Source organism: Bellilinea caldifistulae (assembly GCF_001306055.1).
GTDB lineage: Bacteria > Chloroflexota > Anaerolineae > Anaerolineales > Anaerolineaceae > Bellilinea > Bellilinea caldifistulae.
Genome location: NZ_LGHJ01000006.1, coordinates 1 through 56,792 on the forward strand (window position 1 = coordinate 1; position 56,792 = coordinate 56,792).

Here is a 56,792-nt window from a genome sequence, read left to right on the forward strand (position 1 = left end):
GCCGAATTAACTTGCGGGTGTAGTGTTTCCACTCGATCAATTCATTCAATTTCCGCAAAAAATGATCGGCTGCTACAACTTGGTCGTACAGATAGTCCCCAAAAAATGATCCTTTGCCGGTTTCTTCAAAACGCTGCTTTTCCATCCCGCTGATCTCCAAAGTGGTTTGGTTCGATTGTATTAAGGTTTTCCCCTTTTCGTCAATCCCAGTTATTTGTTTTTCAACAATCTCCTGGACGGGTTGTTGACATCGCGGGTCAGGTAGTGGAATTCCAGCGGCTGACCATGGAATCTTTCCACATTCTCCGCGGGGCGTTCACCCAACCCCGGTGAGTAGCCTTTCTGAAGGACGATTTGACGGCTTCGGGCAGGGAAGGGGATGTCGAAGCGAATTTCCTCCACCTGAATAAAGCGGGCGATCTGCGGTCTGTCAGGCGCATCTAACATTTCAAGGCGTAATCCAACGCCGCGTTGTGCATCCACCCAGACCCGATAGCGGTCACTTTGCAAGTTAAGTAGTTTCTTTGAAAAAGTATTCCTCCATGAAGCGAATCTAAATCAGACAAAAACACCCTTAATTGCATCTCAAAACCCTGATATAATTTGGCGCATGAAATACTACATCTGGACGGAAGGTTGTCAGATGAACGTGGCCGACTCACAGCGGGTGGCTTCGGCGCTGGAACACCTCGGTTATCACAGCGCATCGCGCGCCGAAGAGGCTGACGTGATCGTGTTGAATACCTGTGTGGTGCGCCAGTCCGCCGAAGATAAAGCTTACGGCCGGCTCAGTTCACTGCGCCCGATCAAAAAGCAGCGCCCCGATCTGGTGATTAACCTGATGGGCTGTCTGGTGGGGGTCAAGGGCAACCCCAAGGTGGCCGAGCGCTTCCCGTATGTGGATGTCTTTTCGCCGCCTTCTGACCCGCGCCCGCTGGTGGAGTACCTGCTGCGCCGCGATGGGCGCGATCTGGAACAGGCCGAGGTCGCCCTGCGTTACGCACTCCAGGACGAAGACCTGACCCTGCCGGCCGAAGAACGCGGCAATCTGGTTTCGGCTTTCATCCCGGTGGTGTACGGCTGCTCGCATGCCTGCACCTTCTGCATCATCCCCTACCGGCGCGGGGTGGAAAAAAGCCGCCCGCCGCAGGAAATTTTGAACGAAGCCCGCGCGCTGGTGGCGCAGGGTGTCAAAGAAATTACCCTGCTGGGGCAGATTGTCGACCGCTACGGCAAGGACAATCCCGACTACCCCACCCTGAGCGGGTTGCTCCGCCGGCTACAACAAATTGAAGGGCTGGAGCGCATCCGCTTCCTCACCTCGCACCCCAACTGGATGACCGATGACCTGCTGGATGCGGTTGCCGAACTGCCCAAGGTCATGCCGCACATCGAAGTGCCGGTGCAGGCCGGCGACGACGAGGTGCTGGCCAACATGCGCCGCGGTTATACCGCCGAGCAGTACCGCCGGCTGGTGGAGAAAATCCGCGCCCGCATCCCCGGCGTTTCCATCGCCACCGATGTGATTGTCGGCTTCCCCGGCGAGAGCGAAGCCCAGTTCCAGCACACCTACGACCTGCTGGCGGAGTTGAAACTGGATGTGGCGCATCTGGCGCGCTACTCGCCGCGCGAAGGCACGGTTTCGGCGCGCCGCATGGCCGATGATGTGCCGGACGAGGAAAAATGGCGGCGTTTCCGCCTGCTGGAAGAATTGCAGGAGACGATTGCCGCCGAAATCCACGCTGCCTACCTCGGCAAGACGGTGGATGTATTGTTCGAAGAACCGGTACGCGGGCGCTGGAAGGGACGCACCCCCACCAATAAACTGGTCTTTGTCGAAAGTGAAGCCGACCTGCGGGGTAAGATCCTGCCGGTGGAAATCACCTGGACGGGACCGTGGTCCATGCAGGGACGCCTGACTCAACCGGCATGAAGCGCGTATTTCCGCTTTTGCTGGGCGGGGCGGTGATTGCCGGACTGGTGGTGGGTTATTTCTGGTTTCTGAATCCGCGCCGCACGGCCAATCGCACCACCCGTGTGGTACAGTTCATCCGTAACCCGCAGAATTATGCCGACTGGATGGTGCGCGCCGGTACACGCTGCGAGGGCGCTCCGTTTGCCTTCCCCACCGATGGTTATATCGGTTTTTTGTGGGATGATTCGTTCCGCCCCGGCCACCGCCACACCGGCCTGGATATTTTCGGCGGCACCCCACCGGGGCAGACGCCGGTGTACGCTGCCTACGACGGCTACCTGACCCGCCTTTCGGACTGGAAATCCACCGTCATCATCCGCATCCCGCAAGACCCGCTCCAACCAGGCCGTCAAATCTGGACGTATTACACCCATCTGGCGGACGAACAGGGCAATTCCCAGATTGCGCCGCAATTTCCGCCCGGCACGAGCGAGGTGTTTGTCGAGCAGGGCACTTTGCTGGGCTTTCAGGGCAATTTTTCTGGCACGCCCGGCGCGCCGGTAGGGGTGCATCTGCATTTTTCGATTGTCAAAGATGACGGGCAGGGTCACTTCCTCAACGAACTGGAGATTGGTAACACCTTCGACCCATCCCCCTACTTCAACCTGCGCCTGAACGCCAACGACAATCCGCCTGTGCCGCAAGTGTGCGAACCAGCGGATGGGCAGGTAAAGGAGCAGCCATGAACCGTAAAAATGGATCCGTCCCCCCACGGGTAGCCCTGGTTTGCGGAGCCGGCCGTGACCCCGGCCGCGCGATTGCCCTCCGTCTGGCGGCTGCCGGCTGGCAGATTGCCGCCCATGATTTACAGCCCCTGCATCTGGAAGAGTTGAAGCAGGAGATCGAGCAAATCGGTTCGGTCTGCCGCACCTACGTGGGGGATACCGGCAAGGGGCTGGCAGCCCGGGCGCTGATTGACGATGTTCTCCATGATTGGGAGCGGCTGGATGTTTTGATGTATTGCCTGCAAGCTGCTCCTTCTGCCGATTTGCTGATGCTGGACGAGTGGGACTGGCAGCGCGCGCTTGAAATCAACCTGAGCGCGCCGTTTTTGCTGGCGCAGGCTGCCGTGGCGGTGATGCGTGAGCAGAAAGGCGGGGGAGGAGTTTTCTTCGTCACCCAGCCCCAACTGGCACGGTCTTCTCTGCCGCTGGCAGCCGCCCAGGCCGGAATTAGCGGGCTGGTGGAAGCCATCGCTTCCGGGCTGCTGGCGTATAATATTCATAGTGCTGTGTTTGCCGCCGCTCAGGACAACCTTGAAACGATTGTTCAACAGGTGCTTCGGCGCGTTGAGACGGATTAATGGCGGAGATACAGCCCATCCCACCGAACGGGGGAGGCTGCCATGCCACTTTCCTATCGTGAACTGGTGCAGGGATTACAGCGGCTGGGGCTGCCAGCCGGTAAACCGGTGATTGCCCATGCCTCGTTGAAGTCGTTTGGGGAGGTACGCGGCGGGGCCGAAACGCTGCTGGGTGCCCTGCTCGGCGTCTTCCCGCATCTGATGATGCCCACCCACACTTACCAGACCATGCTGATTCCGGAAGAAGGCCCGGCCGATAATGCCATCCAATACGGCAGCGGGCGCGATCAAAACGCCATGGCGGTTTTCTTCACCCCCGACCTGCCGGCCGACCCGCTGATGGGCATCCTGCCGGAGGTGCTCCGTAAACACCCGCAGGCAAAGCGTTCAACTCATCCGATCCTTTCGTTTGCCGGAGTGGGCGTGGATGAGACGCTTACCACTCAAACGCTGGCCGAACCGTTGGCGCCCATCCGGGTTTTGAACGAAGAAGAGGGCTGGGTGCTGCTGCTGGGGGTGGATCACACCGTCAATACCAGCATCCATTACGCCGAAAAACTGGCCGGGCGGCGGCAATTCGTGCGTTGGGCGCTGACTCCCGGCGGCGTGGTGGAGTGTCCGGGTTTTCCGGGCTGTTCGCTGGGGTTTGAAAAAGCCGCCCCGCTGCTGCAAGCCGTCACCCGCGAGACTATGATCGGAACGGCACGGGTGCGCGCTTTACCTTTGACCGAGATGACCGGCCTGCTGGTGGCCGCCTTGCAGGAAGACCCGCTGGCGTTTTTGTGCGATGACCCGACCTGCGAACGCTGTGCCGCAACGCGGCAGGCTTTGGCAAGAGAGTAAGGTTACAGGGCAATCTCCCCCGCCATGGCTGTGGGGGAGATTGCCGCGCTGGCTGAGACGATTTCCTCAAATCGTTGAAAATCCTCATCCGCAGGCGGGGTTGTGTTAGAATTAGAGACGGCTGCCCGGCAGCCGCAAAAAATCCCTCTGTTTAGGTGAACCATGCCTGCAAACGCATTTGAAGAACTCCAATGGCGCGGGCTGGTCTTTGATTGTATCGAAGGCGTCCAGAACCTGCTTGCCACCCAGACCGTCACCGTCTATAACGGTTTTGATGTGACCGCCGATAGCCTGCACATCGGTCACCTTGTGCCGTTGCTGGCGCTGGCGCGCTTGCAGCGTTACGGTCATCACCCGATTGCGGTGGCGGGCGGCGGCACGACCATGATCGGCGATCCGAGCGGCAAGAGCAGCGAACGCCCGCTACTTTCGCGTCAGCAGATCGAAGAAAACGCCGAAGCCATCAAGGGGCAGCTGGCGCGTTTTCTGGATTTCGACTCCAAAACCAACCCGGCCCGGCTGGTCAACAACGCCGACTGGCTGCTGCCTCTCAACCTGATTGACTTCCTGCGGGACATTGGCAAGCATTTCACCGTCAATTACATGATTGCCAAGGACTCGGTGCGCGCCCGGCTGGAGCGCGAAGAGGGCATTTCTTTCACCGAGTTCAGTTACATGCTCCTGCAATCCTACGACTTTCTGCACCTGTACCGCACCTACGGCTGCCTGCTGCAAACCGGTGGCTCGGATCAGTGGGGAAACATTACCGCCGGGGTGGAGTTGATTCGCCGTGTAACCGGCGGGACGGCCTATGGACTGGTTTACCCGCTCATCACCAAAGCCGATGGCAGTAAATTCGGCAAGACCGAAAGCGGTGCGGTCTGGCTTGACCCCCGGCGCACCTCGCCCTACCGCTTCTACCAGTTCTGGCTGAACACGGATGACCGCGACGTGATTCACTACCTGAAAGTGTTTACTTTCCTGACCCAGCCGGAAATCGAGGAATTGCAGCACGCGCTGGAAGAAAAACCCGAACAGCGCGATGCCCAGCGTACGCTGGCGCGGGTGATGACCGGCATGCTGCACGGCGAAACTGCCCTGGCGCGCGCTGAACAGGCTGCACAGGTGTTGTTTGGCGGCGCGGTGGAGGGGCTTTCGGCCGCGGAGATTGAGGATATCTTTGCCGATGTCCCCTCAGCACGCTTGAACAAAGACCAGTTCAGCGGGACAGGCCTGAATATCGTAGATTTACTGGTTGGCAGCGGGATGATGAAATCCAGGGGTGAAGCCCGCCGCGCCATCGGTGAGGGCGGAATTTACCTGAACAATCATCGTGTTGCCGAAAGTGAACGTCTGGTGACCGTCAATGATCTGCTGGAAGGTCGTTTCCTCATCCTGCGGCGCGGTAAAAAGACCTACTTTTTGGTGGAAGTGGTCGGATAGAACCCCGCTCAAAACCAGTTTTCGGGGCGAGATTAACCGCATATCCGTCGCCGCAAGCGAGCGAGGCAATCTCCCGCAAAGCCGTTACAGAGGCTGGCTGGGAGATGTCCACCTGCACTGCACCAAGCGCAGTGCGGTACAGGTGTCGCTCCGCTCGGCATGACATTAAACGCTAATCCGTCGCCGCGAGCCGCCGTCAGGCGGCGTGGCGGTTTTTCTAACCCAATTCGCGCGTGCCGGAAAGCAGTTTTTGAATGTGGGCGATGTGATCGCGTTCGTGCCACGCAGCGCGGCGCAGCAGTTTACGCGGGCTCCAAAATTCGCCGTCCTTGCCCACCACTTTCACTTCACCTTCCAGCGTCGGCAGCGTTTCCACCAGTCTGCGGCGCACCGCATCCAACTGCTCAAACACATCCTCCGGCAACTCGCGTCGGCTGATGCCGGCCAGCCCCAGGCGGTCGAGGTACCACCATTCGGCTTTGGCAACATGCCCCAGCACCCCGCGGATGCTCCAGCGTTCACCGGGGTAAGGCCGGTCAAGAATGGTGTCGGATAGGCCTTCTACCAGTTTGAGCAGGTCGGCGCGACTGAAGGAGAGGATATCCAGCCCGCGGCGCACTTCCAGCCGGGTGAGCGGCTTCCAGTCGTAGCGGAACCAGGCGTTGACCGAATAACGCCCGTCCGGCTTGACATCGAAGTTTTCGTCAATTTCGTACACTTCCCACACATCCACCAGCCGCACATCCACATCATGCACATCGTCGAGCCACGATTGGGCGGTGTGACTGGCAATCCAGCGTTTATATTCCAGAAATGCCAGCGCCATATTCATGACGGCCTCACTGCTTTCTGTGCCGTAGGCAAAACAACCGGGATGTTCCAGCGCCCATGCCAGCGAGCGGTTTTCAACATTGTTTTCCAGTCCAACCAGAATGTGCATGAGTTTTCCTCCGCCTTCAAGTTGAGATTACCCCTATTATAGCAACTTGTTTGACCAGGATTCGGTTAAAAATCCTTTGAGAGGAATGGGGAAAAATAAAACACCCGGCCGGGGATGCTGCACGGGTGTTTTGGGGTGGGGAATTGGAGAATGTTTAAGGTTCCAGCAATTGACCACGCTCTTCGCCCATCGGGTTGAGGGCTGTGTGAACATTGACATAAATCAGTCCGCTGCGCAGGTAGTTGTTGAACTGCGCGCCGGTTACGCCGGCGGCCATCAACTGCGCCGGGCCGATCACGCCGGTGATGTACAGGTTGCCGTCGGCATCGTAGGTGCAATCACCCACCACCGAAGGCGCAGGCGAACCGCACAGGCTGATGAAAATCGGTGCGGTCTGGGTTGCATCCGCCGGGGCATGCAGGTGAACACCGGTTGCCGGGCCGGAAAGCCGGCGCCCAATCACGGTGAAATTAAAACTGCCGTCCATGTTGGAGACCACCACAGCCGAACCGCGTGCCGTCGAACCAACCACTTCGTGGAGTTCATTGTCCGGTGAAAGGCTGGCTCGAAAGACCTGCTTGCGGGCTATCGCCGCGCCGCCGGGCAGCGCCAAAGCAACCGCAACCAGTAAGACAACCGCCAGTAAAAACCATTTTTGGAAACGCATGCAAATACCTCCTGGGAAAAAAGAAAGGGGAAAAACAACGTCCTAAAATTGATTGTACTGCGGAAAATTCAGAAATCAATTACCTTTTTAGTCAATAATATTATAACTTTATTTGAATCAATCCCCGCGGCTTTGTTTCGTCATCAATCCAAAACCTCACTCCTGCCCTTTGGCCTGCTATAATTCAGAAAGATGTTGTCCTTTTCTTTCTTCCTGCGCCGCAAAGCCGCCCTGCTGATGATGGTGCTGCTGCTGGCTGGCTGTGTGAGTCCTCCTACCAGATTGACGGCTACCCCCTCGGCAACCGCTTCGCCGCTGCCCGTTCAACCGCCTTCGGCGACGGCTACCTTGCCGGGTTTCCGCACACCGCGGGCGGTTTTCCCCACCCCGCGCCTGACGCCGATCACCCCCATCCCGCCGCCGCTTTCCCAAATCCGCCTGCCGGTGGAGGTGCGCACGCTGGTGCTGGTGGGGCTGGATTACAGCACCCCCTACGCTGGGCGCGGGGATGCTGTTGCGCTGGTGTTTTATCAACCGCGGCTTGGGCGCGCCAGTGTCCTTTCTCTGCCGCCGGACTTGTTCGTCTACATTCCCGGGTATACCATGCAGCGCCTCAACACGGCTTATGCTGTTGGCGGGGTGCGGATGCTGGCCGATACCCTGGAATACAACTTTGGCGTGCGCCCGGACGATTACGTAATCGTGCGGCTGGAAGCCCTGGTTTACTTCATTGACGATTTGGGCGGGCTGGAAGTGACCGTTGCCGAAAAGATGCCCGAAATCTGCAACGATATACCGCCCGGCCGTCACCTGCTGGACGGCGATCAGGTGATGTGTTACCTGCGTTATCGCATCGGTCAGGATGAAGAAAACCGCAACCTGCGCCAGCAGGAAATCCTGCGTCTGATTGTTCAGCGCATGGTTTCCGGCGGAACACTCGTGCGCCTGCCCGAACTGTATCAAAATTACCGCAACAGCGTTGAAAGCAGCCTGACCCTGCCGGACTTGCAAGTCTTAATCCCCTTCGCCCTGCGGTTGGGGGATGCCAGTCATCTCGGTTTTTTCCGTTTGGGCAAGGATGATCTGGAAACGTGGGAAATCCCGCAGGCGCTCAAACCGGTGGTTTTTTTGCCAAAGCCGGAGCGGGTGGCGGTTCAGGTGCAATCCGCGATTGATTTTGTGCTGACTCCCGTGCCGAACACCGACCGTCTGCTGACCCTGGAATACGAACTGACCATCAGCCCGACTCCGACCAACACCCGCACGCCCACCCTCACCCCGACGATTACACCAACCCCCGTCTTCACCCAGACGCTGACCCCCACCACCAGCCTGACGCCAACCCCGACCGGCAGCATCACCCCCACCGGTTCGATCACTGTATCGCCCAGCGTTACCCCCACCCCAACCCCGTGAGTCTTTTCGTTTTGGAAAGGTATCCGGTGGGGGTGTTCGTAAACCTTGTGCTTTATGATAAACTAATCCAAGACGGAGTCATCCATCCCATAGCCTTGGCACATTCTGTGCAGGGAGAGCAGTGAGTAAGTCAACATGAAACGGCTGGCGGTGTTGGGGATGATTGTATTGCTTGCCGGTGGGCTGTTTACAGCCGCACTCCCTGCGCCTGCGCCGGTACTCGCCGAAGAAACGACACCCGAAGCGCCCAAACGCCTGACCACCCTCCAAATCAACTTTGAACGCCACGAGTGGTGGCTGGTGCGCTGGAAAAATAACGAGATCACCTGCCGTTTTCTGGTGGAACACGAAGGCCTGCCGATTGCCGATGAGATTCGCGTGTGGTGTGGGACGACCCTCTACAACGAATGGCTGGCCACCAAACCCTGTGCGCTTACCTCACCGGATCAGTCCCTGCAATCCTGCCCCGGTTTGTACCTGTTTCACTTTACCAGTTATCCGGCCAGCAAAGAAGTCAATGTGGAACTACCCCTGCCGGCGGTGTGGGTCAGTGTGACCGGTTGTACCCCCCAGCCGCCCGGTAATCGTTGCGAAAGTCTGCCTCAATTGCTGCTGACCGGCGAAGAGCCGCTGCCTAATGAGACCATCATCAGCATTCAGGGAACGCTCAACGGCAATCCTTTTGTTTGCAATGGGGATGCCTGTGCCATTCCCTTGCAGCCAACCGGTCAGGGAGGGGTGACGGTCGAGTTTTGGGCCGACTCGAGCTTTGGCGATTCCAGCCCAAAATTCAGCGCCTTGGTGCGGGTCATTCCGCAGGGAGATTTTATGTCGCCGGAGGGAGTTTCCACGGACAAACCGCTCTACTACGTGGATGTGTTGAGCAGTCAGTGGCGCGGCGGTGCGCTGGCTTCCTGTTCCGATATCTGGGGATCGTTTCCGCCGATTGGCGGGCCGGCCCCGTGGCTGACCACGCCGCAAGACCCGCAGGAATTGTACTCGGCAGTCAGCCTGTATTATCTGGCGGGGATGCTGATTGCCAACGGCGAAGTGGACGCCAGCGAATGCCGCGATGGCGGACTGGCAACCCCGTTGACCGCCAGCGAATGCGGTGTGCGCGCAGCGTATGAGCAGGTGGTGGCCTGGCAAAACCGCTTCGATGAGGAAATCTGGAATGTGGCGCAGGATACGGGTGTGCCGGCTCAACTGCTGAAAAACATTTTCAGCCGCGAAAGCCAGTTCTGGCCGGGCATCTACCGCAATTACAAAGAAGCCGGTCTTGGACAGTTGACCGAAAAAGGCGCCGATACGGTCTTGTTGTGGAATCCGAGTTTCTTTGACCAGTTCTGTCCGCTGGTGCTGCACCAGAGTCGTTGTGATCTCGGTTTCGGTAATATCAAGGAAGATGAGCGGGCGCTGCTGCGGGGTGCCCTGGTGGGCAAGGTCAACGCTGCCTGTGCCGACTGCCCGGCGGGGATTGACCTTTCACAGGCGCATTTCAGCATCCGCGTGTTTGCTGAGGGGATGATCGGCAACTGCGAGCAGGTGGGGCGGGTTTTGAACAACCTGACCGGCAAGACGGCCGGTTCGGTGGCGACCTATGAAGACCTGTGGCGGTTTACGCTGGTCAATTACAACGCCGGGCCGGGCTGTCTGGCTACGGCGGTGCGCAAAGCGCTCAGTTTGGGTCAGCCGTTAACCTGGCAGAATGTTTCGGCTCAGTTGGAGCCAGCCTGTCAGGGCGCGATCAAGTACGTCAACGACATCAGCCAAAAGTTGAGCGGGGTTCAGCCTACGCCGACTTCGTGGGTGTACCCCGGTCAGCCGCCGCCGCAGGCCACCGTAGTTACCCTGCCGCCGGGTGTCACCCCCGTGCTTCAGCCGACTCTGCCACCGGGGGCAACCCCCCAACCGGGTGCGACGCCTCAGCCCGGCTACCCGCCACCGCAAGCCACCCCGGTTGAAGGCTATCCCTATCCCGTCCAGCCCACCCCCACGTTTTACAACCCCTACCCTTAATCGCTTAACGCCGGAAAGAAAGGGCGCAATGGGATTGAAAAAATTTTCATTATTTCAATCCCTTTTCAGCGGTTAGCAGTATAATCTCAACTTATGAAACACGAATCTCTATCGGATGACATCCTGTTGCTCGAAACAGAACGGCTGGTTTTACGCCCGCTCCAAACGAAGGACGCCGCCGGTTTGCTGGCGTTATACGCCATCCCCGAAGTGACCGAATTTACCGATATTCCCACCATGCAAGAAGAATCGGAAGCCCTCCGCTGGATTGAGGAACTGAATGCCATGCGCCGCGCCGGTCAGGGCTTGCGCTGGGGGGTGTTTGACCGCGAGAGCGGCGGGTTAATCGGAACGTGCGGTTTTCACCACTGGGATCAGTCTCGCCGGCGGGCCGAGATCAGTTACGACCTCAGCCCAAAATGGTGGGGACAGGGCTACATGCGCGAGGCGCTGCAAGCCGTACTGCAATTCGGCTTTGACCGACTCAACCTGCACCGCATCGAAGCGCTGGTTGACCCGCGCGATACCCGCTCGCAAAACCTGCTCTACGGACTGGGCTTCAAGTTAGAGGGCGTCCTGCGTGACCACGACTTGATCAAAGACCATTTTCAGGATGACATGGTCTTTGCGTTGTTAGAGGGGGAGTGGAAGAAACAGGCTTGAAAATTACTCGCTAACGGGCTGAAAACGGCTGCCTAACTCCGCCTGAATTTCCTGCTGGTGGGCGAAAATAAAATCCCAAAAGACGGCTGCGGCGCTGCTGAGCGGATTGAGCCGGTGGCGAGTCATGTAAATTTGCTGTTCAAGATGAACGCCGCGTATGGACACAGTGCGTACATCCGGCAGGATCAGGTTTTGCAGCACCATCTGAGAAACAAAACCCACCCCCACGCCACGCTGAACGGCAACCGCAATCGCCTCTGAATTGCCCATGCGCAGCACCAGCGCTAATTCGTGGATGTTGATGCCGTGCCTCGCCAGCGTTTCTTTGACTACGCGGAAAGTGCCGGCGCACTCCTCGCGCAGGATGAAGCGTTCGTTTTTAAGTTCCTCCACTTCGATTTCCCCGCGCCTCGCCCACGGGTGATTCGCCGGCACGATCAGGTGAATGGGGTCGGTTATGAAGGGGCGGAATTCGTAGTGGTGATCGAACTCGTCAATACTGCTGGAAAAGGCAAAATGGGCTTCCCCTTTCTCCAGCATCTCCAGCGCACCTATTCGACTCATCACCAGGCACTGAGCGCTGACCCGCGGATAATGGCGTAAAAAGTCACTCACCACCACCGGCAGGACGTACTTGCCCGGGGTGGTGCTGCAGGCAATCGTTAAAAAGCCGCTGATCTGCCCGCGGCTGGCATCCACCACCTCGCGCGCCCGCAGGTTGAGGGTGACCAGCTGGCGGGCAACCGGTAAGAAACTTTCACCCGTCTGGCTTAGCTGTAACCTTCGCCCGCTGCGCACGAATAAAGCCTCGCCCAATTGATTTTCTAACGCCTGAATGGTTTGGGTGACGGCGGGCTGGGAGAGATTCAGTTTTTTGGCTGCCTGAGAAAAGTTGAGCGTTTCGGCAGCCACGATAAAAACGCGCAACTGGTGGGGGTCAAACATGACATACTCTCTTTTTATAAGGAAAACTTATCCAATTCTATCATGAGTTCCAATGATGGATTGTGACAATATTCACTAACTGACAGATTAAACAAACCTTAGAATTTATAAGGAAGTGTATTCCCCGTAAAAGGAGCAAATTATGGGAAAATTACGCATCTGGCTTGGATTGCTGGCAGGGTTCTTGATTCTGCTGGCGGGCTGTGCGCGGGCTACTCAGCCGGCCCCAACCGCCACCAGTGAGGTCCCTGCCCGGCCGACCGCTCCTGCTGCAACCGCCACCTCCCAGCCGCAGGTCAATTACTGCGTCGAATGCCACACCGACAAAGACCGCCTGATTCAAACGGCTAAACCGGAGGAAGAGGTCATCGAAGAATCGGAAGGGGCTGGCTGAGGGGGCGAAGTGGCTCCGTTGGAGCCTTGGGAGAAAGTTTTAGTTAGCGCCAGTTTTCTGGAAAGTACGCACGGACAGTTTACCTGCGTGCAGTGCCATGGCGGAACCCAATCACCCGACAAGGACACTGCCCATACTAATCTGATTGCTAACCCCTACACCGACAGTGTCGGCCGCTGCGACCGCTGCCACGCCGAAATCATGGCCACCTTCCCGGATAGTCTGCATGCCTCACTGTCGGGCTACCCGGTTGCCATGCAATCGCGCAGCGTACCGGAAAACCACCCCGCCCTGCAGGAAGCCTACAACAATCACTGCTCGAAATGCCACAGTTCCTGCACCGATTGTCACATTACCCAACCGCAGCACCTCGGCGGCGGCTTTCTGGATGGTCATAATTTTGTCAAAACACCGCCGATGACGCGTACCTGTACGGCCTGCCACGGCACGCGGGTGGGAGATGAGTACCTCGGCAAGCACGAGGATATCCCTGGCGATGTCCACTTCCGGGTTGGGCGGATGAACTGCGTTGCCTGCCACAGCGGCGAGTCGCTCCACAACACCCCGGCGGATGCGCGCGGCAACCGCTACTGGGGCGAGCAGTCACCGGCCTGCACCACCTGCCACACCACGGTTGGGCAAAAAGACGACCCCATCTTGCAGCATACCATCCACGGGGAAAAATTATCCTGTCAGGTGTGTCATTCGGTCAGTTACACCTCCTGCGATGGCTGTCATGTGGCCATCAGTGATAAGACCGGCCAGCCGTTCTTCCGCACCGAAGCCACCTACCTGACCTTCTTTATCGGTAAAAATCCCCTGGATAACCAAAACCGCCCCTACGAGTATGTGCCGCTGCGGCATGTGCCGGTTGCCCCGACCAGTTTTGAGTACTACGGCGAAAATCTGCTGCCCAATTTTGATTTGCGTCCGACGTGGATGTACGCTACCCCCCATAACATCCAGCGCAAGACGCCTCAAAATCAGTCCTGCAACAGTTGTCATGGAAATGCGGCTATTTTCCTGACGGCTGATAAGGTCAAACCGGAGGAGTTGAACGCCAACCAGCGGGTGATTGTGGAAGAGATACCCGCTCCCATTCCGGGACAATAAAAACTATTTTAGTGAGAGGAAAGAAAGATGAACCGAAAAATTGCTTTACCGCTAATTCTCATCATCATCCTGAGTATGCTGCTGGGCGCCTGTGCCCCGGCGGCTACCCCCACTGCCGCGCCGGTGGTTGAACCGACCACCCCACCGGTTGTCGAGCCCACCGCGGTACCCACCGCCGAACCGCAGCCCGAACTGGATATTCTCGCGCTGTGGAGCGGTCTGGTAGCCGAACTGCCGGCTGAAAAGGGTTATGGCACCGTCAGCGCCACAAAACTGAATGAGGATCTGGCTGATAATCCGCCCTTCCTTTTGGATGTGCGCGAAGCTGCCGAAGTAGAAAAGGACGGCTACATTGAAGGGGCTGTGAATATCCCAATTCGCCAGTTGTTGCAGAATCTGGATAAATTGCCGGCGATGGACAAGCCGATTGTGATCTACTGCGCTTCCGGCCATCGCGGCGGATACGCGCTGGCTGCCCTGAAACTGCTGGGCTATCAGAATGTGCGCAATCTGGGCGGCGGTTTGGGCGCCTGGAAGAAAGCCGAACTGCCGGTGGTTACCGGCTCACTGCCTGCCGCCCCGGCCGCCGGTAGCATGCCGCAAATCAAAGATCAGGCGCTTTTTGACCTGCTCAACGACTGGCTGAGCAACCTGCCGGAGGGCTTCCGCACCGTCAAAGCGGACAAACTGAACAGCGACCTGGCGGATGGTAAAAAGGTCTTTTTGCTGGATGTGCGCAACAAAGCCGAGGTCGAAAAGAACGGTTTTATTGGCGGCAGCACCCACATTCCCTTTGAGGAATTATTTGCCAAACTGGATCAACTACCCGCCAAAGATGCCGAGATTGTGATCTACTGTGCATCCGGCCACCGCGGGGCGATTGCTCAAATGGGGCTTGCCCTGCTGGGTTATGAAAAAGTCGTTAACCTGGGGGGCGGCCTGAATGCCTGGAAGGCAGCCGGTTTTGCCGTGGAAGGCGTGGTGGACTGGAACGCCCTGTGGGGCGATTTCCTGACCAACTTACCCGGGGACTTTTACACCATCTCGGCTACCAAACTCAATGAACAGCTGGCTGATAAACCGCCTTTCCTGCTGGATGTGCGTGAAACTGCCGAACTGGAAAAAGATGGTTATATCGAAGGGGCTGTTCACATTCCCGTCCGCCAGCTGCTGGATAATCTGGACAAACTGCCGGCGCAGGATCAGCCAATTGTGATCTACTGCGCCTCCGGCCATCGCGGGGCGTTTGCGCTGGCGGCTTTGCGCTTCCTTGGTTATACCAATGTAGTCAATCTGGGCGGTGGCCTGAACGCCTGGAAGAAAGCCGAATTACCGGTTGTGACCGGCTCGCTGCCGGCAGAGCCACCCGCCGCTACTGCTCCGGCGGTGGATGCCCTGCGGCTGGAGGGACTGAAAGCCTTCTTCGCCGGTCTGCCGGAAGGTTTTGGCACCATCAAAGCGGCCGACCTGAATGCCGCGCTTGGCGAAGCCAGCAAACCATTCGTTTTGGATGTCCGTACCGAAAAAGAATGGAACGAGGAAGGTTACATTGAAGGTTCAGTACTGATTCCGATCAACCAGTTGTGGGGACGGCTGGCGGAACTGCCCGGCAAGGATGCCCGTATCGTCGTGCTGTGCAAATCCGGTCATCGCGGTGCGCTGGCGATGATGGCGTTGCGCATGAATGGCTACACGGATGTGGTCAATCTGGGCGGGGGGTTGAACGCCTGGGCGGCCGCCGAACTGCCGCTGGTGAAGTAAGCGCCTTTATTCGGTACACAATACAGGCAGGTGAGGGAACACCCCCGCCTGCCTGTTTTTTTCTCGTTGGTTTGGTAGAAGGCTGTAATCAGCCCATTTTCCCCAAAGCGCTCATCAGCCCACGGTAGCCGCGCTCGCCGCGCAAAACCTCATCCACCTCAATTGCCTCATCCACGCGGTGAGCCTGATGAATTGAACCCGGCCCAAAGACCAGCGTGGGGATGCCGCGCTCGCCGCCGCTGGCGCTGCCGTTGGTGCAGTAGGGCACGGCAAAGGTCTCGCCCGGCAACCCGGCCGAGCGGAGCGCCTCCACCGCCCGCCCCACCCATGCCGAAGCCGGGTCGAGCGCCCAGGCCGGGTGAAAGTCGGGCTGGCGCAGTTCTACCCCCGTGTACGTGGTAAAGCCCTCTTCAGGGATGACTACCTGCCAGTTGCTCAGGTCGGCCAGATGACGGGTATATTCTTCCAGCAGGCCGGAGATCGTTTCGCCCGGCATCAGCCGCCGGTCATAAACCACTTCGCAGCGGTAGGGCGTGGTGGAAAGGCTGGGATAAGGCTGCGATTGTACCTGTATGGCGGTCATCAGCCCCTGTCCCAGCAGAGGGTGAGTCGGCAGTGGCAGGTTGGCAATTCGCTCAATGAGCGCGGCGGCATTTTCGATGGCGTTTTGACCGGCTTCCGGAGCGGAACTGTGGGCGGCTTTGCCGGAGACGGTGAAGGCCAGCCGTGCCCGACCGCGCTGGGCAATTCCCAGCCGGCAGTCGCTCGGCTCGCCGATGATGACCAGATCGGGCTGGACTGCCTCCAACACAGCCGAGAAAGCTGCACCTTCCAGCACTTCTTCGCCGAGGCTGGCGGAGAGATAAACTTCCCCGGCCAGGTCATCAGCGGAAAGGCCGGCCAGAGCGAAAGTCATCGCCGCCAGACTGGCTTTGGTATCGGCTGCGCCGCGCCCCCAAACCCGCCCATCGGACAGTTCGCCGCTGAACGGCGGGAAGCGCCATTCCTGGGGAGAAGTGGCCGGAACCACATCCAGATGCGCGTCGAACAGTACCCGCAATCCCGAACGGCGGCTGCCGCGTCGCGCGAGGACGTTCCCCAGCCGGTCGGTGTGGACATCTTCAAAGCCCAGATCCCGCCAGGTCCGTTCGACCAGCCCGGCAGCGGCTTCTTCCTGACCGCTGAGACTTTCGGCTCGGACCAGTTCCTGCAAAAAGCGAATGGTTGGGTGATCGGAAAGCGGCATGGGTTGGTTTCAATGATTCCCGGCGGGAATTTTATTTGATTTCGCTGATGTTGCTGATGATATGCCCTACCAGCCCGTAGGCTTTGGCTTCTTCGGCGCTCATCCAGAAGTTACGGTCGGTATCGCGCTCGATCTTCTCCAACGGCTGGCCGGTCTGACGGGCAAAAATTTCGTTCAGGCGGCGGCGCATGCGGATGATTTCCTGAGCCTCGATGGCCAGGTCTTGAGCGCTGCCGCGCATCCCGCCCATCGGCTGGTGCAGTAAAAAGCGCGTGTTGGGCAGCGAGTAGCGCAGTTCCACCGGCGGCGCGGCGTAAATCAACGCACCGGCGCTGGCCACCCACCCCGTGCCGATCACCTTGACGCGCGGGCGCACGAAGCGAATCATGTCGAAAATCGTATCGCCCGATTCGACATGCCCGCCCTGCGAGTTGATGATGATCTTGATGTCCTCGTCCGAAAGTTCGGAAAGCAGCAATAACTGCTGGGTAACCCGCTCGGCCATCTTCTGGTTGATTTCGCCAAAAATCAAAATCGTGCGGGTTTTGAGGAATTTTTCCTGAATATCCAGACGCGGTTCGCCTACCGGACGGGATTCATTTTCGGGTTTTTCTTCGGGCATTTCTTCGGGTTCGGTTTCGAACATGGTCATTACTCCCTCGTATTGGTTGAATAGCGTACTGGGTCAATTATAAACCCACCCGCCGGTTCGTCCAGCGGGTGGTAGAGGGATTGGAGGGGTTCAATCCCGAAAGCCGGCCTGTTCAATCAGCCATTCAATCGTGCGGATATCTTCCTCGCCGACGTTCAGCAATTCGAAGCCGGTATCGTAAAAATCGGGGTTTAAGTCTTTCTGGCACCATTTGCTGTGGGCTTGAAAGAGCAATTCTTTTTTACCGGCAATCTGATAAGGCAGCAGCAGCCGCAGGTTGTACAGGCGGCCCACTTCCAGCGGCTGTTCGCTGATTACCATCATCCCCGCCGGGGTGATATCCACCAGATGCCCCAGCATGGAATGACTGTCCTGATCGAATACCAGCAGGTAATAGATGATGTGCCGCCGCTTCAGTTTTCTGCGCTCTTCCATCTCAACAATCTCCCGGGTGCTAACGGGCTTGCCTTTGGACTTGTTTAGAGTATAGTAGATTCAGGGTGTCTCTGCAATCCGAAATCCGCTACCGATTTTCCCTTGTGATAGGTGGTGTTTCCTGCCAATGACTTTTATCCAGCAAATTGATCTGTCCTGCCGTGCAGAAGTGGAAAAATTTTTGCAATTACCGTACCGGTTGTATCGGGCTGTGCCGCAGTGGGTGCCGCCGGTGCAGTCTGATATCCGCCGGATGCTTGAACCGCACCGACACCCGTTTTACCGCCACTCACAGGCGGCTTTTTTCCTGGCCTGCCGCCAGAAGCAGGGGCCGGCAGTGGCGCGCCTGGCAGTCTTATTTCACCGCCCCTACAATCAGCACAACCATGAACGGACTGCGTTTTTCTACCTGTTTGAGGCTGAAGATGATCCGGAGGTGGTACGAGCCCTGTTCGCTGCTGGCGAAACATGGGCGCTGAAACAAGGAGCCGACCGGCTGATTGGGCCGAAGGGCTTTTCTCCGTTGGATGCCATGGGGGTGCTGGTCCAAGGCTTTGAGCATCGCCCGGCTTTTGGCATCCCTTACAATTTGCCGTATTACCCCGCTTTGCTGGAAGCCTGCGGCTTTCAGCCGCGGGAGGATATCCTCTCCGGCTATTTAAGCGGGAAAGCAGAATTTCCCTCCAAAATTCATCAGATTGCCGAGAGGGTGATTCAAAAGCGCGGTTTTCGCATTGCGCAGCTGCATAGCCGCGCCGACCTGCGCCGGCTGATTCCGCGTCTGAGTGAAATGTACAACCGGGCAATTATGGACACACCCGGCAATGCGCCGATTGACTCGGCCGAGATCGAGGACATCCTGCGGCAGGTCCTCTTCTTTGCAAATCTGAAACTGATTAAAATCCTGCTCAAGGATGAGCAACCAATCGGCTTTTTGCTGGCTTATCCGGATATTTCGGCAGCCTTGCAACGTACCGGCGGGCGTTTATTGCCATTAGGCTGGCTGGACTGGTGGCTGGAACTGAAACGCACCCGCTGGTTGAATATCAATGGGATGGGCATTGTGGAGGAATACCGCGGACTGGGCGGTACGGCCGTTCTATTCAGCGAAATGCACAAGAGTATTCAGGGCGGGTGCTTTCAGCATGTGGAAATTGTGCAGATTGGCGCAGAAAATCAACGCATGCTGCGCGAACTGCGTGATATAGGAGTGGATTTTTACAAGGCTCACCGCCTCTATGGCAAGCAAATTGGCGGCAACATCCGCTAATGTGGATGGGAAGAAAAAACCTGTTCCCACAGGCGCTGCCGCGCAAAGAAACAACCATCTCTACCCTTTGCTCCTCTGCACCTGAGGGTAGAACGTCGCTATTTTTCAGTACGCCAAAATTCTGGTACACTTGCAAGGAGCATTCCTGTTCCGTTCACCCCTATCCCGATTAAAAAGGAGTCCGCATGTTCCGTGAATTAAAGAACCCGCCTGCTGATTTTCTCGACTGGAAGTGGGAAAAATTTGAGCCGTACGCCCGCGATCTCATCGAACGTCCGCTGACGGCTGCGACGGTGGATGAGTGGCTGCGCGACTGGTCCGATTTGGGCGATGCGCTGGAAGAATTGTTCAGCCGTTTGAATGTTGCCGTCACCGTCAACACGGCCGATGAAGAAGCCGAAGCCCGCTTTCGGGCGGCGCTGGACGAGATTTACCCGCAAGCGATGGCCGCCGACCAGAAACTGAAAGCCCGCCTGTTACAAAGCGGCCTCAAACCGGCGCGTTTTGAGATCCCCCTACGCAATTACCGCGACGACGCCGAATTGTTCCGCGAGGAAAACCTGCCCCTGCTTTCGGAAGAGCAAAAACTGGGGCTGGAATACGATCAGATTGCCGGCAAGCAGACCGTGGAATGGGACGGCAAAGAAGTTACCCTGACCCAGTTACGCCCGGTTTATCAGGAAACCGACCGTACCCGGCGCGAGCAGGCCTGGCGGCTGGCGGCCGAGCGTCAACTGGCTGACCGTGAGGCATTCAACGACCTGTGGGTGCGCTTCTTCAAACTGCGCCAGCAGATTGCTGCCAACGCCGGCAAGCCCGATTTCCGCGCCTACCGCTGGGTGCAGTTCCATCGTCACGATTACTCCCCCGCCGATTGCCAGACCTTCCGGGATGCGATTGAACAGGTGATTGTGCCGATAGCCGCTAAAATTTACGAAAAACGCCGCCGCCAGTTGGGCTTAACCAGCCTGCGCCCGTGGGATCTGGATGTTGACCCGCAGGGACTGCCGCCGCTGCGCCCCTACCAGACGATTGACGAGTTGAAACACAAGACATCCGCAGTTTTCCATGCGGTGGATGATACGCTGGGTGGTTACTTCGACACGATGATTCGCGAAAACCTGCTGGATTTGGAAAACCGCAAGAACAAAGCCCCCGGCGGCTACTGCACCGCCTTCCCCATTCAGCAGCGCCCGTTTATTTTTATGAACGCCGTCGGTTTGCATGACGATGTACAAACCCTGCTGCACGAAGGCGGCCATTCATTCCATGTCTTTGAAGCCGCCAGCCTTCCGTTGGGGCAATTGCGCGGCTCACCCATCGAATTTGCCGAGGTGGCTTCGATGGGCATGGAGTTTCTGGCCGGGCCTTATCTCAGCCAGCAGCACGGCGGTTTTTACAGCGAAGCAGACGCCCGGCGTGCTTTCGATGAGCATCTGGAGCGCAGCCTGCTGTTCTGGCCTTACATGGCAGTGGTGGATGGTTTTCAGCACTGGGCTTACACCCATCCGGAAGATGCGCTCAACCCGGCCGCCTGTGATGAAGCCTGGGATGCCCTCTGGCAGCGTTTCATGGTCGGCGTGGACTGGAGCGGGTTGGAGGATGTCCGCCGGACGGGCTGGCACCGTAAACTACACATCTTCCAGATTCCGTTTTATTATGTGGAGTACGGGCTGGCTCAGCTGGGCGCCGGGCAGGTCTGGCGCAACGCGCTCAACGATCAGGCTGCGGCGGTAAGCGCCTACCGCAGCGCGCTGGCGCTGGGCAATTCGGTTGGCCTGCCGCAGTTGTTTTCCGCCGCCGGGGCGCGCTTTGCCTTCGATGCCGCCACGCTCGGCAGTGTAGCCCAATTGATGGCCGAACGCCTGGAACTTTGAGTTAGGTTCTTGATACCTCCCCCAAAATTACCCCACAATTTTGGGGGAGGTAGCGCAGGGGGAATGAGCAAAAAACCGTCAATCATCCGCCCATTCGGGGATTTCTTTCCATTCCATATCGCTGGCGGGCAGTGATACAATAAGATGGATACCCCCCTTGACAGGAGGTCGTTTTGGCTAACACCCTTAAAATCGCCGTTCCCATGGCCGGGCTGGGCAGCCGCATGCGCCCGCACACCTGGAGCAAACCCAAACCGCTGATTGCCATTGCCGGCAAAACCGTGCTGGATTACGTGCTGGAGCAGTTCAACAGCCTGCCCAAATCCCTGGAGGTGGAATACATCTTCATCATCGGCCCGAACCAACGCGAGCAGGTCGAGGCGCACATGCGCCAGAATCATCCCGAAAAGAAAGCCCACTATGTCATTCAGGAAGTGATGCGCGGGCAGTCGGATGCGCTTTATCTGGCGCGCGAGTACCTGCATGGCCCGATGCTGATGGCTTTTTCAGATACGCTGATTGAAACCGACCTTTCGCGGCTGGATCAGGTGGAAGAGGACGGGCTGGCGTGGGTCAAGCCGGTGGAGGACCCGCGCCGTTTCGGCGTGGCAGTGGTGGATGAGCAGGGCTGGATCACCCGTCTGGTGGAAAAGCCGCAGGACTTCAGCAACAATCTGGTGGTGGTCGGCTTTTACTACTTCAAGCGCGCCGAGGATTTGCTCTCGGCAATTGAGGAGCAGTTTTCCCGTAACCTGACCCTGAAAAACGAGTTCTTTCTGGCGGATGCGGTCAACATCCTGCTGGAGCGTGGCGCGCGCATGCGCACGCGTCAGGTGGAAGTCTGGCTGGACGCCGGTATCCCCGACGCGGTGCTGGAAACCAACCGCTACCTGCTCGATCATGGCTACGACAATTCCGCAACCGCCGCCGAGCGCCCGCAGGTGACGGTCGTGCCGCCGGTTTTCATCCATCCGGAGGCGCAGATTCGCCGGGCAGTGGTCGGGCCGCACGTGTCCATCGGTAAGGATTGCGTGCTGGAGGATGTCATCATCCAGAACAGCATTGTGGACGAGGCCGCCCGTCTGCAAAACAAGGTGATCAGCGACTCGCTCATCGGCCGGCAGGTGGTGGTGGAGGGCAAACCCGCCCGCCTGAACGTGGGGGATAACTCATGGCTGAAGGAATGAGCGATCCGGTCGAGTGCCATTCGGGGTATGAGTATGCCGAACGGCCGGTAGCCTTGCATTGGGAGGGCGAACGGCTGGAAATTGAAGCCATCGAGGCCGAATGGCGCATTCCCGGCGGTAAGCGCTTCCGCGTGCGGGTCAAAGACGGTCGGGTGTTCGAGCTGTTTTACGGCGAGTTGTACGACGAGTGGCGCATCCACGCCGTTTGATGGAAAATTTCTCAATGACGAGGACTGGAAAAAGAACGTTGTCCCAATCAAACCCTCTCCATTCCCAACAAGGAGTCACCATGCGCGAAACCTATCTTTCTCAGCGAGTTTCCTCACTCAAACCCTCCGGCATCCGCCGCTTTTTTGATATTGCGGCGACCATGCAGGATGTCATTTCGCTGGGAATCGGCGAACCGGACTTCGACACGCCGCGGCCGGTAGTGGAGGCGGGCATCCGCTCCCTGCAGCAGGGGCGCACCCACTACACCTCCAACGCCGGCACCATCGAACTGCGCCGCGCGCTGACGGCAAATCTGGAACGCTTATACGGGGTGCAGTACGACCCGGTCAACGAGGTGGTGATCACCGTCGGCGGTTCGGAAGCGCTCTACCTGACCGCCACCGCCCTGCTCGACCCCGGCGACGAGGTCATCATCCCTACGCCGTGTTTTGTGTCCTATCAGGCCGAGGTGTTTCTGGCGGGCGGTGTGCCGGTGGAAATCCCCTGCCGCATGGAAGATAATTTCGATGTTGACCCCGCCCGCATCGAGGCAGCCGTCACCCCGCGCACCAAAGCCATCCTGCTGGGTTTTCCCAATAACCCCACCGGGGCGGTAGCCACCCGCGAACGTCTGCTGGAAATTGCCCGGATTGCCGAGAAATACGACCTGATTGTGATTTCGGACGAGATTTACGACCGGCTGGTGTACGGCGGCCACCGACATGTGTGCTTCCCGACCCTGCCGAACATGCGCGGACGCACCGTTCTGCTGGGCGGTTTTTCCAAGGATTATGCCATGACCGGCTGGCGGATCGGTTATGCCTGTGCGACTGCCCCGATCTTGCAGGGATTGCTGCGCGTGCACCAGTACACGGTCATGTCGGCTCCCACTATCGCGCAGGATGCGGCGGTGGTGGCCATTCAGGACGAGGATGAGTCGGTCATGGCAATGGTCGAGGAATACGACCGCCGCCGGCGGATGCTGGTGCCGGAACTCAACCGCATTGGTCTGCCCACTTTTGAACCCAAAGGGGCATTTTACGCGTTCCCCAAAGTCAGCGTGACCGGGCTGGATGATGAGACTTTTGCCACGCGTCTGCTTCAAGAGGAAAAGGTGGCAATTGTGCCGGGGCATTCGTTTGGGGCGGGAGGTGAGGGCTTTTGCCGTATCTCATACGCAACCGCTTACGAGAAGATCGAGGAAGCCCTGCGGCGCATCGAGCGCTTTGTCAACCGGCTGTAAGTCTTCGCATTTATGTTCAACCTGTTCAGGGTGGTGTTTACGATGTGGATGGCATGCCGAGCGTCAGCAACACCTGCACCGCCCTGCGCTTGGTGCAGTGCAGGTGGATATTTTCCGCCGTGCCTCCGCCAAGGCTTTGGGGGAGATTGCCGCGCTCGCTGCGCTTGCTCGCAATGAAGTAAACCCCTTAATGTCACCCCGAACGGAGTGAGGGGTCTCCCCGCCGGTCTTGTGGGAGATTGCCACGCTCGCTGCGCTTGCTCGCAATGAAGTAAACCCCTTAATGTCACCCCGAACGGAGTGAGGGGTCTCCCCGCCGGCTCTGCGGGAGATTGCCGCGCTCGCTGCGCTCGCTTGCAATGACGTAAACCCCTTAATGTCACCCCGAACGGAGTGAGGGGTCTCCCCGCCGGTCTTGTGGGAGATTGCCGTCCTCGCTAGCGCTTGCTCGCAATAACGTAAACCCCTTAATGTCACCCCGAACGGAGTGAGGGGTCTCCCCGCCGGTCTTGTGGGAGATTGCCGCGCTCGCTAGCGCTCGCTCGCAATGAAGTAAACCCCTTAATGTCACCCCGAACGGAGTGAGGGGTCTCCCCGCCGGCTCTGCGGGAGATTGCCGTCCTCGCTAGCGCTTGCTCGCAGTAACTGACGTAAACCGGTTGATGTCTCCCCTTTTTTGCCATGTAGCGGGGTTGCCACCAGTGAAATTTTTTGCAATGAAATTGCAATGAAAAACCCGCCAATTTTAATAAATTTCTAAGAATTTCATGCTATATTAAAAGTGTCAATCGCCTGGGTGCCCCCCTCACCCCGGCGATTGACGCTTTAGAGGGGGTTAGCAATACTCGATCTGCACGTCTTTGTTATACGATTGCAACACTTCGGCGATCCGTTCGATCAGATAACGGCGGATCGAAATGTTGCGCGGTAGCAGCGGGTTTTGATAGACCGGATTGATGGACTGGCCGACCAGAAAGTAAATCGCATCGGCGTTGAGCATTTCACGGGTCAGCAGGTAGGCCCCATTTTCATCCGGGGCAAGATTTTCCAGCGAGCCTTTGCTGGCGCGCAGCAGCTCGAGCGCGGCCGCCATCGTCAAAATCCCTTCGGTGACCAGATCAATGCCCGGCAGGCGGCCGATGGCGGGGATGTCCGCCCGCATCGTTTCCAGGCGTGTTTCCACACTGGTTTTCAGAAAGCTGGCAACGATATTGGCCGTCGTTCCGCCGCAGACGGCTTTACGGCCCTCGAACGCCAGCAGACGGTCTACATACACATAGTCATGCCCATCATCAATCGGCGGCCCGCTGAAGATCATCAACGCGTTGCGTTTGCGCGCCAGAATGCCCACAAAGGTTGAATCGTCACCCGGCCGAAAGCCATATAAACGGTAGGTGGTGCTCATCACACTGTTGACCACCGTGTGAGCGGCATATACCGGCCGGGCATAGACTTCATCCTGAATGTAACGGGCGATGTTCTCCCAGCCCCAGCCGAAGTTCATGGTTGTGCCCAAACCGGCGTACAGCACCCCGTCACTGACCAGTCCCAAAAAGTCGCCCAGTTCCAGCTGTCCGCGGTAGAGGGTAATTTTTTTATTGAGTATCTTTTGTTGTTCCATCTCCAGCGCCGTACAAACGCCGTTTTTGAAGTAAAACGGCGGTGGGTTGTCGAAATTGATGATGCGGAATGAATAATCGTGATGATCCACCGTCAGAATGGTAAAGGTGGCGTAGGCAATCCGCCGCTCGCGGTCTACCGGCAAGGTGCGGATGACCGTGTCAATCACCTCGCGCAGGGCGGCTTCCTCGCGCAGCATGGTGATGATGATCTCGGTGGTCAGCGTGGCGAGGATGCTGGCTTTCACCCCGCTGCTTAGACCGTCTGAAACGACAATCGTGGTGCGTTCTGGGGTTTTGAGGGTGCGCACCTGATCGCCGCACAGTTCTTCACCGGCTTTGTTGAGCTGTTTTTGAAAAATATCGAGGAAGATGCCGTTCATCCCTGTTCTTTTTCGACCAGTTCCAGCAGTTTCAGCAGGCTGACTTTGGTTTCGGCGGTGGTTTCGCCCAGCAAGCCGGCAATCTTCTGAGCCACGCTCATCTGCTTATCCACCACGGCATGAACTTTGAGGATGGTTTCGCGGCGCAGGTTTTGCATTTCGCTGCGCTGTTTCCACTCGTGGGTCAGGTCTACCATGATGCCGGCTACCACCCCTTCCTCACGCACCGGAAAGATGACCTTGCGGACATACAGGTCGTATTGCGGGTACTCGCGCTCGATGCCCACCATTGCCTGCCCGCTCTGCCACACCTGCTGAAAATGGCTGACATCTTCCAGCACCTCGGCGGCATTCCGTCCGATCAAATCTTGCGGTTCGGCGCGGAACATACGGCAAAACGCCGGATTGACCACCTGAATGATCATCTGCGGCGTCATCACCACCAGCCCGTTCGGGTCGTAATCCCATAACAATTCCCACAGCGATTTCATGACTCGGCAACTCCCACTTTGCTCAACACCTCACGGATGAATTTTTCGCGCACATTGCGGCGGTTGATGTCCAGGATGGAGTCTTCGTCGAATTTCAGCACAATCGCGCGCGCACAGGTGCCCAGGCAAAAGGCTCCCTTCAATTCCAGCCGATCCTGCAAGCCGTATTCTTCGATCAGGCTTTGCAGAACGGGCAGAATTTCAAACACGCCGGCCTGATGACAGGCTGACCCCATACAAACATGCAATACGGTTTTGGGTGTGTCCATGGGTTTGTTCCGCTTATTATACGCCGGGTTCACGGTTCAAAGGTGGCGGCTGGCAGCCCTCTGCCGACCAGAGATGGCTGCCAGCCTTGCAGGGAGGAGACTTACTGGCCGAGGGCAGCTGCTGCGTTGACTTCTTCGGACTGCTCACTGCGGCGGATTTTGCTCAGGTACTCGTGACGGAAGTATTTGAGCGAACTCAGCACCGGGTTGGGCGCCGATTTGCCCAATCCGCACAGGCTGGTGGTTTGCATCATTTCGCACAGGGCTTCCATCTGTTCCAGATCGGCTTCGGTGGCGTTGCCTTCCAAAAACTTGTTGAGGATGTGGTAGATTTTGACCGTCCCAATCCGGCATGGCACGCACTTACCGCAGGATTCGTCCATGCTGAATTCCATGAAGTAACGCGCCACACTGACAATATCGGAGGTGTCGTCAATCACGATCATCCCGCCCGAACCCATGATCGAACCGAGGCGGGTCAGGTTTTCGTAGTCCACCGGTGTATCCAGCAGCTCTTCGGGAATACAACCGCCCGAAGGCCCGCCGGTCTGCACGGCCTTGAAGCGGTGTCCGTTCGGCACGCCCCCGCCGATGTCAAAGATGATCTCGCGCAGGGTGATGCCCATTGGCACTTCCACCAGGCCGGTGTTGGCAATTTTGCCGGTCAGGGCAAATACTTTGGTGCCTTTGCTCTTTTCGGTGCCGATGGAGGCAAACCACTCTCCGCCATTGCGGATGATGGCCGGTACGTTGGCGTAGGTTTCCACGTTGTTGATCAGGGTGGGTTTGCCATCCAGCCCGCTGATGGCCGGGTAAGGCGGGCGCGGGCGCGGCATACCCCGCTCGCCTTCAATGGAACTGATCAGGGCGGTTTCTTCACCGCACACAAATGCGCCGGCTCCCAGGCGGATTTCGACGGAGAAGGAAAAGCCGCTGCCGTGGATGTTTTCGCCCAAAAAGCCAGCCCGCTCGGCCTGACGGATGGCCGTGCGCAGCCGTTTGACCGCCAGCGGGTATTCGGCACGCACGTACACAAACCCGCGGGAGGCGCCGACCGCGTAAGCGGCAATGGCCATACCTTCCAGCACGGCGTGCGGATCGGATTCGATGATCGAACGATCCATGAAGGCGCCGGGGTCGCCTTCATCGGCATTGCAGATGACGTACTTCAACCCGCCGGGGGCATCGTGGACAATTTGCCACTTGTTGCCGGTGGGAAAACCACCGCCGCCCCGCCCACGCAAGCCGGACTTTTTGATTTCGTCAATCACCCCTTGCGGACTCATGGCGGTGATCACTTGCAGCAGGGCTTTGTAGCCATCGTGGAGGATGTAATCTTCAATTTTTTCGGGGTTAATCACGCCGGAGTTTTCCAGCGTCACCTTGTGCTGGCGGGTGAAGAAGGGTTGATTGGTGTCAATCCGCAGTTCTTCCACCGCTTCGCCTTTGAGCAAAGCCCGCAAAATCTGCGGCACGTCCTCAACTTTGACGGTTTTGTAAAGCAGGTTATCCGGTTTGATCGAAACGACCGGGCCGGCGGCGCACAATCCCATGCAGCCGACTTGCTTGACCAGCACCTTGTCTTCCAAGCCAAGGAATTTGACTTCTTTCTCAAAGGCTGCCAGTACCGCCTGACTGTCGGACGATACGCAGCCGGTGCTGCCGCACACGTGGATGATGTGCTGGTAGCGTTCCAATTCTTCGCGCTGTTTGCGGATGATTTCTTCGAGGTTGATTTCATTGGTTGTTGTCATCGCTCAGCCACTCCTCAATTTTGGCTTTCATTTCTTCCACACTCAACTTGCCGACAATCTGGCCATCCAGAATCATGACCGGGGCGAGACCGCAAGCGCCCACACAGCGAGCCGCCATGAAGGACAGTTTGTTATCTGGCGTGGTCTGGTTGGGGTCCAGTCCAAAGCGCTCTTTCAGCCAGTCGGTGATCTGGTCGTTGCCTTTGACATAGCAGGCTGTGCCGGTGCAAAGCACGAGGGTATGCTCGCCGGCGGGTTTGCTCATGAAACCGTGGTAAAAAGTCACCACGCCGTAGACTTTGGAAAAAGGAACTTTCAACTCGCGGGCAACATAAGCCATGGCGTCATAGTCAATGTAGCCGAAGGAATCCTGGACGACGTGCAGCACCTCGATCAGCGCGCGCGGGTTGTAGTTGTTCTTTTTCATGGTGGCGGCCACCAGTTTCCAGCGCTTATCGCTCATATCGGGGACGAAGTGCTTGCAGGTTTCGCGGCTTTTTTCCTGTTCTTTGGTTTCGGTGGTGATGGTTGCGTTTGTCATGGGTACCTCTCGGATTAGCCTAGGAATTTGTGGACGACGAGGCGGAACAAATCGGTTTCGGTGATGATGCCGCACAAGTCCTGATCGGAATCCAGCACCGGTAAGGCGTGGATTTTGTTCGCCAGCATCAGGCGGGCGGCTTCGGTGATGGGCTGCTCCTCGCCGATGGTGATCGGTTTGGTGGTCATGATGAACTGCAAGGGGGTGTTCAGCACCATTTCGGTGACTTCCAGCCGACCCTGGGTGGTCACCACCGAGGGGGCGGCGCTGAGCAGGTCGGTGCGGGTGACAATGCCGATCAGCAGGCCGTTTTGCAGCACCGGCAGGGCGCGAATGCGTTTGACCGCCATCATGCGTTGAGCCGCCAGTAGCGTGGTGGTGGGTTCGGCGGTTTGAACATCGGCGGTCATGTACTCGTGAACGCGGATGGTCTCGTTCAGCAGCGGCACTTCTTCAATCACCACGCGGAAAATGTCGGAGGAGGTTAACATACCCACAAGGTTTTGCTGACGGTCGAGCACTGGCAGAGCGGTGATTTTGTTTTCCATCAGCACGCGGGCGGCTTTTGCCACCGGCACATCCGGGCGGGTGGTAATCACTCCGGTGGTCATGATTTTATCCATGGTCAGGTTGCCGGCCATGCGGTACTGCTCCCACGAATCGCGGATGACGGGGGTCACATCGGCGCGCAGCAGATCGCGCTTGGTGACGATACCCACCAGCCGCCCGCCATCCACAATTGGCATGGCGCGGATCTGGTGGCGGTTCATGATGCGCAATCCGTCATGCAGGCGGGTAGCCGGGTCGCAGGTGATGGCCGGGCTGGTCATCCAGTGTTGAACCAGAGCATGTTTCATGCAAATCCTCCAATCGTTGAGTACGCTCTAAGGATACAACCGGGGGCTGGATAAGTCATCCACCCGATTTTGGAAACGGCTTAATCCAAAATATGGAAATCGTCACGGGGCGATTTCCATATTTTGGTTGAGAAAAAGTGTTCTAATTGATCGGCGTTTGGATGAGGTTGTAGCCCCCTGGAATCAGGTTGTGCCGGATGCAGTGGGGGCTCAGTTGGCCCTGTGCGGCAAATTGGCCCGCTGTTCACCCAAAGGCGCAAAGCCGCAAGGAGGAATCATGCTCCAAACCTTTGCGCCCTGGTGTCAAGAGGCGAAAGGCGTAAAGAAACTTTGCTGGTGGTGGGGGAGATTGCTCCCTTTCAACTCTGCGTCGTTTTGGGCAGGGTGATGTAGCCCTTCTGGATGGCGTACAGGGCCGCCTGGGTGCGGCTGTCCAGCTGCAACTTGGCCAGAATGCGGCTGACGTGCGAATGGACGGTGGCTTTGCTGACCACCATCTTCTCGGCAATTTCCTGATTGCTGAGGCCCTGAGCAATGTAGGCGAGCACTTCTTTTTCCCGTTCGGTGAGCGGGTCTGGCTCAGCCGGTAGGCGCGGTTGGGTCATCTCGCTGAGCAATTTGCGCGCCACAGCCGGGTGCAGGGAAGATTCGCCGCGATGAACCTGCCGGATGGCGCGCAGCAGGTCATCCGGATCGGAATCTTTGAGCAGGTAACCGGCTGCGCCGGCTTGCAATGCGGCAAATACCTTATCATCCGTGGAAAAGCTGGTCAGCACCAGCAGACGGGCGTTCCCGTCCATTTCCAATATCCGGCGGATGGCCTCGATGCCGTCCATCTGCGGCATGACCAGATCCATCAGCACCACATCCGGGCGCAAAGCGGCGTACTGGCGCACGGCCTGCTCGCCATCGGAGCATTCGCCCACCACCTGCATCCCTTTTTCGCTTTCCAGCATGGCGCGAATGCCTTTGCGCACCACCGGATGATCATCCACCAGCAGTACCCGAATCGTCTCCATAAGGAACCTCCACCAAAATGACCGTTCCTGCGCCGGGGGCGCTTTCAATGCTCAAACGGGCGTTGATTTGAGCGGCGCGTTCTTGCATGATTTTCAACCCCATGCCGCTGCTCTGACCACTGCCGGGCACAAACCCGGCTCCGTTATCCGCAATTCGCAGGCGGATCAGGCCGGGCTGCTCTTCCAGTCGCACGCTGACCTGTCCGGCGCGGGCGTGTTTTAGGCTGTTGTTGAGGGCTTCCTGAGCGATGCGGTACAGGTTTTCTTCCAGGCGGCGCGGCAGAGGGGTGTTCAAATTGCTCTGCCATTCGACCTGTGTGCCGGCGCGTTCCTCCACCGATTTCAAGCGGTGAAACAACGCACCGCTCAAACCAGCCTGTTCCAGCATCGGGGGGCGCAGTTCAAAGATCAGCAGGCGCAGCTCGGTCAGCGCGCTGCGCAGGGTTATGCCGATTTCATCCAGATGAGACTGGACCGCCTCCAGATTGCCGCTTTTGATCTGCCTTTCGGCGGCGCGGGTGTACAGCGAGGCGGCATAGAGCGCCTGACTGATCGAATCGTGCAGGTCGCGCGCCAGCCGGGCGCGTTCTTCGGCGACGGCGGTTTGCTGAATGCGCCGGTACAGGCGGGCATGCTGGATGGCAATGGCAGCCTGGGCCGCAAACGAGCGGGCAATCTGCAAGTCGGCTGCGCTCAGGTAACGGCGTTTGTGGTACAGTTCCAGCACGCCGATGGCCTGTCCATCCTCACCCGCCAGCGGCAAAGCCAGCAGGGCCAGATCGTCAGCGATGAGCGGGGGGTTGGGTGGCAGGTTGACCAGCAGCGGATCGCGGCGGGTGAGCATTTGAACCGGTTGCCAGTCGTCTTCACCCAGCAGGGGCGGGTTGCCGCTCTGGTGAACCACCGTCAGCCCGGCGGGCGGTTCATGCAGGCGCAGCACACACCCCGAAGCCGAAGTCAACTGCATGGCGCCATGGGTGACCAGCGCCAGCACTTCTTTCAATTCGATTTGCTGTAAAATGGCCGCCCCAATTTCCTGCAGGCGGATGGCCTGAAAGACTTGCTGGGAGGCCAGTTCGTACAGGCGGGCATTATCCAACGCCAGCGCCAGCGAACGCCCCAGCGCTCGAATCAGGCGCAGGCGTTGTTCCGGCAGGTGGATACTGCTCTGTTCCCAGCCAAGCAGCAGGAATCCCAGCGGCTGAGAGCGATTATGGAGGGTTAGCCCCAGATAGGACCGGCCTTCCAGGTGGTCAAGGATGGAAGCGCGCAGAGAATGGCGGGCGGTTTCCTCGTTGACCCAGAGTGGATCGAAGCGGCGGTGAAGAGCCTCTGCCAGCAGGTCAGTTGTGGTATCCGGCGAGGTGGACCAGAAAGCGGCCTTTTCTGGGCGCGAGAAGCGCCCGAGTGCGTACAGCGGGTCGTAGAGGGTGGAATCGCCCTGACGGGCGTAGACCAGCACCTGCTCAGCAGAGGAAAGCTCCAGCAGCAGCCGGCAGGTTTCTTCCACCGCGGGACGCAGGTCAAGGCCTTTCAGGTCGGGTAATTCGCCGGGCGAGGCAGTCTTCATCCATGCAATTGTAACCTGAGTTGCCGGGCGGGGTTGGATTTTAGCGGACGGCTTTCTCAACAACCCGGGCAAAGCCGCCCGCCGGTGTCAGGTGTCTCAGGAAGGCAGGAAAGGCGTATCTTTATGGCGGAGGGAGCTGATCAAATTGCCAGCCTGTTTCCGGTAGCCAACGCACCGGCGGGTTGTCTTTTTGATAGGAATTTACAACCTCAACGCTTGAGGGGTGATTCAATCTCCAAATCCAACGTCGAAAGACATGGAAATTTTGGTTTTCGAAGAATGTGCATAGAATTAACTGTACTTTTGGTTGCTTACAGTTAATTTTATACAAAATTTCTAAAAATAGCGCATTCTACCCGAAATCTCTTTCGGGAAAAACGGCTGATTAATTTCAAAGCAAATACTCTTTCAACTGCCTCGACCGGCGCGGGTGGCGCAGGCGGCGCAGGGCTTTGCCCTCGATCTGGCGAATGCGCTCACGGGTCAGCCCAAACTTTTGTCCCACTTCTTCCAGCGTGTACTGGTGGCCGTTTTCCAACCCGTAGCGCAGGCGCAGGATGCGCGCTTCACGCGGTGGCAGGGTTTCCAGCACGGCCTCGATCTTCTCGCGCAGCATGTTGGTATAGGCCGTCTGAATCGGGGAGGGGGTCACCTGATCCTCGACGAACATGCCCAATTCCGATTCTTCATCATCATCGTTGATCGGGCTTTCGAGGGAGACCGGTAACCACGAAACCCGCATCATCCACTCCACTTTATCGGTGGAAACCCCCAGTTCTTCGGCCAGTTCTTCGTTGTTCGGGGCGCGCCCCAGTTTTTGTTCCATTTCGTGCGTGCGGCGATATAACTGGCGGATGCGGTCCACCATGTGAACCGGCACGCGGATGGTGCGCCCCTGATCGGCGATCGAACGACTGATGGTCTGGCGAATCCACCATGTGGCGTAAGTGGAAAAACGAAAGCCGCGCTTGTACTCAAATTTTTCGACGGCTTTCATCAAGCCGAGGTTGCCCTCTTGAATCAGATCCAGGAACGGAACGCCGCGCCCCATGTAGCGTTTGGCGATGCTGACTACCAGACGGGTGTTGGCTTTAATGAGGTGTTCGCGTGCCTGCAGTCCGTCGTTAATCAGCGCTTCCAGCTGGCGGCGGCGGGTGGTGTTACCGCGGGCGGGCAGTTTTTCCAGTTCGCGCTTTGCCTGGCGTCCCCGCTCGATCCGTTTGGCCAGTTCGACTTCCTCGTCCCCGCTCAAAAGCGGCACGCGCGACATTTCCTTCAGGTAGAGCCCAATGGTATCGTCGCTGGAAAAGGATTCGCCGGAAAGATAGTTGCTGTAGTCGCTTTCCCCCTCCAGGGGGGTATCATCATCGGTTTGCGAAAGTTCGGCATCGGGCTCGTAAAACTCGACCCCCCGGCGGCGCAGTGCGCTGACGATGGTGTAGTAGCGTTCCACGTCCTGACCCACATCTGGATAGACTTCGATTAAATCCTCGGTGGTCAGGTAGCCCTGGATGTCGGCTTTTTCCAGCAACAAACGAATTTTTTCAGTACTCTTTTTACGTCGGCTCGGATTACTCACGATGTCCTCCTGACTTCATAACCCCGCTGATGAAGGTGTCCACGTTGGACACAGTTTTCCCCCTGCGTCGTGAGGAAGTTCACGCGCAGCCTGCCTGCTGTCCGCGGACGGGCTGCCGCCAGCAGCCGTCCGGGCAGTTTTTTCCCAATCTGGTAAACAAAGTTGAGTACGAAAGGTAAACCTCACAAAGTGTTGCAAATCCATCCCTTGCCTGAACGCCGGTTATTCGAGCAAGACCTGTACATGATGTTCGCAAATCGTTTCGTTCAGGTTGACGCCGCATACCGGGCAAAGTCCTTTGCAGTCGGGGCGGCAAATCGGTTTGATGGGCAGTTCCAGCAGAAGATAGTCACGGGTGAGCGGTGCAAGGTTGATGTACCCATCATCAGGAACGACCAGTTCGGTTTCCACATTGCGGCGGAAACGGAACGTGAATAACTCGGTATAATGGGTGTGGAGCGGTTGAGCAAACTCTTCAAGACAGCGCACGCATTCCTGAATCAGAAAACCGGTAAAATCCGCTTCCACCAGCAGCCCTTGCGGGGTACGGCTGATGTGGGCAGTGCCGTTGAACTGGGTGACCTCAAAATCGGCAGATAAAGAAACGATCGGGAAGTCGAATGTAAAATCTCGGTTTGTCCCGATTGGCTGATTGAATAAAAAGCCAATATTAATCCGCAGAGGATAACGTGGATGGGTCACAGGTCAATAATCGCAGGTATAATACCGGGTTGCTTCATTATAACATATCCTACCGGACTAGTCAAGTTATTAAGATTAATTTAATAAAAATCCAAGTAATTACCATGAAACTATTGATTGCAACCAACAACCCCGGCAAGATGCGCGAAATTCAGGCGATATTGAGCGGCCTGCCGCTGGAACTGGTCACTCCGGCGGCGGTGGGACTGGTGCTCGAAGTGGAAGAAAGCGGCGCGTCCTATGCCGAAAATGCGGCCCTCAAGGCGCGCGCCTTTGCCGCAGCCAGCGGCCTGGTCAGTCTGGCGGATGATTCCGGGCTGGAGGTAGAGGCGCTGAACAACGAGCCGGGCATCCGCTCGGCACGCTTTGCCCCGCAACCCGCTGCAACCGATGCCGACCGGCGCGCCTATCTGCTGGAGCGCTTGCGTGGCATTCCTCACCCTCCCGGCGATCCCGGCTGGCGGGCGCATTTCCACTGCACGGTGGCGATTGCCACTCCCGCCGGGCAGGTTAACTTTGCCGAGGGGCGCTGTGATGGCTTCATCATTGGCGAAGAACGCGGCACGAATGGCTTTGGGTATGACCCATTGTTTTTCATGCCGGAGTGGAATGCTACCATGGCCGAATTGAGCGAAGAAACCAAGAATCAAATCAGTCACCGGGCGCGCGCCTTGCGCAACGCTCTGCCCATCCTCCAAAAACTGCTGAGGGAGTGAAATCAACCGGCGGTTCGCAATGACATGTCCTTCTTAAGATCACTCCGAACGTAGTGACACTCACCAGTGCAGGAGGTCTCCCGCCATGCTGCCGCCACGGCTCTGCGGGAGATTGCCACGCCGCCTGACGGCAAGATAAACGTTATCCCCAAACCCCCGTTACATTAACGAATCCAACACCCCGCCAAGTTTTAAGTAAACCTCAGCCGTGCAGCCCAAACGGACATGCTATAATTTTCTCGCACCAGACCCACCCCTGTTCACGAAGGAGCGTGCATGTCTTTCGTCCATCTTCATGTTCATACGCAGTACTCGCTGCTGGACGGCTTCTCGCATATCAAGAAGCTGGTTGAGCGCGTCAAGCAGATGAACATGCCGGCTGTGGCGATCACGGATCACGGCACGATGTACGGGGTGATTGAGTTCTTCAACGCCGCCAAAGCCGCCGGTGTCAAACCGATCATCGGCATGGAAGCCTACCTCGCCCCGCGCGGGATGCGCGACCGCGACCCCAAACTGGATAAATCCCCCACTCACCTGTTGCTGCTGGCCGAAAACGAAACCGGTTACCGCAATCTGCTCAAAATTGCCAGCGCAGCCCAGCTGGAGGGCTTTTACTACGCTCCGCGAATTGACCACGAGTTTTTAGCCGCCCATGCCGAGGGGCTGATTGCCACCTCCGGCTGCATGGCAGCCGAGATACCCCAGTTGATTCTGGAAAAAGGCATTGAAGCCGCCCGCAAACAGGTGGACTGGTATTACGAGGTCTTTGGCAAGGATCGTTTCTTTTTTGAGTTACAGCGCCATCAAATCCCCGAGCTGGAAGACATCAACCGCGCCCTGAAAGAGCTTGCCCCGCGCTACCCGGCGCGATTTGTGGCTACCAACGATGTCCATTACATTGAACCGGAGGACGCCCGCTATCAGGACATTCTGCTGGCCATCCAGACCGGTTCGCTGATCACCGATAAAAACCGCTTCCGCATGACCGATGACACCTACTACCTGCGTACACCTCAGGAAATGGCAGAAATTTTCAAGGAAGTGCCGGAAGCCCTGCACAACACCCTGCTGATTGCCGAACGGGTGAATGTGGATCTTTCCAGCAAGGGCTATCACCTGCCGGTGTTCGAGGTGCCGCCCGGCTGTACAGCAGAAACTTACCTGCGCAGCCTGTGCGAAGAAGGTCTGCAGCGTCGTTATCATCACTCTCCGCTCTATGACAAGGCCCGCGAGCGGCTCGAATATGAACTGAGGGTCATTCATGAGATGGGCTTTGACGCCTACTTCCTGATTGTGTGGGATTTGTGCCGCCATGCCCGCGAAAAGGGTATCTGGTACAATGCGCGCGGGTCGGCAGCCGGTTCGATCGTCGCTTATACTCTGGAAATCACCAATGTCGAACCACTGGCGCACGGTTTGATTTTTGAGCGATTTCTCAACCCCGGGCGCATTTCTATGCCGGATATTGACCTCGACTTTCAGGACGATCAACGCCCGCAGATGCTGGAATACTGCGCCCGCAAGTACGGGGATGACCGCGTGGCGCAAATCATCACCTTTGGCACGCTGGGGGCGCGGGCTGCGGTGCGCGATGTCGGACGGGTAATGGATATTCCCCTCACGGAAGTCGACCGGGTCAGCAAGTTGATTCCCAATGTGCCCGGAAAGCCGGTCACCATCCGCGAGGCATTGGAACAGGTTCCCGAGCTGAAAGCCCTCTACGACAGCACGCCCTACCTGAAAGAACTGATTGACACCGCTGCCCACATGGAGGGCTCTATTCGCAACGCCGGCACCCACGCCGCCGGTGTGATCATCACCGACAAGCCGATCATCGAGTACATCCCGCTGCACCGCCCAACCAGCGGCTCGGAAGAGTCACCCATCAAGACCGTCACCCAGTTTGAAATGTCCGTTGTCGAGTCGCTGGGGCTGCTCAAGGTGGACTTTTTGGGGCTGGCGACCCTGACGATCATGCAGCGTGCCTGTGACCTGATCGAAAAGCGCCACGGGGTCAAGTACACCCTGGAAAACATTCCGATGGACGACCCCTACACCTTCGAGTTTCTCAGCCAGGGACACACCGCGGGTGTCTTTCAACTGGAAGGCACGGGCATGACCCGTTACCTGACCCAGATGAAGCCACGCAATGTGGATAATGTGATCGCCATGGTGGCGCTTTACCGTCCTGGCCCGCTGGAATTCATCCCGCGCTACATTGCCCGCATGCATGGGGAGGAAGAAGTCACCTACCGCCATCCAGCCATGAAGCCGATCTTCGAGGATACCTACGGCATCCCCATTTATCAGGAACAGATCATGCGGGCTGCGGTGGAACTGGCGGGTTACACCCTGTCCGAATCGGATGACCTGCGCAAGGCGATTGCCAAAAAACAGAAAGATAAACTGGAAAAGCACCGCGAAAAGTTTATCAAAGGCGCAACCCAGCGCGGCATCCCGCAGGAAACCGCCGCCCAGATTTTCGAGGATTGGGAAGAGTTTGCGCGTTATGGGTTCAATAAAAGCCATGCCGCCGATTACGGCATCATCGCCGTTCAAACCGCCTTCCTGAAGGCTCACTACCCGGTCGAGTACATGACCGCCCTGCTTTCGGCTTCCAAGAACGATACCGCCAAAGTGGCCTTTTATGTGGCGGACTGCCGCAACATGGGCATTGATGTCCTGCCACCGGACATCAACGCTTCCGGTTACGATTTCACTATTGAAGATCGGCCCGGGCAGAAACCGGCCATCCGCTTTGGGTTGGGGGCGGTCAAGAATGTTGGGCAGGCACCCGTGGATTTGATTCTGGAGGCCCGCCGCGAGGGACCCTTCCGAGACCTGAATGATTTTGCCCGCCGCGCCGATTTACAAAAAGTGGGCAAGCGCGCCCTCGAATGTCTGGTGCGGGTGGGCGCGCTGGATGTCTTTGGCCCGCGCATGGCGTTGCTGGAAGCGCTTGACCAGATCATCTCGGTCAGCGCCAGCCACTTCCGTGCCCTGCACATGGGGCAGATGTCCTTCTTTGGCAGCATTGCCGGTGTGGAAGAAGAGATCATCCTGCCGCAGAGCAGCGCCCTCGACCGCCGCGAACAGCTGGAGTGGGAGCGTGAACTGATCGGCCTGTATGTTTCGGACCACCCGCTCACGCCCTATTTACCCACCCTGCAGCGTAAGGTCATCTGCTTCAGCGCGCAGCTGAGTGAACTGCCCAACAAAGAGCGGGTGGTGGTAGCCGGTATGGTAACCCGTTTCCGCAATCACCAGACCAAGAAGGGCGACTGGATGGGCTTCTTCACGCTGGAGGACATTCAGGGAACGGTGGATGTGACCGCCTTTCCGCGCGTGTGGGAGCAGTGCGCATCGCTGGTCACACCCGACCGGGTGCTGCTGGTAGAAGGCCGGCTGGAAAACGAAAATGGTGAGCCGAAGATTCTGGCCGACCGCGTCAGCGAGGTGTTCATTGAATACGAGGAAAACGGCCAGGAAATTGACCCGTACCTGTGTTACCTGCCGGATGAAGAAAACGGTCTGCCTGCCGCTTCCATGGGCGAGATTCCCCAGGATGCTACACCTCCCCAAGAAACAACCCCCTCGCACGTTTCCGAACCACGCCCATCCTACCCGGTTGGGGAGGCAGACGGGGATATACCGCCACCCCCGCCCGATTTTGAGGACGAGTTTTTGTTCAATTCCCTGCCGGCGGTAAAGGCGAGCAGTAAAGACCAACCGTCTGCCCCGCCTGCTCCGGCTGCGAAGAAGCCAGCCAGCCCTGCAAAACCGGCAGGGGATGGCGTTGCTGCACCGTCCCAGCCGGCCAATACTGAACCGCCTTTGCCGATGAATGGCGGGCTGCGCTATCTGGTGCCACCGCTCCCGCCGGAGGGCATTCCCTCCGAAGAAAGCGGCGAAATCCGCATGGTCAAGGTCATCTTACGTTCCAGCGGCGATCGTGAGCGGGATGTGCAACGCTTGAAGCGGGTTTATGGGATTTTACGGGCTGCCCCGGGGCGCGACCGCTTCGCCTTTTATGTGTTCGAGGGCAGAAACCGCGTTCTGCTGGAATTTCCCAACGATACCACCGGTATCACCCCTCACCTGCTCAAAGAATTGACCGAGACGGTTGGCGAGGGGAACGTGATGGTAGAAACCATCCCGATTCAGTAGGATTTCAGGCTTTGGCGTCGGAGAGGCGTGTTTCGGCTGAAACCTGCGGCTCGCTGGCAAGTACAACCCGGCGTGCCTGATCGCGCACGCGATTGATGCTGGAGAAAAATTCGCGCATGAGGGTCACCAGCAGGTAGCGCCCGCGCGGGGTGAGGGTGATTTCATCGGCGTTATTGGTTTGAAAAGCGCCCACTTTTTCAAAGGCGATCATTTCGACCGGCAGGCAGCGCTCCACCGGCGCGCCAAAGTCAGCCTGCCACTGTTTTTTATCCAGCCGCAGGCCAAACAGTTCCATCATGAAGCGGTAGCGCATCTGATCCAGCCGGCTGAAACGGCGTTTTCCGGCAATCGGCGCAGTACCGCTGGAAACCCACTGCTGGTAAAAATTGAGCGAAAAGGTGTTGACATACAGCGAGCCGTTCAGGTAACTGAACGACCCCGACCCGACCCCCACATACTCCTCGCTTTTGACAATGTATTCATCAATCAGATTGCGTCCCTTGCGCGAGAACGTCCACGCGGTGGACAGGTCAAAATGGGGGGAAAGCCGGTTGACAATCAACTCGTAGAGGGCCGCTTCGCGGTCAAAGGTGACGTCACCAATGGTCTTTTTCAATTGTTGACGGACGGAGGGGGAGGTCATCAGCGGGTAGTAGGTGAGTTGATTGGCTTTCGATTCGAGCGCCATCTGAATGTCCCGCTCGATGACGGCCTCGTCCTGACCGGGAAAGTTGAAGATCAGGTCAATGTTGAGCGAATCAAACGCCCCGGCTACCTGCTGAATGCGGCGTAAAATCTGTTCGCCGCTGCCAAAACGCTCCAGCCGGTTGACCTTGCGCAGCAGGTTGTCATCGAAAGATTGCACTCCCACCGAAAGGCGCTGCACACGGCTGCTGAGCGCCTGTACCAGTTCATCGTCCAGATCATTGGGATTGGTCTCGCAGGAAACTTCGCGGATGCCGAACAAATCGCGCGCCATGTCAATGATCTGAATCAGTTCATCCATCAGGATGGTGGGCGTACCGCCGCCGATGTACAGGGTGTCAAAGGTATAACCGCGTTTGGCAGTCAGGCGCAGTTCTTCGCGCAAGGCGCTGAAGTACTGACGGGCTTTGCGTTCGTTGAACGGAAAACGGTTGAAGGAACAGTACGGGCAAAGAATTTCGCAGAATGGCACATGCGCGTAGAGCATGTAGGACTTGCCCGGTTGGGGTTGCGGCAGACGGGTGATGTGCGCCGGTTTGAGGTTCAGGAGCACCTGGGAGGCGAGTCGGAATGTGGTGGAAAACAGGCTGTGTGGTATCATGGCGGCCTTTGTTTTGCAAAGATTTTTCTATTATAGCCCATTGAGATTATGATGGAAACACCCCCGAAGGGGAATGTATCATCTATCCTTTTCTTGGATGTAACTTGTCATACAAATTTGGACAGGCTTTCTTCAGCCGGTGATCAGGTGCTGACGGAGGAATTCCAGCACGCGCGTTTCGCGCGCTGTCCATTTAGGGATGTTCGAAAATCGGTTGTTCAAGACCGCCCGGTTGGCGCGCAGGGCATCCTCAATATCCACCCAAACCGGCTGAAAGCCCAGCCGCTGTTCGTAGTCATCCAGGTCCAGCGGTTTATACTGATCGGAAATCCGGCACAGGTAGTAATACGAGGTCATGCAGAAAAGTTGATAACCGTTTTCGTAGGGCAAATCGTATTCGATGACCCGGCCGAGAAAGGTGTCAATGTCGGTGATGGTTGCTCCGCATTCCTCCTCAACTTCGCGTCGGAGGGTTTCAGTCAGGGATTCGCCGTCCTTGCGCCCACCGCCGGGGAACTTGTAATCGGTGTTGACCCTCGAATAAATCATCAACAAACGACGCCCGTCCCGAATCACCCCGCGCACGGCTTCGCGTAGAATGGCATGTCCCTTGCGGGGAGCATCGGGGTGGCGGAGAATTTCAAACAACATTGGCGGGAGGGGCGCGCCGGACGGGGGTGTCACTGTTCGACCAGAATCAGGGCGAAACCGTCGTAACCCTTGCTGCCTACGGTTTGCAAGGCGGCGGTGCTCACACGCGGTTCACCGGCGACCCGTTCCAGAAAGCGGCGCATTCCCTCCACGTTGGCATCTCCGCTGTGCGACTCGATGATCCGCCCTTTGCGGATGATGTTATCGGCCACAATCAGCGTGCCGGGGCGGGAGAGTTTGAGCGACCACTCGAAATAAGCCGGGTAGTTGGGTTTATCGGCGTCAATGAAAATGAGGTCAAAGGGTGGCTGGTTTTCCTCTGCCAGGCGGGCGAGCGAATCGAGCGCCTTGCCGAGGTGAATTTCCACCCGTTCGGAAACGCCCGCTCCGGCCAGGTTCTCGCGGGCGACGGCAGCGTGTTTGGGGTCAAGTTCGAGGGTGATCAGCACGCCGTCCGGCGGCAGCGCCCGCGCCAGCCAGATGGTGCTGTATCCGCCGAGGGTACCGATTTCGAGGATGCGCCGGGCGCCAATGGATTTTGCCAGCAGATGGAGCAGTTTGCCCTGTAACGGGGAAACCTGAATGGCGGGCAAACCGGCCGTTTGACTGACGCGCAATGCCTGATCGAGAGCCGGGTCGGCGGGGAGCAGCAGGCTGGTCAGGTACGCGTCTACGGCCGTCCATTGGTCGGCCGGGGTTGCCGGGGGGCTGGAAGGGGAAGAAAAAAGGGACTTGATTCGACGCAACATGGCACCATCCTTTGGGGCATAAAACCGATAAGGTTATGATTTATCCAGTATTCTAACATACACCAGTTCCGGGTCGCCCTCGTCGAGGTAGTGAATAACACCCGCCAACCGGTAGCCGCGCCCGGCCAGCAGGGATTGCATGGGCAGGTTGGAGAGGTTGGTGGAGGTGAACAATTTGGGTGTGGTGCAGTTCTGTTCCAGAAAGGCCATCAACGCATTGGCCACCCCTTTGCGCCGGTAGGCAGGCAGCACGAAAAGAAGCGATACAAATCCCTGCCGGTAGAAGGAATAATCGAAAATGGCAAAACCGGCCATTTCACCTTCCCAAAGACCCACAAAACAGTCACGGTTCGCTACGGCTTCCTGCAGAGTCTGACCGTGTGCCGGGAAACATCGGCACAGGTCGGCCAAGTCGCTTTCAAAGGCGGGCCGGAGGGTGATCATCGGTAACTTTTCGTGAAGGTGGGGAATAAACCGCCAGCTCGTCCTTGAATTCTACCTTGCCCCGCGTGGCTTTGACCCAAAGCAGAATTAGCCCCGCCCCCGCCAGCATCGCCAACAGGCCGATCAGGCCGGCCTCCGGGCCGAAACTGCCACCCGTCCACAGGTCAGGGCCGGCCTGATCAACAACCAGAAAACTGACCGCGCTACCCACGCCGCTCACCGGCAGGTCAAATACCACCCCTTGAAAGAAATTCCAGGTGATGTGCAAACCGATCGAAAGCGCCAGTTCACCAGTCAGGACAAGGGGCAAACCCAGCAGAAAACCGGCCAGGATCAGATTAAGGGTGCTGACCAGCGAGGCATGCGGGTTGCCGAGGTGCAGCAAGCCGAAAATGGAAGAGGAAAGGATGTAAGCCAGCCACAGCGCCGTGCGTGCTCCCCCCTTCGGCAGGTGAAAACCCTCCGCCAGATTGCGCAGCCAGTAGCCGCGCGAGAGACACTCTTCCTGAATGCCCACAGAGACATAGTGAAAAATGTAGAAAACCACGCCCGCGGTGAAGGACGGAAAACTCGACTGGCGGTAACCGGTGACCCTCACCCAGCCGAGCGAGTATTCTGCAAGGAAGATGCCCGCCATCAGCAACGCGCCGAGAAGCAGACCGAAGCCGAGGTCGGCCCACCACTGCCGGTTGAGGTGGAAGCCGTAGGCCCGGAAGGGCCGCCGGTCGAGCAAGCGCGCCGCCACCCACAGGCTGAACAATAATAGTAGCCAGTTTAGGGTGGAATCGGCGCTCAACCAGGCGGCTTGAACGGCACTGCCGAGAACGGGCGACAGTTGAAAGAACCATTTTTGCAGCGGGCTAACCACTAAACTGGCCAGCAACATCAGGCCGGCGAACAACCCCAGTTGCAGAATCAGCCGCCAACCGGTGCGCAGGCGGCGCTGGGTTTCGTTCCAGAAAGGCCACTTTAAGTGTGAAATAAAACCGGTTTGGGAACTCATTTAAATCTCCCAAAAGCAAGTTGAAGAGGGATGCCGGCCGATGTTATTTTTGGGGAGCGGTTGGCGGGCCGGCTGGTTTTTGGAGCGCGCGCCAGCACAGGAACAGGACCGGTAGAGCCACCAGCAGGTAGGCTGCACTGGTAAAACGGCTCAACCTGACAATTACCCATTCATCGCTGGCGGCTGACCATTCCGGCAGAGCGCCCGGATTGCCGCCGATTTGCAGGATGACCTGCGGGCTGACGTAATCGTGGTAAATGTCCGTCAGCGCAAGGAACTCCAGCAGGTTCAAAACCAGCAGGAACACCCCGGCCAGCAGGGTGACCAGAAGAAGGATTTGCAGTCTTTTGATACAGCCTCCGCTAAGGGTGAGAGAGGGAAGGATCAATTCGTGTGCACCCGTAAGTTTATTTTAACCGGAAATCAGGCTTCTGGCCCATGCTGCGGCGCGTTCCAGTTCGCCCTCTTTCAGCGGGCCTTCCGTGCCGTTGACGAAGAAGCCTTCCGGCGGGGCAATCAGCCTGGCGCCGCTTCGTTCCAATTTTTTGGCGATGGCCGGGGCAGCGTAACCGCCTTTGTTGACAATGAAACGCAGCAGTCCGGATTGGATGGTTTCTACCGGAATGCGGGTGTCGAAAGCAGCCACCTTTTTCCCGTCCAGTGAACCGCGGCCGAAAAGATCGAGAAATCTGGCCGTGTCTTCCGAGGGGCGAAAACCGCGGGTGGGCGATCCGACGATCAACAACTCGGCTGCGGTGGTCATTTCGGCGGTTGCATCCCCTGCTCGGACGGTTTCAACCTTATGAGTCTTGTCGAGTGCCTCTCCAATTTGCCGGGCAATCTGTTCGGTATTGCCGAAAAACGAGTCGTAAACAATCAAGATTTGCATGAGTATTCTCCCTGAGTATCAACTGCCCATATTACATACGCAGAAAGCTTGATGAAGTTGCAAGAATTCTTGATCCGTAAAAAGATGCTGATAGGAATGAAAGGGAATTATCGCCTTTTTTAGAAAAACCCCTTGACAGACGGTCTTAAAGCGGATATATTAAGTCTAAATTATTCAACATCAAACGATTGGAAGCCATGCCAACTCATTACCAGGGTGACCCGCAAATCGCCAGCGCACTGGATGTGTGGGTCAAACTGACCCGCGCAGTAGATTCGATTGCCAGCCGGCTGAGCGCACGCGGTACTACCGGCAGCCTTACCATTACCCAGTTTGGTGTGCTTGAAGTCCTTTATCACCTGGGGCCGATGCCGCAATGCGAACTGGCTGGCAAACTGCTCAAAAGCAGCGGTAACATCACCCTTGTGGTGGATAATCTGGAAAAGCGCGGGCTGGTGCGGCGTGTTGCGGATGAACACGACCGGCGCATCAGCCGGGTGGAACTGACCCCCGCCGGCCTTGCGTTGATCGAGGAGATCTTCCCCAAACACGCTCAGGCGGTTGCCGAGGAGTTTTCGGTGCTGACGCCGCAGGAACAACATCAACTGGGCGACCTGCTGCGCAAACTGGGCAAACGGGGAGGTTGACAACTCTTTTTTTTTGTCAAAATACTTCAATATTGAAATACATTCATTGAAGTATTATCAAATCAAACAATTTTTTACATAAGGAGGTTTGGAGATGTCCTGGAAAATTGATTCTGCTCATTCTGAAATTAACTTTTCGGTGCGGCATTTGATGGTCTCGAATGTGCGCGGGCGGTTCGAGCGCTTCAGCGGCGTGGTGAATTTTGACGAGGAAAATCCGCAAAATTCATCGGTTGAAGTGCAAATCGAGGCCGCCAGCATCAACACCCGCGAGCCGCAGCGCGATGCTCACCTGCGTTCCCCCGACTTCTTGAACGCCGATCAATTCCCTTACCTGATGTTCAAGAGCAAGCGCATCGAGGTGCTGGATGACTCGCACGGTCGCATCATCGGCGATCTGACCATCCGGGATGTGACCCGCGAGGTGGTGCTGGATGTGGTTTATAACGGCAAAGTCAAGAGCCCGTTTGGCTTCACCACAGCCGGTTTTAGCGCCAGCACTAAAATCAACCGCAAGGACTGGGGGCTGGTCTGGAACGTAGCGCTGGAAACCGGCGGCGTGCTGGTCGGCGAGGAAATCAACATTCAAATTGAGGTAGAACTGATCCACGAGCAAGAAACCGAGCAGGCCGCTGCGGGGTAGTTAAGCGGAAAACACGAATATGACAGTTCAGCAGACCGGCGCAGGAATGACGCCGGTCTGCTTTTGTTGTGTGACCTCAGGTCGGGATAAGGAATTTCAACGATTTTGAGGAGCCGTTGCTGGCCGTGCGGCAATCTCCCCCAGAGCCGTTGGGGAGGCGGGTGAATGAGATGTGACATTTCGTCCCGGCACAAATGATCATTCTGCCGAAGAATGTATCTTGAAGTGACATTCGTTTAAGTTATTGTTAATTTTGATATTAGGTAGTAAAATGAATTTAGAATAATAAAAGAAGGGACAATCGAATGGACGAACTAGTGAAATTGGTGGTGCAAAAGACCGGTATTCCCGAACCCGCAGCCAGACAGGCGGTTGAAGTGGTGTTGGGTTTCTTAAAGGAGAAACTGCCCGCACCGATTGCCGATCAGATTGACGCGGTCGTTTCCGGTTCAGGTAAGCTGGATGATGTGACCAAAGGCCTGAAGAATTTTCTGAAAAACTCATAAAATCGTACAAGGGAGGCTGTGATGACTGCACTGGCAAAAATCGAAGGGATTGGTGAAAAATACGCCGCAAAATTGCAGGAGGCCGGCGTGACGACACTGGAAGGTCTGCTGGAAAAGGGCAAAACGCCGCAAGGCCGCAAAGCGCTGGCCGAGGCGACCGGCATCAGCGAAAAATTAATCCTGGAATGGGTCAATCTGGCGGATTTGTTCCGCATTAAGGGGATTGGCGAGGAGTATTCCGATCTGTTGGAAGAAGCCGGCGTTGATACGGTGGTTGAACTGGCTCAGCGCAACCCCGAGAATTTGCTGGCAAAGATGACCGAGATCAATGAGCAGAAAAAACTGGTGCGCCGCCTGCCGGTGCTTTCACAGGTGCAGGACTGGGTGGAGCAAGCCAAGAAACTGCCGCGCGTGGTCGAGTACTGAACCGCGTTTCTTACATACGGATTAAATCCCCGCATCACCGCCGGCCGCTGACCGGTGGCAGGAGTTTGTTTACCTCACAAAGGGGGAAGAACGCCAGTCTCCCTCAAAAATGAATCCACCGTCTCCTCGTAGGCAGAGCGGTTGTTCCAGTAACTTTCGGCATGACCGGCGTTGGGGGCAAGGTAGAGGCGGCGCCAGCCGTGCCGTTTGGCATCGTACAGCCATTGGCTGTGTTGCGGGGGAATGTAGTCATCCTGCTGACCGTGGATGAACAGCACCGGCATGTTCAGCCGGGGTACCTCCCGCAGTGGCGATACCTGACCGAACCAGAAACCGGCCTGCAGGCGGGCGATCAGGCTGGCGAGCGGTAGAAAGGGGAATGCCGGCAGGCCCACATCCCGCCGCAGGCGCAGGCGGAGCAGGGCATTCAGGTCGGCAAATGAACAATCGGCGATGACAAAAGCCGGACGCGAGTCCACGGCCGCGTGTTGCAGGCAGACCGCCGCGCCGAGCGACTCGCCCATCGTTCCCACCCGTCCGCCGGGCGGTAATTGCGCCAGCGCCCAATCCAGAACGGCGCGCAGGTCATGCCGTTCGTAAAAACCAAAGGTACAGTTGCTGCCGCCGCTCAAACCATGGTAGCGCTGGTCGTAGATCAGTACGTTGAACCCCCGCCGGCGGAACATGGGGACATACTTGATGCACCCCAACCGCGTGTAGGTGATGCCATGAACCAGCACCACGGTTCGTTCTGCTCCGCGCAGCGGCAGGTAGGTGGCGCTCAACCGGTAGCCGAACGGGGAGGGGATGGTGACTTCCTGCTTTTCCCACGACCAGTATTCGGCCTCGTTCAGTTTGCCGTTCTCGACTTCAATTTGATAGGTTTTCAGGTAAGGGAAGCAGCGCGGGCGGATGGCGCGCTGGGTCAGCACTGCCGCAACCGCCAGCAGGAAGAGGATCAGAATCACCAGCAGCAGGAGAACAAGCGGCATGGCTTGATTTTATCACGGGGTCAGGAGGTACAGAGGAGAAAGAAAACAGCCACGCCGCCTGACGGCGGCTCGCAATGAAATGCCCTTTTTAACGTCACTCCGAACGTATTGACACTTTGCAGTGCAGGGGAGTCTCCCACCCCGCCTCCCCAATGGCTCTGGGGGAGATTGCCACGCTCGTATTCGTTTCTGGCTAACCCAGGTGCATCGGCATGATCACATGCACAAAATCATCATCGCCAATGGGCTTGATGGTGGCGGGGGTGTTGTTCTGATTGGTTTCCAGCGCAACCGACGGGGTCTTGATCACATCCAGCACTTCCCGCAGAAACTTGACATTGAAGGCAATCAACAGCGGGCTGCCCTCGATGTTGGCGTCCACCTGAATCTGGCTGGCGCCGGTTTCTTCGGACTGAGCGGAAACTTCCACCACCCCCGGCGAATCACTGCCCGGCAGAATGTTCAGGCGCACCACATTGTTGCCCTCACGGGCAATGATTTCGGCCTGTTTGCAGGCTTTGAGGAACGCCGGCGTGGAAAGCACGGTGTGGGTCTTGTAAGAACGCGGAATGATGGCGCGGTAATCCGGGAAGTTGCCGTCAATCAATTGAGAAACCAGTTCGGCATCTTTGACGTGGAAGATGACCTGTCCGCGTCCCGGCGGCACGTTCATGGTGAGCATCTGTTCGCCATCGGTGGCGATGCGCGCCAGTTCGGTCAGGGCGCGCGCCGGGATGATCACCGAAATTTCCTGCCGCACCGGGTTGCTGAGCAGTCCCTTGCGCACCGAAATGCGGAAGCCGTCCGTGGCTGCCATGGTGATTTGATCTTCTTTGATGTTGAGCAACACGCCTTGAAGAACCGGGCGGGCTTCGTCGGTGGACGCCGCAAATACCACCTGTTGAATCATTTCCTTAAAATCGTTGACATTCAGGCTGACCCCTTCGGACAGGTCCGGCACGGGAATGGGCGGAAATTCCTGTGCATCAATCCCTTTGATATCGGTGTTGCTGCTGCCACTGCGCACGTTGAGCGTCTGCGTGCGCGGGTCAAGGGTCAGGTCAATCCGCTCGCCGGTGAGGGTGTTGACCAGATCCTGAAACGTGCGGGCGGGTACGGTGATCGCACCGGCATCTTCGATGGTGGCCGGTATCCAGCAGGTGATTCCCAGTTCCAGATTGGTAGCCGAAAGCCGCAGCCGGCCATCGTCGCTGGCAATCAGTATGTTAGCCAGCACTGGCAGGGTACTGCGCGGGGAAACTGCCTTGGAAACAATGGCCAAACCGTGTGCCAGATGCTGCTGCTGGACGGATGCTTTCATGGGACGCCCTCCTGAGGATTAGGATAGTGAAATTATATCAGAATCCCGCTCAGTTCGTTAATCACAACGGCAGGCCAGATCCAGAGATTTTTTATTAAAAGAGGGCGCGCCAAACCGCCTCACTCGTACTTTAAGGCATTGACCGGCACGAGCGTGGCGGCTTGCAGAGAGGGGTACAATCCCGAAAGCAAGCCGACCAGAGTGGAAAACACCAGCGCAAAGACCGGCAGCCAGACCGGTGTTGCGGCAGCAATTCCCGGCCCAAGCCCGCCATAAGGGTTGGACTGCCCGGCCAGGAAGGTGGTTGCCAGAAAATTGATGGCATAACTGCCGCCCCATCCCAGAATCACCCCGCCAATTCCGCCGATCAGGCCAATGCCGGCTGCTTCGCCCAAAAAGATGCTCAGTACATCGCGGTTGGTTGCGCCGATGGCCTTCATCAAGCCGATCTCACGGGTGCGTTCCAGAATCGCCATGGTCATCGTGTTGGCAATGCCGATGGCTGCCACCAGCAAGGAGATGGCGCCGATCCCGCCGAAGACCAGCTGCAGGACAACAAAGAAGCTGTTGATGCCTTCCACGAACGATTGGGGCGTGGATGCCTGATAACCGAGGGCGTTGATCTGGTCGGCGATGTCTACCACCTGCGAGGGATCTTCCGCTCGTACCAGCAACTGGTTATAGCCCTCTTTGTTGAAATTAACCCTTTTGCCGCGCACCCATTCTTCCCACTTCATCAACTCATCAAAGCGCACGAACATGGCATTGTCCTGCTCAGCCCGGGCTTCTTCCAGCACCCCGGCAATCCGCAAGGTGACGGTGCGGGTAATGGCCTGTCCGTCTTCCGTCCATTTGGTAATTTCCAGTTTTACCTGCTGACCAACGATGTCCTGTGGGGTGGGCGGCGGAGGCGGTTCCTGACCGGGACGCAGACGCGGGTCGTAAAAGTTCTTCAACACCCACGAACCGACCACCGCCGTGCCGCGTTCCAATTGGGTGGTGCCGACCTGGGCTTTGTACTCATAGGCTGAAAGATCGTCCACATCTACCCCTTGAATCCACGGCCAGGTTTCCATCTTCCCGTATTTCAGCAGAGCCCCGCCGCTCAAATTTTGCCGGATGCTGACCAGCGCCACACCCGGCATGGCGCGAATTTCTTCCACCGTCTTGGGGGTGAGGATTTTGACTCCGGGCGGCATACCCGTGACCGGGTCAACCGCCACCGGCCCCGGCCCGACATTGACCTCGCTCCAGCCGGGGTAAACATCAATCCGTTTCAGATCGCTGATGCCCCACAACTGACTGGTGGCGCTGCGCTGTAAACCGATGGCCAGCGAAACCAGCAGGATGACCGAGGCAGTGCCGATCACCACCCCGATGGCGGTCAGAGCAACCCGGCCCTTGCGCCGGCCCAGATTATCGAAAATTAACCTGACCAGATCCAGAAAACGCATGCTCACACCTCCAATTCATTCAAACCGCTAAAACAGCGCCCAATTGCTCAACCTCATCCTTTGGGGCGCGGCAGGGGTTCAACCGGCACCGGAATTGGCTCACCCGGCGGGATTCCTTCTCCGGGCATGGGTTCGCCCGGCATCGGGAAAGAGGGCACCGGAGTCGGTTCGGCGCTGTCCAGTCCGATCAGCCCGCGCAGGAAGCGCAGCACCTTCTGCCAGAATGTTTCTTCGGCGGGGGGCGGCGGTTCGGGCGGGAAGCCGTCGGTCGGAAATTCCGGCGTTGGCATTTCCATCACTTCTACCGTCAGGGTTTGAGTGATGGTGCGCGGCTGGTTGAAGTCGTCGGTGTAGTTGATGCTGATTTCAATGTCCAGCGGGCCGGGCTGGAAGGGCATGATGTTGGCGTCCAGGGTGAAGTAGCCGCCCGGTTCCAGCGAGCCCACCAGCGTCACATTGTTGGTAATGTCGGCATTGGGGCTGGTGACGCGCATATTCCCCAGCACGGCGGTCTTGCGTCCCAGATTGGTCACCTGCAGGGGCAGCATGGACATTTGATTGGTGTAGAAAATGCCCGGGTCGCGGTAAAAGCCGACTTCCACCTGCGGTAACTGGTAGATCAACAGGGTGATGACCTGATCGTTGACCTGCCGCATGCCTTTTTCGTCATCGTAGATGAACGAAAGTTTGAAGGGGTAAGCCCCCGGGTTGGCGGTCACATTGACGATCAATTTTTGGGTTGCGCTGATCGTTTCGCCAACCGGCACATCTCCCAAAAAGATCAGGTTGGATGCCCCCAGCGGCGCAAAGGTCGAAAGTTCGCTGGTGCCCGGCACCGGGGTGCCTTGATCGTTGACCCCCGCCCCGCCGCCCAGCACCATCGTAACCGAGCGGGCATTGGCCGTTCCCAAATTGCGAATATCCAGCTTCAATTCGAAGATGGCGCCGGGCTGAAGCGGATCTACATCGGTTTGATAGGCGGTTACCACCAGCTGCGGCCGGCTGATCAGCGTGGGGGTTGCTGTCGGACGGGCCGGCCCGCCGGACGAGGGTTTCTTCAAGTTGATGGTAATCGTCAAAGCCTCGGTGAAGGATTCGCTGCCATCCAGGTTGGTGTAGGTCAGGTTGACAGTGAGTGTGGCTACACTCTGGCCGCTCAGTGCCGGGTTGGCAATCAACGGCTGGAAGACGTTGACTTTTTCGGCGGGATCCACCTCGTTCAAGGCGCGTACACCGCCGGTATCCACCGGCAGAAAGTCGCTACCGGTGAAGGTGATCAGTACATTGCGGGCAAAGTCCTGCCCGCGGTTGACCAGCGTCAGGCGCAGTTCAAATTCCTGGCCGGGGGTGATCTCCGAATCACCGCTCACGCCGTAGGAATCCAGCACCAGCAGCGGGCGGCCGGCGGCGGTTGGCTGGGGACGGCGGGCGGTGGTGGTTAACCCGATTCTCCCCACCTCGTTACTTCCATCCAGAAAGCGCACTGTGGTCACGTCCATGTTGCCATCACTGGCGCTGGCGGGTATGGCCACCGAAACAATCGCGGTGGTGCTTTCGGCGGGGTCGAGGGAGGCGTCGGTGAGGTTGACCGAGGCTGGCCAGCCGTTGAGCGAATCGGGATCCGCCGCCGTCAGGTTCAACGGGCTGCTGCCGGTGTTGGTCAGGGTGAGCGTGTAAACCACCACCGCACCGGGCATGCCGCTTTTGGCGGAATTGTCGGCGGTGACCGTCAAAACCGGCGTTTGAGCGGCGGCCGGCAGGGTCATGCCAATGAGCAAGATCAAGAGACAGAGGATGAATGGAATCTTCTTCATTTTGTCGGTTCGCTTTCTTCGGGTGCGGTTTGAAATGCAAAGGAGGCAGCGGCTTGAAATTCGGCTTCGCTGACCACCTTGCCATCCAGCAAATAGACCGAGTGGGTGGCAAAGGTGTGAATGCGCGGGTCGTGGGTAACCACAATCACCGTTTTGCCGCTGCGGTGCAGCTCGGAAAGCAGCTGCATGATTCCGAATCCGCTGGCAGTATCGAGATTGCCGGTCGGCTCGTCGGCGAGGATGATATCCGGCGAGTTGGCCAGGGCGCGGGCGATGGCCACCCGCTGCTGCTGCCCGCCGGAAAGCTCGGTGGGTTTGTGGTGAACGCGGTTCTCCAGCCCAACCTGACGCAGCAGTTCCAGGGCGCGCTTGCGGCGCTTGCTGGTTGGCACACCCGCAAAACGCAGCGGGAAGGCCACATTTTCCAGTGCGTTCATCGTCTGGACGAGGTTAAACGATTGAAAGATAAAGCCGATTTTCTTGCGGCGGTAGACCGCCAGTTCGTTTTCGTCCATTTTGTCGAGGGCAACCCCATCCATGATGATTTGCCCGGAGGTGGGACGGTCCAGCCCGCCCAGCAGGTAGAGCAGGGTGCTCTTGCCCGACCCGGACGGTCCCATGATCACCGTAAAGGTGTTGCGGGGAATATCCAGACTGACCCCCGCAAGGGCGTGCACTTTCTGCTTTCCCATCAGGTAGGTTTTGCGCAGATCGCGGATTTGGATGTAGGCGCTGTTGGCTTGCGTCATGACAACCCAATGAAATGATTAGAAGAACATGCGAGTCGGGTTCAACCCGCTCAATCGGCTGGCGATGTAACCGGGCAGGGCCTGCAATGCCAGCAGTAAAATTACCGAAAGGATGACAGCCGCCCAGGTTTTGCCCTTGCCCAGTCCGGTCAGGGGCGCCGCGCCGATCAGCAGCAGGACGATCATCCACAGGGTGTACAGATCCACATGAGCCAGCATGGGACGCAGAAAGGCAGCAAAGCCCACCGCTTCGGGCGGCAAAAAGCCGGAAAGACCGGGTGCCTGAATCACCTGTTGGGTGGTCAGCATGTAGACCGCCTGCACGATAAAGCGCAGGGCAAACGGCATGCTCGCCCACGCGGCGAGGTTGAGCGCGGCGGTGTTGCTGCCGCGGCTGCCGACCATGGTCAGCGCCAGATGCAGGATGCTGCCCAGCAAAAACCAGCCGATCCAGATGCCGGCCAGTGCGCCCAACGCCGGCAGGCCGTAGATCACCATGGGACTGGCGCGGTTCTGCTGGCTTTGAAAGTACTGTTCCTGCTGTTCGGGCGGCCAGTATTGAAAATCGGGCGGCAGTTCGCCGCTCGGCTGGGCGGCGGCGGCGCGGGCCGGTCCGCCGGCCAGCGAAACGATCAATGCCAGCACGCTCAACACCAGCAAGGGTGCCAGCCAGACGCCCTTTTCCTCACGGCTGATGGCCTGCATGGTGCGGCCGGGACGGAAAAAGACCGGCAGCAGCCATTCAAAATGCAGCCGACGCGGGCGGGGTTCTTCGATGATCTCACTATCGTTCATTTCGGTTTCTGCCATGGGTTACCTCGATTCGGAAAAATTGCATCACCATACGAAACCCGATTGCTCAGGCTTATTATAAGACCGATGAGGCTGGAAAAAAGTTCCCGATTCTGTTGTTGAATCTAACATAAATGGGGTGGTCAGGACAAGGTGGTACCCCTCACCGAATCGGCTTGGGGCGGGCATCGCGCGGTGACTGCACCACCACCTGACTGAGGTCAAATTTGCCCAGAATGGCGCGCACCTGCGCCGGGTCAAAACGCTCGCTCTTGACGAAAATCCACACCGGCGGGTGGTCATAAACACTGAAAGCCTCTTCTGCAGCAAAGAAGTTGAAGTTGAACAGCGGCAAGCGCGGCGGCGCTCCCCACCTCACCTGACCGCCGACATCCGAAATATACAGGTTGCCGATGCGCCACGGGGCTTGAAAATCGGCCGCCAGATCGAAGCCCAGCCGCCCATCGAACAGCGCCCGGTAATACTCGATGGTCATCGGGTAGGTGAGTTGCAAGCGGGCAACACTCCAAATGCCACGCTGGCTGGGCAGGATGATGTAGTCCACCTCCGCCAGACGCTCGTAGAACATCTGGCGTTTGTTTTCATCATCGTACCAGCGCACTTCCATCGTCACACCGCGGTAAAAATCGCCGAACGGGTCGTAGGTGGCACGCGGCACGGGCAGCCCCTCGTCCCACGACTCGTTGGCCAGCGTCAGGCGGTAGATTTTGATGGGCTCAGGGGAATCATTGCGCAGGGTGAGGGTATACACCTGCCCGGCTTGCAGTTCGCCTCCCGGCAGGCCGGCCTGCACGCTTTTGCCGCGCGCCTGCCCCCCCGCCGGCGGTACCGCAAGACCGGTCTCGGCCAACAGGTCAAGGCTGCTGCCCTCGCGGTAGAGGGCCAGACTCAACCGCGCCGGCTGATCGGCGGGGTTGTACAGGCGCGGCAGGGTCACCCCGCGCAGTGTCCCGCTCTCGCGGGCGGTAAAGGTCAGGGTAAACGACTCGCCGGGCGGAATGCTCAGCCCGTCCGGCACGGAAACCGGCTGAAAACGGCTGCCCTGCGGGGTTCCCAGTTCCAGATGCACCGGTGCGGGGATGTTTTGAAAGATCCACTCGGTGGCTTGCAGGCGGGTGTGCGGCTGGCGGTAAACCGCGCTGACGAAAGCATCCGCCCAGATCAGCGTCCCGCCCAGCACCAGCCCGAAGAAAGCGGCTGCCGCTATGCGCCGCAGGGGCAGGCCGGTTTGGGCGCGCCTGCCGGCCGTCTGCCAGACCGTCCACAGCAGGAAAGCCGCCAGCAAAGCCAGGAAGGGGTAAATCGGCAAAAAATAGCGGATGGACTTGACCCAGCGGGTGCCCATAAAAAGGAAATAACCGCCCACCCACACCAGTGGGATGAGATGGGCGCGGTAGAGCAACCCTTTGCGCAGCACCTGCCAGGCCGCCAGCCCAAAACCCAGCCACGCCGTCAGACCAAAGGGCAGCCCCATGCCCCACACCACCATGTTCATCAGCGGGAAGAGAATCGCCGGCCGGGCAGCCCATTGTTCGCCGGGCGGGCCGCCGCCGATTCCGCTGGATTCCATCTGGGCAACCTGCATGCTGTCCACCCAGTCGGGATTGAGGTGCAGGGTGAAAAACGTGGTGTCGCCCTGCGGGGCGCGGAAGGACATCGGCTGGGTGATGCGGAAAGCCAGCAGCGCGGTGAAGGCGGAAAGCACCAGCAGCAGGGCTGTGCCACCGAAAATGCGGCTTAAGTCGCTCTTGAAGCGCAGTTTGAGATCGGCAATCGCCAGAAATGCCGCCACTGCCACCATGCCGGTCAACGGCAGCAGGTTAACCTTGCAAGCCAGCGCCATGCCAGCGGCTGCCCCAAACAACCCAAACCAGCCAAACGCCGACGGAACAAGGCGGTAGCCGCTTTCGGGCTTTTGGCGGGCCAGCGGCGGCTGCCCGGCAATCCGCACCGCGGCGTAGAGCGCCAGCATGGTGAAGAAAGTGCCGAAATTGTCCACCGTCATAAAGTGGGATTGCTGAATCTGCATCACCGCCAGCGCCGAAAGCGCCGCGCCGATCAGGGCGATGCGGTGATTGTAAAGCCGCCGCCCGATCAGGTAGAGCAGACCAACCGCCAGCGCGTCCGCCAATGCCGAAAGCCGCCGCCCCAGCAGGCGCAGCTCGCTGTAACCGGTGTTGCCGGTTGCTTCCGCTGCGGCGCGAATCAGGATCATTGGCAGCTGTCCCCAGCGCATCCGGTTATCCGGGCCGTTTTGCAGCAGGCTGCCATCCGGGTTGTATTTGTTGTAGGGGCTGATCGGCGAGATGCGCGTGTTGAAATATTCGCTCAGGCTGGTGGGCATGCGTAGCACGCTCAGCGTGTTGGTCAGGCCGTACTCGTCCGGGTGCAGTTGGGCATCCTGATTCCAGTTAACCCACGCAAAGCGGTAAACCAGACCCACCGCAATCAGCACAATCAGCAGCACATCCAACCCTTTGGAAAGGAAGCTCTCGCGACTGCGGGAAGAAGAGGACAGAGCGGGGTTTAACATCATGGAAAACTGGGGTTAATTATACATCGTTGCAGGGCATCGGCGGGCGTGGTAGAATCTCGATAGAAAACCGTAAGGATTAACAGGAGGTCGAATGGATCAGGAAAAGGGCACGTTCAAGGTCAAAAAAGGCCTTGCCCAGATGCTGAAAGGCGGTGTGATTATGGATGTGGTCACACCGGAGCACGCGCGCATTGCCGAAGACGCCGGCGCGGTGGCCGTCATGGCGCTGGAGCGGGTTCCGGCGGACATTCGTGCGCAAGGGGGGGTTGCCCGAATGAGCGATCCGGAACTGATCCTCAAGATCATGGATGCCGTCACCATTCCGGTGATGGCCAAGGTGCGCATCGGTCATTTCGTCGAGGCGCAAATTTTGGAAGCGCTCGGCGTGGATTACATTGACGAGTCCGAGGTGCTGACCCCGGCCGATGAGGAGCATCACATCTACAAGCACAATTTCACCGTGCCGTTCGTGTGCGGGGCACGCAACCTCGGTGAAGCGCTCCGCCGCATTGGTGAAGGAGCCGCCATGATCCGCACCAAAGGCGAAGCCGGCACCGGGGATGTGGTTGAGGCCGTT

Annotated in this window: 55 protein-coding genes (1 of these 55 running past the window's edge); 23 read left to right on the plus strand and 32 right to left on the minus strand. The window is 57.9% G+C overall.

Annotated elements, in window-relative coordinates:
• Positions 1-210: 210 nt before the first annotated feature.
• Positions 211-510, minus strand: coding sequence for a hypothetical protein (locus AC812_RS01295; protein ID WP_061913045.1), 300 nt, complete (start codon positions 508-510; stop codon positions 211-213).
• A 100-nt stretch (positions 511-610) separates the two neighbouring features.
• Here AC812_RS01295 and miaB point away from each other — a divergent pair, with 100 nt between their 5' ends.
• The 4 genes from miaB to AC812_RS01315 are packed head-to-tail and all read left to right on the plus strand — an operon-like array spanning position 611 to position 4,121.
• Positions 611-1,933, plus strand: a complete 1,323-nt coding sequence (gene miaB, locus AC812_RS01300) for a tRNA (N6-isopentenyl adenosine(37)-C2)-methylthiotransferase MiaB (protein ID WP_061913046.1) — start codon at positions 611-613, stop codon at positions 1,931-1,933.
• Positions 1,930-2,661, plus strand: coding sequence for a M23 family metallopeptidase (locus AC812_RS01305; protein ID WP_061913047.1), 732 nt, complete (start codon positions 1,930-1,932; stop codon positions 2,659-2,661). Before miaB ends, AC812_RS01305 begins: the two co-directional genes overlap by 4 nt.
• Positions 2,658-3,278 carry an SDR family NAD(P)-dependent oxidoreductase gene (locus tag AC812_RS01310; RefSeq protein ID WP_061913048.1) on the plus strand — a complete coding sequence of 207 codons (621 nt, stop codon included), beginning with the start codon at positions 2,658-2,660 and terminating at the stop codon, positions 3,276-3,278. Before AC812_RS01305 ends, AC812_RS01310 begins: the two co-directional genes overlap by 4 nt.
• A gap of 42 nt (positions 3,279-3,320) precedes the next feature.
• A complete protein-coding gene (locus AC812_RS01315) occupies positions 3,321-4,121 on the plus strand; it encodes an AAC(3) family N-acetyltransferase (RefSeq protein ID WP_061913049.1) in 801 nt (266 codons plus the stop codon).
• A gap of 2 nt (positions 4,122-4,123) precedes the next feature.
• On the opposite strand, the gene AC812_RS17410 is transcribed toward AC812_RS01315, so the two are convergent.
• Positions 4,124-4,285 (minus strand): hypothetical protein, encoded by a 162-nt coding sequence (locus AC812_RS17410; protein ID WP_157235372.1) that lies wholly within the window; start codon positions 4,283-4,285, stop codon positions 4,124-4,126.
• Between AC812_RS17410 and tyrS the strand changes: the two genes are divergently transcribed.
• A complete protein-coding gene (tyrS, locus tag AC812_RS01320) occupies positions 4,284-5,564 on the plus strand; it encodes a tyrosine--tRNA ligase (RefSeq protein WP_061913050.1) in 1,281 nt (426 codons plus the stop codon). The two genes, AC812_RS17410 and tyrS, sit on opposite strands and share 2 nt — an antisense overlap.
• 217 nt (positions 5,565-5,781) lie before the next feature.
• Here the strand turns inward: tyrS and AC812_RS01325 are convergent, their stop codons facing one another.
• Both AC812_RS01325 and AC812_RS01330 read right to left on the minus strand, forming a co-directional pair.
• The gene (locus AC812_RS01325) at positions 5,782-6,504 is read right to left on the minus strand and encodes a DinB family protein (RefSeq protein WP_061913051.1); all 723 of its coding nucleotides are present in this window, start codon (positions 6,502-6,504) and stop codon (positions 5,782-5,784) included.
• A 154-nt stretch (positions 6,505-6,658) separates the two neighbouring features.
• Positions 6,659-7,171 (minus strand): CHRD domain-containing protein, encoded by a 513-nt coding sequence (locus AC812_RS01330; protein ID WP_061913052.1) that lies wholly within the window; start codon positions 7,169-7,171, stop codon positions 6,659-6,661.
• Positions 7,172-7,363: 192 nt separating this feature from the next.
• Here AC812_RS01330 and AC812_RS01335 point away from each other — a divergent pair, with 192 nt between their 5' ends.
• The 3 genes from AC812_RS01335 (at position 7,364) to AC812_RS01345 (ending at position 11,269) form a co-directional block, all read left to right on the plus strand.
• The gene (locus AC812_RS01335; protein ID WP_061913053.1) at positions 7,364-8,587 is read left to right on the plus strand and encodes an LCP family protein; all 1,224 of its coding nucleotides are present in this window, start codon (positions 7,364-7,366) and stop codon (positions 8,585-8,587) included.
• A 135-nt stretch (positions 8,588-8,722) separates the two neighbouring features.
• On the plus strand, positions 8,723-10,606 hold the full coding sequence (locus AC812_RS01340; RefSeq protein WP_061913054.1) for a lysozyme family protein: 1,884 nt from the start codon (positions 8,723-8,725) through the stop codon (positions 10,604-10,606).
• A 93-nt stretch (positions 10,607-10,699) separates the two neighbouring features.
• Complete coding sequence (locus tag AC812_RS01345; protein ID WP_061913055.1) at positions 10,700-11,269, plus strand: GNAT family N-acetyltransferase; 570 nt, start codon at positions 10,700-10,702, stop codon at positions 11,267-11,269.
• A 3-nt stretch (positions 11,270-11,272) separates the two neighbouring features.
• Here the strand turns inward: AC812_RS01345 and AC812_RS01350 are convergent, their stop codons facing one another.
• Positions 11,273-12,214 carry a LysR family transcriptional regulator gene (locus tag AC812_RS01350; RefSeq protein WP_061913056.1) on the minus strand — a complete coding sequence of 314 codons (942 nt, stop codon included), beginning with the start codon at positions 12,212-12,214 and terminating at the stop codon, positions 11,273-11,275.
• A gap of 142 nt (positions 12,215-12,356) precedes the next feature.
• Here AC812_RS01350 and AC812_RS01355 point away from each other — a divergent pair, with 142 nt between their 5' ends.
• Genes AC812_RS01355 through AC812_RS01365 form a run of 3 tightly spaced genes read left to right on the plus strand, consistent with a single transcriptional unit; the run spans position 12,357 to position 15,482 of the window.
• Entirely contained in the window at positions 12,357-12,608 is a 252-nt protein-coding gene (locus AC812_RS01355; RefSeq protein ID WP_061913057.1) for a hypothetical protein, read from the plus strand.
• Between the two features lie 9 nt (positions 12,609-12,617).
• Complete coding sequence (locus AC812_RS01360; protein ID WP_061913058.1) at positions 12,618-13,721, plus strand: multiheme c-type cytochrome; 1,104 nt, start codon at positions 12,618-12,620, stop codon at positions 13,719-13,721.
• 27 nt (positions 13,722-13,748) lie between these two features.
• Positions 13,749-15,482 (plus strand): rhodanese-like domain-containing protein, encoded by a 1,734-nt coding sequence (locus AC812_RS01365; protein ID WP_061913059.1) that lies wholly within the window; start codon positions 13,749-13,751, stop codon positions 15,480-15,482.
• An 88-nt stretch (positions 15,483-15,570) separates the two neighbouring features.
• On the opposite strand, the gene AC812_RS01370 is transcribed toward AC812_RS01365, so the two are convergent.
• The 3 genes from AC812_RS01370 to AC812_RS01380 all read right to left on the minus strand — a co-directional run bounded on the left by AC812_RS01370 (position 15,571) and on the right by AC812_RS01380 (position 17,815).
• Positions 15,571-16,728, minus strand: coding sequence for a M20/M25/M40 family metallo-hydrolase (locus AC812_RS01370; protein WP_061913060.1), 1,158 nt, complete (start codon positions 16,726-16,728; stop codon positions 15,571-15,573).
• Positions 16,729-16,759: 31 nt separating this feature from the next.
• On the minus strand, positions 16,760-17,374 hold the full coding sequence (locus AC812_RS01375; protein WP_082148868.1) for an ATP-dependent Clp protease proteolytic subunit: 615 nt from the start codon (positions 17,372-17,374) through the stop codon (positions 16,760-16,762).
• Between the two features lie 96 nt (positions 17,375-17,470).
• Positions 17,471-17,815 carry a PilZ domain-containing protein gene (locus tag AC812_RS01380; protein ID WP_061913061.1) on the minus strand — a complete coding sequence of 115 codons (345 nt, stop codon included), beginning with the start codon at positions 17,813-17,815 and terminating at the stop codon, positions 17,471-17,473.
• Between the two features lie 127 nt (positions 17,816-17,942).
• On the opposite strand from AC812_RS01380, the gene AC812_RS01385 reads away from it, so the two are divergent.
• The 5 genes from AC812_RS01385 (at position 17,943) to AC812_RS01405 (ending at position 23,602) form a co-directional block, all read left to right on the plus strand.
• Entirely contained in the window at positions 17,943-19,085 is a 1,143-nt protein-coding gene (locus AC812_RS01385; protein WP_061913062.1) for a hypothetical protein, read from the plus strand.
• Between the two features lie 185 nt (positions 19,086-19,270).
• Positions 19,271-20,962, plus strand: a complete 1,692-nt coding sequence (locus AC812_RS01390) for a M3 family oligoendopeptidase (protein WP_061913063.1) — start codon at positions 19,271-19,273, stop codon at positions 20,960-20,962.
• A gap of 173 nt (positions 20,963-21,135) precedes the next feature.
• Entirely contained in the window at positions 21,136-22,149 is a 1,014-nt protein-coding gene (locus AC812_RS01395; RefSeq protein ID WP_082426482.1) for a sugar phosphate nucleotidyltransferase, read from the plus strand.
• Positions 22,134-22,358 carry a hypothetical protein gene (locus AC812_RS01400; RefSeq protein WP_061913065.1) on the plus strand — a complete coding sequence of 75 codons (225 nt, stop codon included), beginning with the start codon at positions 22,134-22,136 and terminating at the stop codon, positions 22,356-22,358. Before AC812_RS01395 ends, AC812_RS01400 begins: the two co-directional genes overlap by 16 nt.
• Positions 22,359-22,438: 80 nt before the next feature.
• Positions 22,439-23,602, plus strand: coding sequence for a pyridoxal phosphate-dependent aminotransferase (locus tag AC812_RS01405; protein WP_061913066.1), 1,164 nt, complete (start codon positions 22,439-22,441; stop codon positions 23,600-23,602).
• Positions 23,603-24,437: 835 nt separating this feature from the next.
• Here AC812_RS01405 and AC812_RS01410 read toward each other — a convergent pair.
• The 10 genes from AC812_RS01410 to AC812_RS01455 form a co-directional block, all read right to left on the minus strand.
• A complete protein-coding gene (locus AC812_RS01410; protein WP_061913067.1) occupies positions 24,438-25,604 on the minus strand; it encodes a SpoIIE family protein phosphatase in 1,167 nt (388 codons plus the stop codon).
• The gene (locus AC812_RS01415; protein ID WP_061913068.1) at positions 25,601-26,095 is read right to left on the minus strand and encodes a PAS domain-containing protein; all 495 of its coding nucleotides are present in this window, start codon (positions 26,093-26,095) and stop codon (positions 25,601-25,603) included. Before AC812_RS01415 ends, AC812_RS01410 begins: the two co-directional genes overlap by 4 nt.
• Positions 26,092-26,364 (minus strand): (2Fe-2S) ferredoxin domain-containing protein, encoded by a 273-nt coding sequence (locus AC812_RS01420; protein ID WP_061913069.1) that lies wholly within the window; start codon positions 26,362-26,364, stop codon positions 26,092-26,094. The genes AC812_RS01415 and AC812_RS01420 overlap by 4 nt, the downstream gene beginning before the upstream one ends.
• A gap of 101 nt (positions 26,365-26,465) precedes the next feature.
• Positions 26,466-28,118, minus strand: coding sequence for a NuoF family protein (locus AC812_RS01425; RefSeq protein WP_082148869.1), 1,653 nt, complete (start codon positions 28,116-28,118; stop codon positions 26,466-26,468).
• On the minus strand, positions 28,102-28,659 hold the full coding sequence (locus AC812_RS01430; RefSeq protein WP_082148870.1) for an NAD(P)H-dependent oxidoreductase subunit E: 558 nt from the start codon (positions 28,657-28,659) through the stop codon (positions 28,102-28,104). The genes AC812_RS01425 and AC812_RS01430 overlap by 17 nt, the downstream gene beginning before the upstream one ends.
• A gap of 14 nt (positions 28,660-28,673) precedes the next feature.
• A complete protein-coding gene (locus tag AC812_RS01435; protein WP_061913070.1) occupies positions 28,674-29,516 on the minus strand; it encodes a CBS domain-containing protein in 843 nt (280 codons plus the stop codon).
• A gap of 359 nt (positions 29,517-29,875) precedes the next feature.
• Positions 29,876-30,535, minus strand: a complete 660-nt coding sequence (locus AC812_RS01440) for a response regulator (RefSeq protein ID WP_061913071.1) — start codon at positions 30,533-30,535, stop codon at positions 29,876-29,878.
• Positions 30,504-32,165, minus strand: a complete 1,662-nt coding sequence (locus tag AC812_RS01445; protein WP_169787243.1) for a sensor histidine kinase — start codon at positions 32,163-32,165, stop codon at positions 30,504-30,506. Before AC812_RS01445 ends, AC812_RS01440 begins: the two co-directional genes overlap by 32 nt.
• 331 nt (positions 32,166-32,496) lie before the next feature.
• The gene (locus AC812_RS01450; protein ID WP_061913073.1) at positions 32,497-33,684 is read right to left on the minus strand and encodes a sigma-70 family RNA polymerase sigma factor; all 1,188 of its coding nucleotides are present in this window, start codon (positions 33,682-33,684) and stop codon (positions 32,497-32,499) included.
• Between the two features lie 222 nt (positions 33,685-33,906).
• Complete coding sequence (locus AC812_RS01455) at positions 33,907-34,386, minus strand: YceD family protein (protein WP_061913074.1); 480 nt, start codon at positions 34,384-34,386, stop codon at positions 33,907-33,909.
• Between the two features lie 104 nt (positions 34,387-34,490).
• Here AC812_RS01455 and rdgB point away from each other — a divergent pair, with 104 nt between their 5' ends.
• Positions 34,491-35,102: an RdgB/HAM1 family non-canonical purine NTP pyrophosphatase gene (rdgB, locus tag AC812_RS01460; RefSeq protein ID WP_061913075.1), complete on the plus strand. Its 612-nt coding sequence runs from the start codon at positions 34,491-34,493 to the stop codon at positions 35,100-35,102.
• Positions 35,103-35,378: 276 nt separating this feature from the next.
• Entirely contained in the window at positions 35,379-39,272 is a 3,894-nt protein-coding gene (locus tag AC812_RS01465) for a DNA polymerase III subunit alpha (RefSeq protein WP_061913076.1), read from the plus strand.
• A gap of 4 nt (positions 39,273-39,276) precedes the next feature.
• Here the strand turns inward: AC812_RS01465 and AC812_RS01470 are convergent, their stop codons facing one another.
• From AC812_RS01470 to AC812_RS01500, 7 genes are all read right to left on the minus strand, one after another.
• Entirely contained in the window at positions 39,277-40,578 is a 1,302-nt protein-coding gene (locus AC812_RS01470) for a coproporphyrinogen III oxidase family protein (RefSeq protein ID WP_061913077.1), read from the minus strand.
• 132 nt (positions 40,579-40,710) lie between these two features.
• The gene (locus tag AC812_RS01475; protein WP_061913078.1) at positions 40,711-41,229 is read right to left on the minus strand and encodes an NUDIX hydrolase; all 519 of its coding nucleotides are present in this window, start codon (positions 41,227-41,229) and stop codon (positions 40,711-40,713) included.
• A 29-nt stretch (positions 41,230-41,258) separates the two neighbouring features.
• Complete coding sequence (locus AC812_RS01480) at positions 41,259-41,978, minus strand: O-methyltransferase (RefSeq protein ID WP_061913079.1); 720 nt, start codon at positions 41,976-41,978, stop codon at positions 41,259-41,261.
• Between the two features lie 33 nt (positions 41,979-42,011).
• Positions 42,012-42,422: a GNAT family N-acetyltransferase gene (locus AC812_RS01485; RefSeq protein WP_061913080.1), complete on the minus strand. Its 411-nt coding sequence runs from the start codon at positions 42,420-42,422 to the stop codon at positions 42,012-42,014.
• Entirely contained in the window at positions 42,397-43,425 is a 1,029-nt protein-coding gene (locus AC812_RS01490) for a CPBP family intramembrane glutamic endopeptidase (RefSeq protein WP_082148871.1), read from the minus strand. Before AC812_RS01490 ends, AC812_RS01485 begins: the two co-directional genes overlap by 26 nt.
• Positions 43,426-43,468: 43 nt before the next feature.
• Positions 43,469-43,813, minus strand: coding sequence for a hypothetical protein (locus AC812_RS01495; RefSeq protein WP_061913081.1), 345 nt, complete (start codon positions 43,811-43,813; stop codon positions 43,469-43,471).
• Between the two features lie 24 nt (positions 43,814-43,837).
• Positions 43,838-44,314, minus strand: coding sequence for a flavodoxin family protein (locus tag AC812_RS01500; protein ID WP_061913082.1), 477 nt, complete (start codon positions 44,312-44,314; stop codon positions 43,838-43,840).
• A 197-nt stretch (positions 44,315-44,511) separates the two neighbouring features.
• On the opposite strand from AC812_RS01500, the gene AC812_RS01505 reads away from it, so the two are divergent.
• The 4 genes from AC812_RS01505 to AC812_RS01520 all read left to right on the plus strand — a co-directional run bounded on the left by AC812_RS01505 (position 44,512) and on the right by AC812_RS01520 (position 46,536).
• Positions 44,512-44,961 (plus strand): MarR family winged helix-turn-helix transcriptional regulator, encoded by a 450-nt coding sequence (locus AC812_RS01505; protein WP_061913083.1) that lies wholly within the window; start codon positions 44,512-44,514, stop codon positions 44,959-44,961.
• Between the two features lie 94 nt (positions 44,962-45,055).
• Positions 45,056-45,604 carry a YceI family protein gene (locus AC812_RS01510; protein ID WP_061913084.1) on the plus strand — a complete coding sequence of 183 codons (549 nt, stop codon included), beginning with the start codon at positions 45,056-45,058 and terminating at the stop codon, positions 45,602-45,604.
• Between the two features lie 305 nt (positions 45,605-45,909).
• Positions 45,910-46,110, plus strand: a complete 201-nt coding sequence (locus AC812_RS01515) for a DUF2267 domain-containing protein (RefSeq protein WP_061913085.1) — start codon at positions 45,910-45,912, stop codon at positions 46,108-46,110.
• 21 nt (positions 46,111-46,131) lie between these two features.
• Positions 46,132-46,536, plus strand: a complete 405-nt coding sequence (locus AC812_RS01520; protein WP_061913086.1) for a DUF4332 domain-containing protein — start codon at positions 46,132-46,134, stop codon at positions 46,534-46,536.
• 74 nt (positions 46,537-46,610) lie between these two features.
• On the opposite strand, the gene AC812_RS01525 is transcribed toward AC812_RS01520, so the two are convergent.
• The 7 genes from AC812_RS01525 to AC812_RS01555 all read right to left on the minus strand — a co-directional run bounded on the left by AC812_RS01525 (position 46,611) and on the right by AC812_RS01555 (position 56,215).
• On the minus strand, positions 46,611-47,528 hold the full coding sequence (locus AC812_RS01525) for an alpha/beta hydrolase (RefSeq protein WP_061913087.1): 918 nt from the start codon (positions 47,526-47,528) through the stop codon (positions 46,611-46,613).
• Between the two features lie 193 nt (positions 47,529-47,721).
• Entirely contained in the window at positions 47,722-48,849 is a 1,128-nt protein-coding gene (gene dnaN / locus AC812_RS01530; protein WP_061913088.1) for a DNA polymerase III subunit beta, read from the minus strand.
• 119 nt (positions 48,850-48,968) lie between these two features.
• Complete coding sequence (locus AC812_RS01535) at positions 48,969-50,303, minus strand: ABC transporter permease (protein ID WP_061913089.1); 1,335 nt, start codon at positions 50,301-50,303, stop codon at positions 48,969-48,971.
• Between the two features lie 53 nt (positions 50,304-50,356).
• The gene (locus AC812_RS01540; RefSeq protein ID WP_061913090.1) at positions 50,357-52,117 is read right to left on the minus strand and encodes a hypothetical protein; all 1,761 of its coding nucleotides are present in this window, start codon (positions 52,115-52,117) and stop codon (positions 50,357-50,359) included.
• Positions 52,114-52,866 (minus strand): ABC transporter ATP-binding protein, encoded by a 753-nt coding sequence (locus AC812_RS01545; protein ID WP_061913091.1) that lies wholly within the window; start codon positions 52,864-52,866, stop codon positions 52,114-52,116. The genes AC812_RS01540 and AC812_RS01545 overlap by 4 nt, the downstream gene beginning before the upstream one ends.
• 18 nt (positions 52,867-52,884) lie before the next feature.
• On the minus strand, positions 52,885-53,676 hold the full coding sequence (locus tag AC812_RS01550) for a Yip1 family protein (protein WP_061913092.1): 792 nt from the start codon (positions 53,674-53,676) through the stop codon (positions 52,885-52,887).
• A 145-nt stretch (positions 53,677-53,821) separates the two neighbouring features.
• A complete protein-coding gene (locus AC812_RS01555; RefSeq protein WP_062158749.1) occupies positions 53,822-56,215 on the minus strand; it encodes an ArnT family glycosyltransferase in 2,394 nt (797 codons plus the stop codon).
• 91 nt (positions 56,216-56,306) lie between these two features.
• Here AC812_RS01555 and pdxS point away from each other — a divergent pair, with 91 nt between their 5' ends.
• Positions 56,307-56,792 carry the 5' portion of a pyridoxal 5'-phosphate synthase lyase subunit PdxS gene (pdxS, locus tag AC812_RS01560; RefSeq protein ID WP_061913094.1) on the plus strand. Its footprint extends 402 nt past the window's final position, so the window shows 486 of its 888 coding nt (coding positions 1-486); it begins with the start codon at positions 56,307-56,309; the stop codon falls past the right edge of the window.

Bases quoted from the DNA above. Each gene is read 5' to 3' on its own strand.
- miaB (WP_061913046.1), top strand. From the start codon at position 611: ATGAAATACTACATCTGGACGGAAGGTTGTCAGATGAACGTGGCCGAC.
- AC812_RS01305 (WP_061913047.1), top strand. From the start codon at position 1,930: ATGAAGCGCGTATTTCCGCTTTTGCTGGGCGGGGCGGTGATTGCCGGA.
- AC812_RS01310 (WP_061913048.1), top strand. From the start codon at position 2,658: ATGAACCGTAAAAATGGATCCGTCCCCCCACGGGTAGCCCTGGTTTGC.
- AC812_RS01315 (WP_061913049.1), top strand. From the start codon at position 3,321: ATGCCACTTTCCTATCGTGAACTGGTGCAGGGATTACAGCGGCTGGGG.
- tyrS (WP_061913050.1), top strand. From the start codon at position 4,284: ATGCCTGCAAACGCATTTGAAGAACTCCAATGGCGCGGGCTGGTCTTT.
- AC812_RS17410 (WP_157235372.1), bottom strand. From the start codon at position 4,285: ATGGTTCACCTAAACAGAGGGATTTTTTGCGGCTGCCGGGCAGCCGTC.
- AC812_RS01325 (WP_061913051.1), bottom strand. From the start codon at position 6,504: ATGCACATTCTGGTTGGACTGGAAAACAATGTTGAAAACCGCTCGCTG.
- AC812_RS01330 (WP_061913052.1), bottom strand. From the start codon at position 7,171: ATGCGTTTCCAAAAATGGTTTTTACTGGCGGTTGTCTTACTGGTTGCG.
- AC812_RS01335 (WP_061913053.1), top strand. From the start codon at position 7,364: ATGTTGTCCTTTTCTTTCTTCCTGCGCCGCAAAGCCGCCCTGCTGATG.
- AC812_RS01340 (WP_061913054.1), top strand. From the start codon at position 8,723: ATGAAACGGCTGGCGGTGTTGGGGATGATTGTATTGCTTGCCGGTGGG.
- AC812_RS01345 (WP_061913055.1), top strand. From the start codon at position 10,700: ATGAAACACGAATCTCTATCGGATGACATCCTGTTGCTCGAAACAGAA.
- AC812_RS01350 (WP_061913056.1), bottom strand. From the start codon at position 12,214: ATGTTTGACCCCCACCAGTTGCGCGTTTTTATCGTGGCTGCCGAAACG.
- AC812_RS01355 (WP_061913057.1), top strand. From the start codon at position 12,357: ATGGGAAAATTACGCATCTGGCTTGGATTGCTGGCAGGGTTCTTGATT.
- AC812_RS01365 (WP_061913059.1), top strand. From the start codon at position 13,749: ATGAACCGAAAAATTGCTTTACCGCTAATTCTCATCATCATCCTGAGT.
- AC812_RS01370 (WP_061913060.1), bottom strand. From the start codon at position 16,728: ATGCCGCTTTCCGATCACCCAACCATTCGCTTTTTGCAGGAACTGGTC.
- AC812_RS01375 (WP_082148868.1), bottom strand. From the start codon at position 17,374: ATGTTCGAAACCGAACCCGAAGAAATGCCCGAAGAAAAACCCGAAAAT.
- AC812_RS01380 (WP_061913061.1), bottom strand. From the start codon at position 17,815: ATGGAAGAGCGCAGAAAACTGAAGCGGCGGCACATCATCTATTACCTG.
- AC812_RS01385 (WP_061913062.1), top strand. From the start codon at position 17,943: ATGACTTTTATCCAGCAAATTGATCTGTCCTGCCGTGCAGAAGTGGAA.
- AC812_RS01390 (WP_061913063.1), top strand. From the start codon at position 19,271: ATGTTCCGTGAATTAAAGAACCCGCCTGCTGATTTTCTCGACTGGAAG.
- AC812_RS01400 (WP_061913065.1), top strand. From the start codon at position 22,134: ATGGCTGAAGGAATGAGCGATCCGGTCGAGTGCCATTCGGGGTATGAG.
- AC812_RS01405 (WP_061913066.1), top strand. From the start codon at position 22,439: ATGCGCGAAACCTATCTTTCTCAGCGAGTTTCCTCACTCAAACCCTCC.
- AC812_RS01410 (WP_061913067.1), bottom strand. From the start codon at position 25,604: ATGAACGGCATCTTCCTCGATATTTTTCAAAAACAGCTCAACAAAGCC.
- AC812_RS01415 (WP_061913068.1), bottom strand. From the start codon at position 26,095: ATGAAATCGCTGTGGGAATTGTTATGGGATTACGACCCGAACGGGCTG.
- AC812_RS01420 (WP_061913069.1), bottom strand. From the start codon at position 26,364: ATGGACACACCCAAAACCGTATTGCATGTTTGTATGGGGTCAGCCTGT.
- AC812_RS01425 (WP_082148869.1), bottom strand. From the start codon at position 28,118: ATGACAACAACCAATGAAATCAACCTCGAAGAAATCATCCGCAAACAG.
- AC812_RS01430 (WP_082148870.1), bottom strand. From the start codon at position 28,659: ATGACAAACGCAACCATCACCACCGAAACCAAAGAACAGGAAAAAAGC.
- AC812_RS01435 (WP_061913070.1), bottom strand. From the start codon at position 29,516: ATGAAACATGCTCTGGTTCAACACTGGATGACCAGCCCGGCCATCACC.
- AC812_RS01440 (WP_061913071.1), bottom strand. From the start codon at position 30,535: ATGGAGACGATTCGGGTACTGCTGGTGGATGATCATCCGGTGGTGCGC.
- rdgB (WP_061913075.1), top strand. From the start codon at position 34,491: ATGAAACTATTGATTGCAACCAACAACCCCGGCAAGATGCGCGAAATT.
- AC812_RS01465 (WP_061913076.1), top strand. From the start codon at position 35,379: ATGTCTTTCGTCCATCTTCATGTTCATACGCAGTACTCGCTGCTGGAC.
- AC812_RS01470 (WP_061913077.1), bottom strand. From the start codon at position 40,578: ATGATACCACACAGCCTGTTTTCCACCACATTCCGACTCGCCTCCCAG.
- AC812_RS01475 (WP_061913078.1), bottom strand. From the start codon at position 41,229: ATGTTGTTTGAAATTCTCCGCCACCCCGATGCTCCCCGCAAGGGACAT.
- AC812_RS01480 (WP_061913079.1), bottom strand. From the start codon at position 41,978: ATGTTGCGTCGAATCAAGTCCCTTTTTTCTTCCCCTTCCAGCCCCCCG.
- AC812_RS01485 (WP_061913080.1), bottom strand. From the start codon at position 42,422: ATGATCACCCTCCGGCCCGCCTTTGAAAGCGACTTGGCCGACCTGTGC.
- AC812_RS01490 (WP_082148871.1), bottom strand. From the start codon at position 43,425: ATGAGTTCCCAAACCGGTTTTATTTCACACTTAAAGTGGCCTTTCTGG.
- AC812_RS01500 (WP_061913082.1), bottom strand. From the start codon at position 44,314: ATGCAAATCTTGATTGTTTACGACTCGTTTTTCGGCAATACCGAACAG.
- AC812_RS01505 (WP_061913083.1), top strand. From the start codon at position 44,512: ATGCCAACTCATTACCAGGGTGACCCGCAAATCGCCAGCGCACTGGAT.
- AC812_RS01510 (WP_061913084.1), top strand. From the start codon at position 45,056: ATGTCCTGGAAAATTGATTCTGCTCATTCTGAAATTAACTTTTCGGTG.
- AC812_RS01515 (WP_061913085.1), top strand. From the start codon at position 45,910: ATGGACGAACTAGTGAAATTGGTGGTGCAAAAGACCGGTATTCCCGAA.
- AC812_RS01520 (WP_061913086.1), top strand. From the start codon at position 46,132: ATGACTGCACTGGCAAAAATCGAAGGGATTGGTGAAAAATACGCCGCA.
- AC812_RS01525 (WP_061913087.1), bottom strand. From the start codon at position 47,528: ATGCCGCTTGTTCTCCTGCTGCTGGTGATTCTGATCCTCTTCCTGCTG.
- dnaN (WP_061913088.1), bottom strand. From the start codon at position 48,849: ATGAAAGCATCCGTCCAGCAGCAGCATCTGGCACACGGTTTGGCCATT.
- AC812_RS01535 (WP_061913089.1), bottom strand. From the start codon at position 50,303: ATGCGTTTTCTGGATCTGGTCAGGTTAATTTTCGATAATCTGGGCCGG.
- AC812_RS01540 (WP_061913090.1), bottom strand. From the start codon at position 52,117: ATGAAGAAGATTCCATTCATCCTCTGTCTCTTGATCTTGCTCATTGGC.
- AC812_RS01545 (WP_061913091.1), bottom strand. From the start codon at position 52,866: ATGACGCAAGCCAACAGCGCCTACATCCAAATCCGCGATCTGCGCAAA.
- AC812_RS01550 (WP_061913092.1), bottom strand. From the start codon at position 53,676: ATGGCAGAAACCGAAATGAACGATAGTGAGATCATCGAAGAACCCCGC.
- AC812_RS01555 (WP_062158749.1), bottom strand. From the start codon at position 56,215: ATGATGTTAAACCCCGCTCTGTCCTCTTCTTCCCGCAGTCGCGAGAGC.